At 59.1% G+C, this 57,671-nt stretch carries 48 protein-coding genes, 3 tRNA genes and 2 pseudogenes; 35 read left to right on the top strand and 18 right to left on the bottom strand.

The annotated features are described in order from the left end of the window. Nucleotides 1-267: 267 nt before the first annotated feature. From Q8R10_RS03075 to Q8R10_RS03055, 5 genes and pseudogenes are all read right to left on the bottom strand, one after another. A complete protein-coding gene (locus Q8R10_RS03075; RefSeq protein ID WP_305650910.1) occupies nt 268-789 on the bottom strand; it encodes a transposase in 522 nt (173 codons plus the stop codon). Nucleotides 790-1,311: 522 nt separating this feature from the next. Beyond that, nucleotides 1,312-1,512, bottom strand: a pseudogene (locus Q8R10_RS03070) (transposase); the annotation flags it as partial. A 615-nt stretch (nt 1,513-2,127) separates the two neighbouring features. After that, nucleotides 2,128-2,760, bottom strand: coding sequence for a hypothetical protein (locus tag Q8R10_RS03065; protein WP_305650909.1), 633 nt, complete (start codon nt 2,758-2,760; stop codon nt 2,128-2,130). Nucleotides 2,761-2,946: 186 nt separating this feature from the next. Beyond that, the gene (locus tag Q8R10_RS03060; RefSeq protein WP_305650907.1) at nt 2,947-4,194 is read right to left on the bottom strand and encodes a ribonucleotide-diphosphate reductase subunit beta; all 1,248 of its coding nucleotides are present in this window, start codon (nt 4,192-4,194) and stop codon (nt 2,947-2,949) included. A 307-nt stretch (nt 4,195-4,501) separates the two neighbouring features. After that, nucleotides 4,502-7,381: a ribonucleoside-diphosphate reductase subunit alpha gene (locus Q8R10_RS03055; RefSeq protein WP_305650906.1), complete on the bottom strand. Its 2,880-nt coding sequence runs from the start codon at nt 7,379-7,381 to the stop codon at nt 4,502-4,504. Between the two features lie 717 nt (nt 7,382-8,098). Here Q8R10_RS03055 and Q8R10_RS03050 point away from each other — a divergent pair. Then, complete coding sequence (locus tag Q8R10_RS03050) at nt 8,099-8,821, top strand: winged helix-turn-helix domain-containing protein (protein ID WP_305650904.1); 723 nt, start codon at nt 8,099-8,101, stop codon at nt 8,819-8,821. After that, nucleotides 8,818-10,437, top strand: a complete 1,620-nt coding sequence (locus Q8R10_RS03045; protein WP_305650903.1) for an ATP-binding protein — start codon at nt 8,818-8,820, stop codon at nt 10,435-10,437. Before Q8R10_RS03050 ends, Q8R10_RS03045 begins: the two co-directional genes overlap by 4 nt. Here the strand turns inward: Q8R10_RS03045 and Q8R10_RS03040 are convergent. The 4 genes from Q8R10_RS03040 to Q8R10_RS03025 form a co-directional block, all read right to left on the bottom strand. After that, on the bottom strand, nt 10,411-11,124 hold the full coding sequence (locus Q8R10_RS03040) for a 4'-phosphopantetheinyl transferase (protein ID WP_305650901.1): 714 nt from the start codon (nt 11,122-11,124) through the stop codon (nt 10,411-10,413). The genes Q8R10_RS03045 and Q8R10_RS03040 overlap by 27 nt on opposite strands. A gap of 304 nt (nt 11,125-11,428) precedes the next feature. Further along, nucleotides 11,429-12,430 (bottom strand): AraC family transcriptional regulator, encoded by a 1,002-nt coding sequence (locus Q8R10_RS03035; protein WP_305650899.1) that lies wholly within the window; start codon nt 12,428-12,430, stop codon nt 11,429-11,431. A 68-nt stretch (nt 12,431-12,498) separates the two neighbouring features. After that, entirely contained in the window at nt 12,499-13,887 is a 1,389-nt protein-coding gene (locus Q8R10_RS03030; RefSeq protein WP_305650897.1) for a sigma-54 dependent transcriptional regulator, read from the bottom strand. Next, the gene (locus tag Q8R10_RS03025; protein ID WP_305650896.1) at nt 13,884-15,716 is read right to left on the bottom strand and encodes an ATP-binding protein; all 1,833 of its coding nucleotides are present in this window, start codon (nt 15,714-15,716) and stop codon (nt 13,884-13,886) included. Before Q8R10_RS03025 ends, Q8R10_RS03030 begins: the two co-directional genes overlap by 4 nt. A gap of 671 nt (nt 15,717-16,387) precedes the next feature. Between Q8R10_RS03025 and Q8R10_RS03020 the strand changes: the two genes are divergently transcribed. The 7 genes and pseudogenes from Q8R10_RS03020 to Q8R10_RS02990 all read left to right on the top strand — a co-directional run bounded on the left by Q8R10_RS03020 (nt 16,388) and on the right by Q8R10_RS02990 (nt 23,026). After that, a complete protein-coding gene (locus Q8R10_RS03020) occupies nt 16,388-17,686 on the top strand; it encodes a dicarboxylate/amino acid:cation symporter (protein WP_305650894.1) in 1,299 nt (432 codons plus the stop codon). 170 nt (nt 17,687-17,856) lie between these two features. Beyond that, on the top strand, nt 17,857-18,996 hold the full coding sequence (locus tag Q8R10_RS03015; protein WP_305650892.1) for an acyl-CoA dehydrogenase family protein: 1,140 nt from the start codon (nt 17,857-17,859) through the stop codon (nt 18,994-18,996). A gap of 57 nt (nt 18,997-19,053) precedes the next feature. Further along, entirely contained in the window at nt 19,054-20,694 is a 1,641-nt protein-coding gene (locus Q8R10_RS03010; protein ID WP_305650891.1) for an AMP-binding protein, read from the top strand. 14 nt (nt 20,695-20,708) lie between these two features. Beyond that, nucleotides 20,709-20,789: pseudogene (locus tag Q8R10_RS20800) on the top strand (hypothetical protein); the annotation flags it as partial. A 74-nt stretch (nt 20,790-20,863) separates the two neighbouring features. Continuing rightward, nucleotides 20,864-22,045 carry a CaiB/BaiF CoA-transferase family protein gene (locus Q8R10_RS03000; RefSeq protein WP_305650888.1) on the top strand — a complete coding sequence of 394 codons (1,182 nt, stop codon included), beginning with the start codon at nt 20,864-20,866 and terminating at the stop codon, nt 22,043-22,045. A gap of 120 nt (nt 22,046-22,165) precedes the next feature. Beyond that, nucleotides 22,166-22,708, top strand: a complete 543-nt coding sequence (locus Q8R10_RS02995) for a hypothetical protein (protein ID WP_305650886.1) — start codon at nt 22,166-22,168, stop codon at nt 22,706-22,708. 12 nt (nt 22,709-22,720) lie between these two features. Continuing rightward, nucleotides 22,721-23,026 carry an NIPSNAP family protein gene (locus tag Q8R10_RS02990; RefSeq protein ID WP_305650884.1) on the top strand — a complete coding sequence of 102 codons (306 nt, stop codon included), beginning with the start codon at nt 22,721-22,723 and terminating at the stop codon, nt 23,024-23,026. A 33-nt stretch (nt 23,027-23,059) separates the two neighbouring features. Here Q8R10_RS02990 and Q8R10_RS02985 read toward each other — a convergent pair whose 3' ends face one another. The 3 genes from Q8R10_RS02985 to Q8R10_RS02975 form a co-directional block, all read right to left on the bottom strand. Beyond that, on the bottom strand, nt 23,060-23,554 hold the full coding sequence (locus tag Q8R10_RS02985) for a SprT family zinc-dependent metalloprotease (RefSeq protein ID WP_305650882.1): 495 nt from the start codon (nt 23,552-23,554) through the stop codon (nt 23,060-23,062). 131 nt (nt 23,555-23,685) lie between these two features. Further along, nucleotides 23,686-24,285, bottom strand: coding sequence for a Yip1 family protein (locus tag Q8R10_RS02980; protein ID WP_305650880.1), 600 nt, complete (start codon nt 24,283-24,285; stop codon nt 23,686-23,688). A gap of 163 nt (nt 24,286-24,448) precedes the next feature. After that, nucleotides 24,449-25,042, bottom strand: a complete 594-nt coding sequence (locus Q8R10_RS02975) for a DNA-J related domain-containing protein (RefSeq protein ID WP_305650879.1) — start codon at nt 25,040-25,042, stop codon at nt 24,449-24,451. A 107-nt stretch (nt 25,043-25,149) separates the two neighbouring features. Between Q8R10_RS02975 and ttcA the strand changes: the two genes are divergently transcribed. From ttcA to Q8R10_RS02860, 23 genes are all read left to right on the top strand, one after another. Next, the gene (gene ttcA / locus Q8R10_RS02970) at nt 25,150-25,974 is read left to right on the top strand and encodes a tRNA 2-thiocytidine(32) synthetase TtcA (protein ID WP_305650878.1); all 825 of its coding nucleotides are present in this window, start codon (nt 25,150-25,152) and stop codon (nt 25,972-25,974) included. 50 nt (nt 25,975-26,024) lie between these two features. Next, entirely contained in the window at nt 26,025-26,696 is a 672-nt protein-coding gene (locus tag Q8R10_RS02965) for a DNA-3-methyladenine glycosylase I (protein WP_305650877.1), read from the top strand. A 314-nt stretch (nt 26,697-27,010) separates the two neighbouring features. Then, nucleotides 27,011-27,610 (top strand): C40 family peptidase, encoded by a 600-nt coding sequence (locus Q8R10_RS02960; RefSeq protein ID WP_305650875.1) that lies wholly within the window; start codon nt 27,011-27,013, stop codon nt 27,608-27,610. A gap of 81 nt (nt 27,611-27,691) precedes the next feature. After that, on the top strand, nt 27,692-28,225 hold the full coding sequence (locus Q8R10_RS02955) for a C40 family peptidase (protein WP_305650873.1): 534 nt from the start codon (nt 27,692-27,694) through the stop codon (nt 28,223-28,225). Nucleotides 28,226-28,398: 173 nt separating this feature from the next. Beyond that, on the top strand, nt 28,399-30,354 hold the full coding sequence (acs, locus tag Q8R10_RS02950; RefSeq protein ID WP_305650871.1) for an acetate--CoA ligase: 1,956 nt from the start codon (nt 28,399-28,401) through the stop codon (nt 30,352-30,354). 550 nt (nt 30,355-30,904) lie between these two features. Further along, nucleotides 30,905-31,684, top strand: coding sequence for an ABC transporter substrate-binding protein (locus Q8R10_RS02945; RefSeq protein ID WP_305650868.1), 780 nt, complete (start codon nt 30,905-30,907; stop codon nt 31,682-31,684). A 118-nt stretch (nt 31,685-31,802) separates the two neighbouring features. Further along, nucleotides 31,803-32,492, top strand: coding sequence for an ABC transporter permease (locus tag Q8R10_RS02940; protein WP_305650866.1), 690 nt, complete (start codon nt 31,803-31,805; stop codon nt 32,490-32,492). A 16-nt stretch (nt 32,493-32,508) separates the two neighbouring features. After that, nucleotides 32,509-33,207 carry an ABC transporter permease gene (locus tag Q8R10_RS02935; RefSeq protein ID WP_305650864.1) on the top strand — a complete coding sequence of 233 codons (699 nt, stop codon included), beginning with the start codon at nt 32,509-32,511 and terminating at the stop codon, nt 33,205-33,207. Between the two features lie 188 nt (nt 33,208-33,395). Beyond that, nucleotides 33,396-34,160: an arginine/ornithine transport ATP-binding protein AotP gene (gene aotP / locus Q8R10_RS02930; RefSeq protein ID WP_305650862.1), complete on the top strand. Its 765-nt coding sequence runs from the start codon at nt 33,396-33,398 to the stop codon at nt 34,158-34,160. 30 nt (nt 34,161-34,190) lie between these two features. Continuing rightward, complete coding sequence (locus Q8R10_RS02925) at nt 34,191-35,210, top strand: GlxA family transcriptional regulator (RefSeq protein WP_305650860.1); 1,020 nt, start codon at nt 34,191-34,193, stop codon at nt 35,208-35,210. A 741-nt stretch (nt 35,211-35,951) separates the two neighbouring features. After that, entirely contained in the window at nt 35,952-37,172 is a 1,221-nt protein-coding gene (locus tag Q8R10_RS02920) for an aspartate aminotransferase family protein (protein WP_305650858.1), read from the top strand. 165 nt (nt 37,173-37,337) lie between these two features. Continuing rightward, a complete protein-coding gene (gene aruF / locus Q8R10_RS02915; protein ID WP_305650857.1) occupies nt 37,338-38,354 on the top strand; it encodes an arginine/ornithine succinyltransferase subunit alpha in 1,017 nt (338 codons plus the stop codon). Between the two features lie 159 nt (nt 38,355-38,513). After that, complete coding sequence (gene astA, locus Q8R10_RS02910; RefSeq protein WP_305650855.1) at nt 38,514-39,551, top strand: arginine N-succinyltransferase; 1,038 nt, start codon at nt 38,514-38,516, stop codon at nt 39,549-39,551. Further along, nucleotides 39,548-41,014, top strand: coding sequence for a succinylglutamate-semialdehyde dehydrogenase (gene astD, locus Q8R10_RS02905; RefSeq protein ID WP_305650853.1), 1,467 nt, complete (start codon nt 39,548-39,550; stop codon nt 41,012-41,014). Before astA ends, astD begins: the two co-directional genes overlap by 4 nt. A gap of 14 nt (nt 41,015-41,028) precedes the next feature. Continuing rightward, a complete protein-coding gene (gene astB, locus Q8R10_RS02900) occupies nt 41,029-42,360 on the top strand; it encodes an N-succinylarginine dihydrolase (protein ID WP_305651159.1) in 1,332 nt (443 codons plus the stop codon). Between the two features lie 217 nt (nt 42,361-42,577). Beyond that, on the top strand, nt 42,578-42,865 hold the full coding sequence (locus Q8R10_RS02895; RefSeq protein WP_305650851.1) for a topoisomerase II: 288 nt from the start codon (nt 42,578-42,580) through the stop codon (nt 42,863-42,865). A gap of 27 nt (nt 42,866-42,892) precedes the next feature. Beyond that, nucleotides 42,893-43,894 carry a succinylglutamate desuccinylase gene (gene astE / locus Q8R10_RS02890; RefSeq protein WP_305650849.1) on the top strand — a complete coding sequence of 334 codons (1,002 nt, stop codon included), beginning with the start codon at nt 42,893-42,895 and terminating at the stop codon, nt 43,892-43,894. Between the two features lie 174 nt (nt 43,895-44,068). Then, nucleotides 44,069-46,693: an alanine--tRNA ligase gene (gene alaS / locus Q8R10_RS02885; RefSeq protein WP_305650847.1), complete on the top strand. Its 2,625-nt coding sequence runs from the start codon at nt 44,069-44,071 to the stop codon at nt 46,691-46,693. 75 nt (nt 46,694-46,768) lie between these two features. Beyond that, entirely contained in the window at nt 46,769-48,004 is a 1,236-nt protein-coding gene (locus Q8R10_RS02880; protein ID WP_305650845.1) for an aspartate kinase, read from the top strand. A gap of 190 nt (nt 48,005-48,194) precedes the next feature. Beyond that, the gene (gene csrA, locus Q8R10_RS02875) at nt 48,195-48,380 is read left to right on the top strand and encodes a carbon storage regulator CsrA (protein WP_305650843.1); all 186 of its coding nucleotides are present in this window, start codon (nt 48,195-48,197) and stop codon (nt 48,378-48,380) included. Between the two features lie 61 nt (nt 48,381-48,441). After that, nucleotides 48,442-48,532, top strand: a tRNA-Ser gene (locus tag Q8R10_RS02870). A 114-nt stretch (nt 48,533-48,646) separates the two neighbouring features. Then, nucleotides 48,647-48,723 (top strand) — tRNA-Arg (locus tag Q8R10_RS02865). A gap of 113 nt (nt 48,724-48,836) precedes the next feature. Continuing rightward, a tRNA-Arg gene (locus Q8R10_RS02860) sits at nt 48,837-48,913 on the top strand. Nucleotides 48,914-49,007: 94 nt separating this feature from the next. On the opposite strand, the gene Q8R10_RS02855 is transcribed toward Q8R10_RS02860, so the two are convergent. Next, on the bottom strand, nt 49,008-49,508 hold the full coding sequence (locus Q8R10_RS02855; protein WP_305650841.1) for a DUF4124 domain-containing protein: 501 nt from the start codon (nt 49,506-49,508) through the stop codon (nt 49,008-49,010). Nucleotides 49,509-49,825: 317 nt separating this feature from the next. On the opposite strand from Q8R10_RS02855, the gene mgtE reads away from it, so the two are divergent. Next, nucleotides 49,826-51,268: a magnesium transporter gene (mgtE, locus tag Q8R10_RS02850; protein WP_305650839.1), complete on the top strand. Its 1,443-nt coding sequence runs from the start codon at nt 49,826-49,828 to the stop codon at nt 51,266-51,268. A gap of 92 nt (nt 51,269-51,360) precedes the next feature. Here mgtE and Q8R10_RS02845 read toward each other — a convergent pair whose 3' ends face one another. Next, nucleotides 51,361-51,687: an Arc family DNA-binding protein gene (locus Q8R10_RS02845; RefSeq protein ID WP_305650837.1), complete on the bottom strand. Its 327-nt coding sequence runs from the start codon at nt 51,685-51,687 to the stop codon at nt 51,361-51,363. 322 nt (nt 51,688-52,009) lie between these two features. On the opposite strand from Q8R10_RS02845, the gene Q8R10_RS02840 reads away from it, so the two are divergent. Then, nucleotides 52,010-52,354 (top strand): DUF5629 family protein, encoded by a 345-nt coding sequence (locus Q8R10_RS02840; protein WP_305650835.1) that lies wholly within the window; start codon nt 52,010-52,012, stop codon nt 52,352-52,354. A 46-nt stretch (nt 52,355-52,400) separates the two neighbouring features. Beyond that, nucleotides 52,401-53,297: a pseudouridine synthase gene (locus tag Q8R10_RS02835; protein WP_305650834.1), complete on the top strand. Its 897-nt coding sequence runs from the start codon at nt 52,401-52,403 to the stop codon at nt 53,295-53,297. A 37-nt stretch (nt 53,298-53,334) separates the two neighbouring features. Here Q8R10_RS02835 and Q8R10_RS02830 read toward each other — a convergent pair whose 3' ends face one another. The 4 genes from Q8R10_RS02830 to Q8R10_RS02815 form a co-directional block, all read right to left on the bottom strand. Beyond that, a complete protein-coding gene (locus Q8R10_RS02830) occupies nt 53,335-53,742 on the bottom strand; it encodes a globin family protein (protein WP_305650832.1) in 408 nt (135 codons plus the stop codon). A 161-nt stretch (nt 53,743-53,903) separates the two neighbouring features. Beyond that, entirely contained in the window at nt 53,904-54,437 is a 534-nt protein-coding gene (locus Q8R10_RS02825; protein ID WP_305650830.1) for an NADPH-dependent FMN reductase, read from the bottom strand. A 135-nt stretch (nt 54,438-54,572) separates the two neighbouring features. After that, nucleotides 54,573-57,416, bottom strand: coding sequence for an RNA polymerase-associated protein RapA (gene rapA, locus Q8R10_RS02820; RefSeq protein WP_305650828.1), 2,844 nt, complete (start codon nt 57,414-57,416; stop codon nt 54,573-54,575). A gap of 75 nt (nt 57,417-57,491) precedes the next feature. After that, the coding region (locus Q8R10_RS02815) for a hypothetical protein (protein ID WP_305650826.1) at nt 57,492-57,671 on the bottom strand (180 nt) is incomplete at its 5' end.

The following is a 57,671-nucleotide window of genomic DNA, read 5'->3' as shown; positions in this document are numbered from 1 at the left end:
GCTGCGCTCGACTTGATTCGCTGTGCTCACCCTTCGGGCCAGCCTGCGGCTGTTACTTCGCTGCGCTGCGTTTCCTCACTCCATCATTGCTCCGTGGGCACGCTGCGACGGGCCATCCTTGGCCCAACGCAACTCTCGCGGCATCCTGCCGCTCAACCCACTGCGCAACGATTGCGCTCGGCCTGCTGAAAGGGGCGTTTGTCCTGGCTTGGATGGATGGGTTTGGATCACAAGCGTGTTGGCTTTTGAATTCTAACCGTAGGTCGATTATTCATCGCGTGACTCAAGCAAGCAGCCACACCAGTCGATCAGGTAAATTCCGTCGCGTACCGCTCGATGAAAACTTGAGTATGGCCAGTCCCTGAGTTGATCAACATGGCCATGTTTTTTAGGGTTGAAGTGGATGTAATCAAAGTGGTGCTGATAGTCGGCATCGTCGCGGATCAGGTGTTCCCAATAACGACGCTGCCAAATACCCCGCTCGCCGCGCGCTTTGAGTGTGGCGGTGCGTGTTTCGGTGAGTGGTAGGCGTTTGGCGAAAGCGAATTTGATCACCTGCCAGCGCAAAGCAAAATCGGCATCGCCTGCGGGCAGCGTCCAGAGGCAGTGCATGTGCTCGGGCAACACCACCCAAGCGTCGATATGGAAGGGGTGCCGCGCCTTGGTCGCACGAACCGTGGCGCGCAGTAAATCAATTTCCCGCACCAGTAAATCGCTGCTGCGGTCACGCAGGTTCACGGTGAAGAAGTAAGTAGCACCCGGCACGCGGGCGCGGCGGTAGTTGGGCATGGCGGCTCATCCTTGAGCGATTTAGCGGTTGGTAAAACCATGGTGGACAAGCTTCGCGTTGTCCACCCTACGGCCCGAGTGTTTATCCGAATATTGTGTGATGCGTAGGGTGGGAAACTGCGAAGCATTTCCCACCGGCTTTGTCCGGGCTACTTGCTGCGCTCGACTCCCCTCACTCCATCATTGCTCCGTGGGCACGCTGCGACGGGCCATCCATGGCCCAACGCAGCTCTCGCAACATCCTGTTGCTCAACCCACTGCACAACGATTGCGCTCGGCCTGCTGAAAGGGGCGTTTGTCCTGGCTCGGATGGATGGGTTTGGCCGCACAGCGCGCGGGCTTTGGCTTTGGCTTTGTAGGATGGGTGGAGCAGAGCGATACCCATGCGGTTGGGTGATTGTCTGGTTGATGGGTATCGCTGCGCTCAACCCATCCTACGAGCTACGAGTTTTTGATTTGGCGAAACCGAGCTGTTCAAAAAACAACCAGTTGAGTCGGTCCAATGGTCCCGTCAGTTTCGTAGGGCAGCGTCCAGAGGCAGTGCATGTGCTCGGGCAAAACCACCCAAGCGTCGATATGGAAGGGGTGTCGCGCCTTGGTTGCGCGAACCGTGGCGCGCAGCAAATCAATCTCCCGCACCAGTAAATCGCTGGTGCGGTCACGCAGGTTCACGGTGAAGAAGTAAGTAGCGCCGGGTACGCGGGCGCGGCGGTAGTCGGACATGGAGGCTCATCCTTGAGCGATTTAGCGGTTGTTAAAACCATGGTGGCCAAGCTTCGCGTTGTCCACCCTACGCCCCGAGTGTTTATCCGAATATTGTGTGATTCGTAGGGTGGGAAACTGCGAAGCATTTCCTACCGGCCTTGTCCGGGCTACTTGCTGCTGCCTCGACCCTACATGGCTGTACAAGCAAAAAATTACCTTTCCGTTAGTTCACAATCCCCCCAAGAAACTTTTGCACCCGACTCGGAGCGCACTCTGAACAAGGATCGCCGATTATTTACCTTTGACTCGATTATGTAGCTCTCTTTCTCCACCACATCAAGCCACATACACCGCGTAATTACCGTGAAACCAGTTACACCAAATGGCGGAGTAAGCGCTGGCACCGAAGCTTTCCACTCGAAATTATGTCTGCCGGGGGCAATATAAGTACTCGCAGGCATGCTTTCAAAGAAGCTTTCTGTCGAAATTCCGTCTATTTTTTTGATGCCAAAATCGTATCCCGGAACCACTGTTTTCAAAAAAATATTTGGTGGTATATTTTTGTTTTTCTCACCGGCCGCGCACCCGAACAATATCAGCATTAGAAGTAGCGAAAATATCGATCTCCTCCAATCACTCAACCCAGTCATCACTTTTCTCGTCACACAACAAAGAACCCGTATTGTTATTATTGCTGATTAACTCTACGTACTTATTTTGATTTCCCGTTATGTCAACACGCGCACCGTCATCTTGTATCTCAAACAAGCTGATATCACAGCGCCCTGGAGATGGAGAGAAATTCAACTCGTAATTCTTTCCCGTCTCAGGCTTGAAAGATGGGGTTGCGCAAGCACCTATTTTTACATTCATATATTTCGAAGGATTACCAATCAAATCCCCAATAGGGATATCTTGATAAATCATGTATGGAGCAATAGAGAATAAATTCCCACTAGGTACTTTTCGCTCTAGCACCCCATCTATTGGCAGCACCGAACCTGGAATGCCCAATCGTTCTTCATCTTTTTCAGTGCGGCAGCTAATTGCCCCGATCATTTTGTCACCCTGACAAGTTTCAAAATTAACCGTAGCAACCGCCACGCAATATTTAAATGATGAGGGCGACGACACGCTTAGCCGAAGATTGGCTGATTGCGAATTTATCGGTTCCACGAACGGATCAAGTGCCGCGCATCCATTTAACCCCGTCAGCGCCGCCAGCAATATCGCCAATGCTCTCCATACTTTTATTTTATCTTCCACGTCCCAACCTTTGCGTATTCTGAGTTGAATAACGAAAAACATTTCAATACTTAATCATGCGAAATTTGAAATTATATATAGCGCGCCACACATCTGAAAATCAGCACTTTGAAAAATCCTAAAGATAAGGTCGTCAGCCCAACATCCATGTAAGGCCCAGCTTTAAGTAATGGTGTTAGCTAGCAATCAATCCCAGCTCAACGCCCCACCTGTCTGATACTCAATAACCCTCGTCTCAAAGAAGTTCTTCTCTTTCTTCAAGTCCATGATCTCGCTCATCCACGGGAACGGGTTAGTGGTGCCTGGGTACTCTTCCTTCAAACCAATCTGGCTCAAACGACGGTTGGCGATGAACTTGAGGTAGTCCTCCATCGTCGCGGCGTTCATGCCGAGTACGCCGCGGGGCATGGTGTCGCGGGCGTATTCGATTTCGAGCTGGGTGCCTTGCAGAATCATCTGGGTGGCTTCGTCTTTTAGCTCGGCATCCCACAGGTGTGGGTTTTCGATTTTGATCTGGTTGATCACGTCGATACCGAAGTTCAGGTGCATCGACTCGTCGCGCAGGATGTACTGAAACTGCTCGGCGACGCCGGTCATCTTGTTGCGGCGGCCCATGGACAGAATCTGGGTGAAACCGCAGTAGAAGAAGATGCCTTCCAGTACGCAGTAGTAGGCGATCAGGTTGCGCAGCAGTTCTTTGTCGGTCTCGACGGTGCCGGTTTCGAACTTCGGATCGGAGATCGAGCGGGTGTATTTGAGGCCCCAAGCGGCCTTCTTAGCCACCGATGGGATCTCGTGGTACATGTTGAAGATCGCGCCTTCATCCATGGCCAGGGATTCGATGCAGTACTGGTAGGCGTGGGTGTGGATCGCCTCTTCGAAGGCTTGGCGCAGGATGTACTGGCGGCATTCTGGGTTGGTGATCAGGCGGTACACGGCCAGCACCAGGTTGTTGGCAACCAAGCTGTCGGCGGTGGAGAAGAAGCCGAGGTTGCGCATCACGATGCGGCGCTCGTCTTCGGACAGGCCGTCATTGCTCTTCCACAGGGCGATGTCGGCGGTCATGTTGACCTCTTGCGGCATCCAGTGGTTGGCGCAGCCGTCGAGGTACTTCTGCCAAGCCCAGTCGTACTTGAACGGCACCAACTGATTAAGGTCGGCGCGGCAGTTGATCATGCGCTTTTCATCAACCGCGACACGGGCGGCGGCACCTTCCAGCTCGGCCAGACCTTCGGCCACATCCAGAGCGTCCAGCGCGGCTTTGGCTTTGGCCACACCAGCGGAGTCGCTTGGGTTGGCGGCTCGGGCCGCATGGGCGGCGGCGCTGCCGTCTTTGTCGAGTTTCTCAAGGCTCATATCGATCACCGAAGCAGCCGGTTTGGCACCGCTAATGTCGGCACCGTCGTCGTTATCAAATTCGTCCCAGCTCAGCATGACTCTGTTCCTGCATGAGGGCCAGAGCGTGCTCTGGCGAGTGGATAGTTGGTCGTTTGCCTGCTGCACACAAGGTCAAACGCGTTGGCCAGCAAAACTGTCGCTGGCCCTAAGCCACGCCCAAAAGCGTGGTTTTACGTTGTTCTTAAGCTCTTGCCTTTATCACTACAAATCGAGCAGTTGCCAGAGCGAGGCAGCGCTAGGCGCGTGGCGGTTCGGACCCCGGAGTGTACGGCTGTACATGACGGGGGCCGGACCGCCGCGCAACAACGCGGGGTCCGCTCTGGAAACTGCGTCAGCCTTACGATTACTGGCAGGCTTCGCAGTCTGGTTCATCGATGGAACAGGCCTTGGGTACGGGGGCGGGTGCCGGTGCGCTCATCAAGCTCTCATCGATATTGCCGTTAGACACCGCGTTCAGCTTGCCGGTGGTCACCGTGGACTTCTCGGTGCTGGTGGCGGCCAAGGCGCGCAGATAATAGGTGGTTTTCAGGCCACGGTACCAAGCCATGCGGTAGGTCACGTCGAGCTTCTTGCCGCTTGCGCCGGCGATGTACAGGTTCAGCGATTGCGCCTGGTCGATCCACTTTTGGCGGCGGCTGGCGGCATCCACGATCCACTTGGTGTCCACTTCAAAGGCCGTTGCGTACAGCTCTTTCAGCTCTTGGGGAATGCGGTCGATCTGCTGCACGGAGCCGTCGTAGTACTTCAGGTCGTTGATCATCACCGAGTCCCACAGGCCGCGCGCTTTCAGGTCGCGGACCAAGTAGGGGTTGATCACGGTGAATTCGCCGGACAGGTTGGATTTCACATAGAGGTTTTGGTAGGTCGGTTCGATCGACTGCGATACGCCGGTGATGTTGGCGATGGTCGCGGTCGGGGCGATGGCCATGATGTTGGAGTTGCGAATGCCTTTCTGCACGCGTGCTCGCACCGGTGCCCAATCGAGGCTTTCGGCTTGGTCGACCGAAATGTACTTGGCACCACGGGCTTCGATCAGCAGGTTTTGCGAGTCGAGCGGCAACACGCCTTGCGACCACAACGAACCTTGGAAGGTCTCGTAGCTGCCGCGCTCATCGGCCAAATCGCAGGAAGCCTGGATGGCGTAGTAGCTGACCGCTTCCATGGATTTGTCGGCGAACTCAACGGCGGCGTCCGAACCGTACGGAATGTGCTGCAGGTACAGGGCGTCTTGGAAGCCCATGATGCCGAGGCCGACTGGACGGTGCTTGAAGTTGGAGTTCTTCGCCTGTGGCACTGAGTAGTAGTTGATGTCGATAACGTTATCGAGCATGCGTACCGCGGTGTTGATGGTCTTCTGCAACTTAGCCGTGTCGAGCTTGCCGTTAACAATGTGGTTCGGCAGGTTGACCGAGCCTAAGTTGCACACGGCGATTTCGTCTTTGTTGGTGTTCAGGGTGATCTCGGTGCACAGGTTCGAGCTGTGTACCACGCCCACGTGCTGCTGCGGGCTGCGCAGGTTGCACGGGTCTTTGAAGGTCAACCATGGGTGGCCGGTTTCAAACAGCATGGAGAGCATTTTGCGCCACAGGTCTTTGGCCTGGACGGTTTTGAACAGCTTGATCTTGCCGTAGCCAGCCATGGCTTCGTAGTACTCGTAACGCTCCTCAAACGGCTTGCCGAACAGGTCGTGCAGGTCCGGTACTTCGCTCGGGCTGAACAGGGTCCACGGGCCGTCGTCGAACACGCGCTTCATGAACAGGTCTGGAATCCAGTTGGCGGTGTTCATGTCGTGGGTGCGGCGACGGTCGTCACCGGTGTTCTTGCGCAGCTCGATGAACTCTTCGATGTCCATGTGCCAGGTTTCAAGGTAGGCGCACACGGCGCCCTTGCGCTTGCCACCCTGGTTGACGGCCACGGCGGTGTCGTTGACCACTTTCAGGAACGGCACCACGCCTTGGGATTTACCGTTGGTGCCCTTGATGTAGGCGCCCAGTGCGCGCACTGGGGTCCAGTCGTTGCCCAAACCGCCGGCGAATTTGCTCAGCATGGCGTTGTCGTGGATGGCGTGGTAAATGCCCGACAGGTCGTCTGGCACTGTGGTCAGGTAGCAGCTGGACAATTGCGGGCGCAGGGTGCCGGCGTTGAACAGGGTTGGCGTCGAGGCCATGTAGTCGAAGCTGGAAATCAGGTTGTAGAACTCGATGGCGCGTTGTTCTTTTTGCTGCTCGGCAATCGCCAGGCCCATGGCCACGCGCATAAAGAACACTTGCGGCAACTCGATGCGCACGCCGTCGGTGTGGATGAAGTAACGGTCGTACAGGGTCTGCAGACCGAGATAAGTGAACTGCTGGTCGCGCTCGTGGTTGATCGCCTTACCGAGCAACTCCAGGTCGAAGGTGCCCAGCACTGGGTTCAGCAGTTCCAGCTCGATGCCTTTGGCGATGTAGGCCGGCAACGCCTTGGCGTACAGGTCAACCATCTCGTGGTGGGTGGCGCTGTTGGTGATGCCGAGATAACCCAGCGCTTCGCCGCGCAGGGTGTCCATCAGCAGGCGGGCGGTGACGAACGAGTAGTTCGGCTCACGCTCAACCAGGGTGCGGGCGGTCATCACCAGGGCGGTGTTCACATCGCTCTGGGCCACGCCGTCGTAGAGGTTCTTCAGGGTTTCGCTCTGGATCAGCTCACCGTCCACTTCAGCCAGACCTTCGCAGGCTTCGGTGATGATGGTGTGCATGCGGCCCAGGTCCAGTGGCGTGAGGCTGCCGTCGGCTTGGGTGACGCGGATGCTTGGGTGCGCCTGGGCTGGTTGCTGCTTGCCACGGGTGGCGCGCTCTTTGGAACGGGCGTCGCGGTAGATCACGTAGTCGCGAGCAACTTTTTGCTCGCCGGCACGCATCAGGGCCAGCTCAACCTGGTCCTGGATTTCTTCGATATGGATGGTGCCGCCGGACGGCATGCGGCGCTTGAAGGTGGCGCTGACTTGTTCGGTCAAACGCTCAACGGTTTCATGAATGCGCGACGAGGCGGCAGCAGTGCCGCCCTCTACAGCGAGAAACGCTTTGGTGATGGCGACGGTGATTTTGTCATCGGTATAGGGCACTACGCTGCCGTTACGTTTGATCACACGCAGTTGACCGGGCGCGGTGGCGGCCAGGTCTTGCAAGCTATCGTTGGCTTGGTTGGGGCTGGCCATGGGCGTCTCGCGGGAGGTGTCGGTATGCATTAATGGGTTCTCCGTGTTCTGTATTTATCGAGTTAGACACTTGGGGGTGCTTGGTGTGCTGCAATTCAGGTCACGTCTGCTACGCAACGCCATAGGCCCAGCACAATGCCGGGCGTTGGTGGTTGCCAAAAGGTCAGAAAAGGGCACGACTCAAGCACTTCCCTGGCTCTGAAGTCACAGGTTTCGACGCTGGGCGTCAAAACCACAATATTTAGTGGTGGTTGCTGTTGGCGCTACACCGAATAAATGGCGTAGTCACGCTTTTTTACAGTTTGATTTTGAATTCACCGCGGCTGCGGTTGAAGGTGCTTTAAAAGAGCGTTTAGGCGCACCGTTGGTGGCCGCTGAAAACCCGCTGAGGAGTTGTTCAGTTATGTCGATGAATCTGCGAAAACCCAACATGTAGGTGTTTGTCGCGCTTGGGATACAAGATAGAGCGCTAAGGGCATCATTGCAAGGCAACTGTTAGGCGCTGCCTGTGGATAACCCTGTGGGTTAACCTTGGGTAACTTGGGCTAACCCGCATGGTCGCTGGGGTTGCTGTTTTTCAACCATTCGTCGCCGCTGACCAGGTTTTTTAACGACGCTTTGCAGATGCTGAAGACTTCTCAAGCCAACACTATATGTTGTGTTTTATTTGCGCTTTGGCATGCACTGTGCAGAACGTAGTGGGTTGCTACAATGCGCGCCGTTTCGGCAGTCGCTTAGGGAGGTCGTGTGGAGCAGCAGTCTGGGCAAATACTCATAGTTGAAGATGACCAGCGCCTCGCCGAGTTGACCCGCGAATACCTGGCCAGCAACGGCTTGGCGGTCGCCATCGAAGCGGATGGGGCAAAAGCTGCGGCGCGGATTCTACGCGAACAGCCGGCGTTAGTGATCCTTGATTTGATGCTGCCGGGCGAAGACGGCCTGTCGATTTGCCGCACCTTGCGTAGCCAGCAGTATCGCGGCGCGATTTTGATGCTCACCGCACTGGCCGATGACATGGACCAGGTGTTGGGGCTGGAGCTGGGCGCCGACGACTACGTGTGCAAGCCGGTGCGCCCCCGTTTGCTGCTGGCGCGGGTGCATGCCTTGTTGCGCCGGCACCCGACCAGCGCCCAGGCCGAGGCTGCGGCGCCTGAGGCTTTGCACTTTGGTCCGCTGCAGATCGACCACGCCCGCCGTGAGGCCAGCTTGCATGAAGTCAGCATTGAGCTGACCAGCGCCGAGTTCGATTTACTCTGGCTGCTGGCGGCCAACAGCGGGCGGATACTCTCCAGGGAAGAGATTTTTACCGCCCTGCGCGGGATCGGCTATGACGGCCTGGATCGCTCCATCGATGTGCGCATCTCGCGGATCCGACCGAAAATCGGCGACGACCCGGAGCATCCAAAAGTGATCAAAACCGTGCGCGGCAAAGGCTATCTGTTTGTCGCCCAGGCGGCGCAGGCGCTGTGAATTCCATCTTCCTGCGCATCTATGGCGGCATGCTGGCGGCCTTGGTGCTGGTGGCGCTGCTCGGCGTGGCGGCCTTGCACCTGGTCAATCAGGTGCGCGGTGACGAGTACCGCGAGCGCCTGGCCCAGGGCACCTTCCGGCTGATGGCCGACAACCTCAAACCGCAGAACGAATCGGCGCGGCGCAGCAGCCTCAGCCAGTTGCAAAGCTTGCTGGGGATTCCCCTGCAGTTGCAGGGCCTGACCGAGCAGCCGCTGGACCACGCGGCGCGCATCCGCTTGCTGGCCGGGCAAGTGTTGGTGCGCCAGAGCGGCGCCCATGCGGCGAAGATTTACAGCCTGGTCAGCGCCGCGCCGGAGTTGGTGCTGATCGGTGAGGTGCGCCAGGTCAGCGAGCAACTGGCGCGGGCTACCGTGTATTTGCTCAGCGATGAACTGCTGCGTTATCCGGTGGCCGAGCAGCCGCTGCGGTTGGCCGAGCTGAAACGCAGCAAGCAGTTTGGCTTCCCGCTGCAGCTGCTCGCTATCGGCCAGACCCCGCTGGATGAGGACCAGCGCCGGCGGGTCGAGGAGGGCGATACGGTGATGACGCTGGGCCAGGACGGCGATGCGGTGCATATCTTTGCCGGCTTGTTGCAAAGCCCCTGGGTGCTGGAAATTGGTCCGCTGTCGCTGATGAACCCGGCGCCGCCGCAGCTGTTGGTGCTGATTGGCCTGCTCGGCTTGAGCCTGATCGGCCTGATCGTCTATCTGCTGGTGCGCCAGTTGGAACGCCGTTTGCGCGGGCTGGAAGGCGCCGCCACGCGGATTGCCGCCGGCAGCCTGAGTGCCCGCGCCCCGGCTGGCGGCGCCGATTCGGTCGGGCGGCTGGCGACGGCGTTCAATAATATGGCCATGCAACTGCAACAACTGTTAACCATCCAGCGCGAGATGGTCCGCGCCGTGTCCCACGAGCTGCGCACCCCGGTGGCACGCCTGCGTTTTGGTCTGGAGATGCTCGGCGATGCGCAAAGCGCAGCGGCGCGGCGCAAATACCAGGACGGCATGGACAACGACATTCAAGAACTCGACCGCCTGGTGGACGAGATGCTCACCTATGCGCGCCTGGAACAAGGCGCACCGCCGCTGCAGTTTCAGCTGGTCGATCTGGATGCCTTGCTCGATCAGGTGCTGACCGAGCAAGCCCTGCTGCGCCCAGGTGTGCGGTTGGAATGCGGCACGCCGCCTGGGGCAACGCCGGCGCTGGTGGAGGGCGAGTTACGCTACCTGCACCGGGCGCTGCAAAACCTGGTGACCAATGCCATGCGCCATGCCGAGGGACGGGTGCGGATCAGCTATCAGTTGGGTCCCGAGTATTGCCGGCTGGAAGTTGAGGATGACGGCCCAGGCGTGCCTGAGGCCGAGTGGGAGCGGCTGTTCACCCCGTTTTTGCGCCTGGATGACAGCCGCACCCGCGCCTCGGGTGGCCACGGGCTGGGTTTGTCGATAGTGCGACGGATTATTCACTGGCACGCCGGCCGCGCCCTGATCGCCACCAGCGACAGCCTCGGTGGGGCGCGCTTTAGCCTGGTTTGGCCGCTGCGCCAGACATTAACTGGCGATGCTCACCAGGCTTAACACCCGTTCACCCAACTGTACGAACTGACCGTTACAACGGCTGCCGGCCGGCCACTCGGGGCCGAGCCCGCGCAGCAGTTGCAGCTCGGCAAAGCCTGCCGGGTCGTAGCCGAGCAGCTCGGCATCCTGGAAATAAAACTGCTGGCGCACCAGCGGGTAGAGCGCCTTGAACAGGCTTTCTTTCAGCGAGAAGGTCAGGCTCACCAACCAAGCCTGTTGCTCGACGGGCAGTTGCGCTAGGCGCTGCAGTTCTGCTGGGGTGAGGATGCTGGCTTGCAAACGCTGCGCCCGCGCCGGGCTTAGCAGCCGCTCAATATCCAGGCCCAGGCCGCGCCAATCGGCCTGCCGACCAACCACCGCACCGGCCCAGCCGTCGCCGTGGCTGATGGAACCGACCACCCCGCTTGGCCAGCAGGGCGCCCGATCGGCGCCGACTGCCGGCACTGTGGCGTCGCCGGTGAGTTGTTGCAGCGCCTGGCGAGCGCACAGGCGGCCGGCCAAAAACTCGTTTTGGCGCTTGGCGACGCCCTTGGGTTGGTCGATCCCAGCGAGTTGAAAATCCGCCGCCTGCAGCAACAGCGGATCAAATTCGCAGCTCAGTAACTGACAGCCGGCCATCAGCTGTGGCAAGGGCCAGTGATCTTGCAGCGGGCTGCAGCAGGCGGGGTGGTAAGGGGCTGGATTCATGGCGCTAGTGTGCCGTGTGGTGGATCGCCCGGCCAGTCTCAGGTGGCGTTTACAGTTCATTTCTGAGGGGCTTTAGCCGCGACCAACGGGGCCAAATGGCAGGCTAATTCAGGGCTTACCTTACTCTGGAGCGCAAAATGCATCGCGGATAAATCCGCTCCTACACAACCTCGGCACCGGCAATAATCTCATCGGCTGGCCAACCCTGTAGGAGCGGATTTATCCGCGATTGGTCGGCACAGACAGCACAAATCGCGGCTAAAGCCCCTCCTGCCAAGAGCTAGAGGCGTCACCTGCGTTTAGCTCAGCCTTCGGCATTGGCCCGGTAGGCGCCGGGGGTCAGGCCGGTCCATTTTTTGAACGCGCGGTGAAAAGCCGAGGGTTCGGAGAAGCCCAGCTGTTCGGCGATGTCCTGGATCGACAGCTCACAACGGGCCAGGTGGTAAATCGCCAGATCCCGGCGCAGGTGATCCTTTAATTCCTGAAAACTCGAGCCTTCTTCGCTCAGGTGCCGACGCAGGGTTTGTGGGCTCATGTGCAGCTGGCGGGCCACGGCTTCCAAGTCTGGCCAATTGCTGCAGTCGCGGCCCAGTTGCCGGCGGATCTGGCTGATCAAGCTGTCGCCACCGTCCGGGCGGGCCAGCAGATCGGCCGGCGAGTGCAGCAAGAACTGTTTGAGGGTGCGCTCATCCTGCAGCAGCGGCATGTCCAAGTAGCGCGCCTGAAACAACAGGCTGGTGCTGCCGGCGGCAAAGCGTCGGCTGCAGGGGAACAGTCGTTGGTATTCGCTGCTGTGGGCGGGTTCCGGGTAGGCGAAGGTGGCTTCTTCCAGGCGGATGCGTTGGCCGATCAGCCAGCTGCCGAGGCGGTGCCAGATCACCAGCAGGCTCTCGACCAGAAAGTGGTCGGGGTCCCAGAGCATGGAGTCGTCCACGGTCAGCCGCGCCCAGTCGCCTTCGCGGCTGAGCTGGATGCTCGGTGCATCCGGGAACAGGCGGTAGAACAGGCTGCCACGCAGCAGGGCTTTCTCCAGCGAGCGGCAATGGATGATGGCGTAGCACATCATGGCGAAGGTGCCGCGCTTGCTGCGTTGGCGGCCAAAGCCCATGTACTCGTCGTCCAGCGCCTCCCAGAGCAGCTGCATCAGCTTGGCAAATTGCTCGGGGGCCAGGCGCGCGCGCGGCTCATCCAGCAGCGCCGGCTGGATATTCAACTGGCGCAGCAGGGCGCTGCGGTCGTGGCCCTGACGCTCGGCGCCACGCAAGGCGGCGCGGACGAAATGGCTGGCAACGGTGCGTTCGCGCATGGGCTGTCTCGGCAAAAAAACTCGCCGATGGTAGGCCGGCGCAGCGGATGGCGACAAGCGCTGACTGCTTAGTCCACGTCGTCGAGGGTATCGTCGCTCAGGCTCAAACCATGTTTGCGCAATTTGTCGTGCAGGGTTTTGCGCGGCACGCCCAGGGCCTCGGCCAGGCTGCGCAGGGAGTTGTGCGGGCGCGCCAGTTCGGCGGCGATCATCGCGCGCTCGAAGGCATCGACTTGCTGGCTGAGCCCGCCGCTCAGGTTGCCGAGAGCCAGCGTCGGTTGGCCTAGGGGTTGTTCCAGACCCAGCTCTAAGCCGAGGGCGAAGCGTTGGGCGGCATTTTGCAGCTCGCGCACATTGCCCGGCCAGCTGTGGCGTAACATCTCGGCGCGCAGGGCCGGTGGCAGCTCGCGCGCCGATAAGCCATGGCGGCTGCTGGCCGCCTCGGCGTAGTGCTGAAACAGCAGCAGGGCGTCTTCGCCACGTTCGCGCAGCGGCGGAATGCGCAGCGGCGTGACGTTCAGCCGGTAATACAGGTCCGCGCGAAAGCGTCCCTGGTCGGCAGCGCCACGCAGGTCTTCCTTGCTGGCGGCGATGATGCGGATATCCAGCGGGATCAGCTGATTGCCGCCCATACGCTCGACCACCCGCTCTTGTAGCAGACGCAGCAGTTTGACCTGCACATCCAGGCTCATGCTTTCGATTTCATCAAGAAACAGGGTGCCACCGTTGGCGAACTCAAACTTGCCGATGCGACGTTTTTGCGCGCCGGTAAAGGCCCCGGCTTCGTGGCCGAACAGCTCGCTCTCGACCACCGACTCGGCCAGGGCGCCGGCATTGATGGCGACGAAAGGCCCGTTGCGACGGCTGGAGTGGTCGTGCAGGGCGCGGGCGACCACCTCCTTGCCGGCGCCGGTTTCGCCGAGAATCAGCACGTCGGTGTCGATTGCCGCCAGGGCGCCGAGCTGTTCGCGCAGCCGTTGCATGGCCGGCGACTGGCCGAGCAGGCGGGCGCTGAGTTGCTGACGGTCGGCCAGGGCTAGGCGCAGGCTGCGGTTCTCCAGTTGCAGTTGGCGCATGGCCAGGGCGCGGCGCACGCTGGCCAGTAGGTCGTCGCTGGGGAAGGGTTTTTCCAGAAAGTCGAAGGCGCCGGCGCGCATTGCCTGCACCGCCATGGGCACGTCGCCGTGGCCGGTGATCAAGATCACCGGCAGTTGCGGGTCTTGCTGGTGCAACTGTTCGAGCAACTGCAGGCCGTCAATCCCGGGCATGCGAATATCGCTGACCACCACGCCGGGCCAGTCGGCGCCAATCCGTTCGGCCAAGCCACGGGCATCGGCCAGGCTGCTGACCTTGAACCCGGCCAAGTCCAGGGTCTGGCTCAGGGCCTGGCGCAGGTGCGGGTCGTCGTCGATCAACAGCACCTGGCTGTGCTCCAGCGGTTTGGCGGCAGTGCTCATGGCGTACTCGGCAGGCTAAGGTCTTCGGTGGATTGGCCGCTGCTGCCGCTGGCGGCATGCTGCAGATAGAGGGTCAATACGGCGCCGCCGGCGGGGTGATTGGCCAGGGACAATTTACCGCCCAGGGCGCTGATCAAGTTGTCGCAGATGGCCAGGCCCAGGCCCAAGCCTTGGGCGTTGGTCTTGGTGGTGAAGAAGGGTTCGCGGGCGCGGCTCAGGGCCTCGGTGCTAAAGCCCGGGCCGCTGTCGCGGATATAGAGTTTGACCCCTTCACTGTTTTGCTCGCTGGTCAGCCAGATGCGCCGTGGCGGTGCGGTGGCGCTCAGGGCGTCGAGGGCATTGGCGAGCAGAATCCCCAGCACCTGGCGCAGGCGGGTTTCGCCGGCCTGCACCCAGAGCGGCGCCTCGGGCAAGTCGCGCAGCAACTCCACCTCCATGCTGCGCCGGCGTTTGGCCAGCAGCGCCAGGGCGTCGTCGAGGGCCGGCTGCAGGGCCACGCTTTCCGGGGCATGGCGGTCGCGGCGGGCGAAGGCGCGCAGGTGGGAAATGATCGAGGCCATGCGGCTGGTCAGCTCGCTGATCAGCTTGAGGTTGCTGCGGGTTTCCTCGATGCGTTGCTGGTCGAGCAATACGTTGGCGTTGTCGGCGTAGCTGCGAATCGCCGCCAGGGGCTGATTGAGTTCGTGGCTGATGCTCGCCGACATGGTGCCCAGGGCCGACAGCTTGCCGGCCTGCAGCAGTTCATCCTGGGTGCGCAGCAGTTCTTGCTGGGCCTGCTCGCGCTCCAGGACTTCCTCTTTCAAACGGTTGTTGAGGTTTTGCAGGTCTTGGGTGCGGTGCTGCACGCGGGTTTCCAACTCGTTACGGGTGTGCGCCGCCAAGGCGATCCGTTGCAGGTAATAACGCCGCCGTTGTAGCAGCAGGCCGAGCAGCAACAGCAGCACCGATAGGCTGGCGGCGGCAATGTACAGGACCTTTTGCACCGCACCGCTGACCAGTGTGCGGGGCGCGAGAATGCTGACGTTCCAGTCGGTTTCTGTAAGTGTGCGGCTTTGCCTTAGCCATTGCGTGGCGTCCAGTTGCAGCGGCGGCGGTTGCTGGGTCGGGTAGGGCTGGTCGCGGGCGATTTGTTGCTGGCTCTGGGGGCTGAGGGGGCGACTGGCGCGAAACCTCCAGTCGGGGTGGGAGGTGAGAATCACCACGCCATTACTGTCGGTCACCAGCAGGCGTTCGGGGGTTTTGCCCCACAGGGTTTCGGTGTCATCCAGATTGATTTTGATCACCAGCACGCCAAGGATCTGCTTGCCCTCGCGGATGGCATTGGCGAAGTAGTAACCGCGTCTGCCGGAGGAAGTGCCCATGCCAAAAAAGCGTCCGGGCTTGCCGGCCATGGCATCGCGAAAGTACGGCCTGAAGGTGAAGTTGCGGCCGACAAAGCTGTCGCTCTGTTGCCAGTTGGAGGAGGCCAGGGTGGTGCCGTCGACCGCCATCAGGTAGATCACCGCCGCGCCGGTGTCCTGCGCCACCCGCTTGAGCAAGTGGTTGGCGCTGTTCAATCGCTGCGCATCGGTTGGTGCGCTCAGGGCCGCGCGCAGCCCCGGCAGATCGCCGAGCAGGGCCGGCAGCACCTCGTAGCGACGCAGGGTGCCGAGCAGGCTGGCGACATACAGGTCGAGGGTCTGGTGGTTGCGTTCGAGCAGCTGCTCACGGTAGTAGCGCTCGGCCAATTGCTGCACCGGCCAGAGCAGCGGCAACAGCAGCAGTGCCAGTAGCAACAGGCTGCGCCAGCGCGGTCGGCGCTTGGTTTTCGGCGGCGTTACTGGGGTCACGTAATGCCTCCTGAATGGTTTTTGCCGGTTATTGGCTGGGCACTGACGTGCAACGAAGCGTCTGCCAGTCAGTGGCACAGGGCCTACGTCCAACCCATAAATAAGGCTATGTACTCGTTAGTGGTGGCTTCGCTTTTGTAGGGTGTGTTAGCCGCGTAGCGGCGTAACGCACCAACGGATACGGCGAAACCCAAATAGGAATCCGGTTAATCGTCGCAAAAATGGTGGGTTACGCCTGCGGCTAACCACACCCTACGAAGCAAAAGCACTTTCAACCGCTAACGCGTACAGATCCATAAATATAGGCTCTGGCCGACGCTTAAGTCGCGGTTCTTGAACGATGTTAGGCCCAGCGGCGGCGCGCCCACAAGTCGGTTGGCGCGGCCGCGCTCGGGCGGCTGGGCGGCGGGTCTCGGTGTTTGGCGGATAGCCGCCTAGGGCTTGGCGGCTATCCGCCAGAACAGTCCGGGTTATGGCGAGTGATTATTTATAAGTATTTGTATTTAAAGGATTTAATTTTATTTAAGGGGCTGGCATAGGGCTTGCGATAGGTCTAGCAAGCTGGCGTTAAACGCGAGTGAAAAATAAATCTCTCCAGGCTCAGGAGAGTTAGCGCTGCGTTGGCGCAGGCATCGATGGATGGTGCTGTGCGCTCTTTTGAGGAACCTGCCATGACCCGCAAACCCTTCTACAGAAGTCTGTACGTGCAAGTGCTGGTGGCCATCGCTCTGGGCGTTGCCATTGGCCATTTCTATCCGCAAGCCGGGGTGGCGTTGAAGCCGCTCGGTGATGGTTTCGTCAAGCTGATCAAGATGGCCATCGCGCCGATTATCTTCTGCACCGTGGTCAGCGGCATCGCCGGCATGCAAAACATGAAGGCGGTCGGCAAGACCGGCGGCCTGGCGCTGTTGTATTTCGAAGTGGTGTCCAGCGTGGCACTGGTGATCGGTTTGCTAGTGGTCAATATCGCCCAGCCGGGTGCCGGCATGCACGTGGATGTGGCGACCCTCAACACCGCCGGCATCGCGGCTTACACCCAGGCCGGCGCGCAGCAGAGCACCATCGGCTTTTTCCTCAACATTATCCCGAGCACCGTGGTTGGCGCCTTCGCCACCGGCGACATTTTGCAGGTGCTGATGTTCTCGCTGATGTTCGGTTTTGCCCTGCACCGTATGGGTGACTACGGCCGCCCGGTGTTGGAATTTATCGACCGGATCGCCCAGGTGATGTTCAACATCATCGGCATGATCATGAAGGTCGCGCCGTTGGGTGCCTTCGGTGCCATGGCCTTTACCATCGGCCAGTATGGCGTCGGTTCCCTGGTGCAACTGGGCCAGTTGATGCTGTGCTTCTATATCACCTGCATCCTGTTTGTACTGGTGGTGCTGGGCGGCATTGCCCGGGCTCATGGCTTCAGCATCCTGCGGTTTATCCGTTATATCCGCGAAGAGTTGATGATTGTGCTGGGCACCTCGTCGTCCGAGTCGGCTTTGCCGAACATGCTGCGCAAGATGGAAAAGCTCGGTTGCGACAAGTCGGTGGTCGGCTTGGTGATTCCCACCGGCTACTCCTTCAACCTCGACGGTACTTCTATTTACCTGACCATGGCCGCAGTGTTTATCGCCCAAGCCACCGACACGCCCATGGGCTTGGTCGACCAGATGACCTTGTTGGCGGTGTTGCTGATCGCCTCCAAAGGCGCGGCGGGGGTGACCGGCAGCGGCTTTATCGTGCTGGCGGCGACCCTCTCGGCAGTCGGCACTTTGCCGGTGGCCGGTCTGGCGCTGATTTTGGGCATCGACCGCTTCATGTCCGAAGCCCGTGCCCTGACCAATCTGATCGGCAATGGCGTAGCCACTGTGGTGGTCGCTAAGTGGTGCAAGCAGTTGGACGAAGACACGCTGCAAACCGAGTTGGGCAACGGCCCGGCGCCGGTGAGTGTGCCCCAGGCGACTCGCAGCTTGGCTTGAAGCTGAAGCCGGTTTAAGCAGCCCGTCACCGCCTTTGCGGTGACGGGCTTTTTTGTGCCTGCAGTTTGATCGATTGGGTCAACCGCACCTGAGCATATGGGTCATTGAGCCTTGGCGGCCACGCCGCCTACTCTGCAGGGACGCCTCAACCCTGCCAGGAGCTGCCTTCCATGCAACGCATTCACTTCGAAACCGAACACAACATGTTCCGCGAATCGTTCCGCGCCTTTCTGCAAAAGGAAGTGGTGCCGCATCAAGACGCCTGGGAAGAGGCCGGGGTGGTCAGCCGCGAAGTGTGGAAGAAGGCCGGCGAGATGGGCTTTCTGCTGCCCTGGGCCGATGAGGAATACGGTGGCAGCGGCCTGAAGGATTTTCGCTACGAGCAGATCATGTGCGAGGAGTTGGCCAACATTAATGAGGCGGGCTTTATGTTGCCGCTGCACTCGGCGCTCTGCGGCCCCTATATCACCGAATACGGCAACCCCGAGCAGAAAGCGCGCTTCTTGCCGGGCATTATCAGCGGCGAGATCATCCTCGCCGTGGCCATGACCGAGCCGAGCGCCGGCTCAGACTTGGCCGGGATGCGCACCACGGCGGTGGACAAGGGCGATCACTATGAGCTGAACGGCTCCAAGGTGTTTATCTCCAACGGCATTCTGGCCGATCTGGTGATAGTCGCAGCCAAGACCGATCCGGCCAATAAGCACGCCATGGGGCTGTTTCTGGTGGAGCGCGGGATGGCCGGTTTCGAGCGTGGCACGCCGCTGAAAAAGCTCGGTATGAAGAGCCAGGACACCGCCGAACTGTTCTTCACTAACGTCAAAGTGCCGAAGACCAACGTGCTGGGCGACGCCAAGGGAGGCTTCTTCTACCTGATGAGCATGCTCGCCCAGGAACGCCTGACCAACGCCTGTGGCGCGGTTGGCGGCGCCGAGGCGGCGTTGCAGGTGACCATCGAGTACGTCAAGGAGCGCAAGGCCTTCGATCGGCCGATTTCGCACTTCCAGAACACCCGCTTCAAGCTGGCCGAGATGCGCACCCAGATCGACGTGGCCCAGGTGTTTGTCGACCGCTGCGTGATGGATCACAACCAGAAAAAACTCACCCCGGAAGTCGCCGCAGAGGCCAAACTCTTTACCACCGAACTGCTCGGCAAGGTGGTTGATGAGGGCGTGCAACTGCACGGCGGTTGGGGTTATATGTGGGAGTACCCGATCTGCAAGATGTACGCGAATGCGCGGATTCAACGGATCTTCGCCGGCACTTCGGAAATCATGAAAGAGATCATCAGCCGCGGCATGAAACTCTGATTGGCGCGGCCCTGACAATTCTTGCGACACCGCCACATAACAACAACAGGAGCGGGCATGAAAGTTCAACTGCCGTTACAACAGTTTGCCCATTGGCTGGCTGTGCAACCCGACGCGGTCTGGCTGCGTCAGCCGATTAATGGCCAGTGGCACGACTTGACCTGGCGTCAGGTCGATGACCAGGCCCGGCGTTTGGCCAGTGCCTTGCTGGCGCTGGGTTGCGCACCGGGTGATCGGGTGGCGCTGCTGTCGAAGAACTGCGCCGAGTGGTTTATCTGTGATCTGGCGATCATGATGGCCGGCCTGGTCAGTGTGCCGCTGTATCCGCTGCAAACCGCCGAGAGCATCGCCTATGTGCTGGACCATGCGCAGTGCAAGGTGATCCTGCTCGGTAAACTCGATGATGCCGACAAGCTGGAGGTTGGAATTGGCCCGCAGCTGACCCGCATTGCCTTGCCGTACCCGACCTTGGCCTGCGCCCATGACTGGCACGCTTTATTGGCCATGCACGAGCCGCTGCAAACGGCGGCAGAGCAGCAGCCCGAGCAATTGCTAACGCTGGTGTATACCTCTGGCACCACCGGCAATCCCAAAGGGGTGATGCTTTCGGTGCACGCCATGGCATTTACTGCGGCTAACGCCTGCGCGGAAATGCACATGAGCCCGCAGGACAGGTTCTTCTCTTTTCTGCCGCTGTCCCATGTGGCCGAGCGCTTTATGGTCGAGTTCAACAGCCTGTATTGCGGCGCGCCGGTGGCCTTTGTCGAGTCGATGGAGACCTTTGCCAGCGATCTGCGCCACGTGCGGCCAACGGTGTTTTTCGCCGTGCCACGACTGTGGACGCGCTTTCAGCAAGGAGTGCTGGAGAAGCTGCCACAGGCAAAACTGACGCGGCTGCTGCGTATCCCGCTGTTGGGCTGGCTGGTGGCGCGCAAAATCCGTCGCGGCCTGGGCCTGGATCAGGCGCGCATCATGATCTCCGGCGCCGCGGCGATTTCCCGCGGGCTGCTCGACTGGTATCAAGCTATCGGCCTGACCCTCTGTGAAGGTTACGGGATGAGCGAAAACGTCGCCTATGGCTGCTTCAATCGGCCCGGGCAAGTGCGTTTTGGTACCGTGGGCCGGGCGATGCGCGGGCTGGAGGTGCGCATCGCCGAGAGTGGCGAGATCCTGTTTCGCAGCCCGACCCTGATGCTCGGTTATTACCTGGAACCGGAGAAAACCGCCGAAGCGCTACAGGACGGCTGGCTGCACACCGGCGACAAGGGCGAGCTGGACAGCGATGGCTACTTGCGCATCACCGGGCGGGTTAAAGACATCTTTAAAACCACTAAAGGCAAGTACGTGGCGCCGGCGCCGATTGAGGGGGAGATTGCCAAGAACAGTCACGTCGAACAGGTCTGCTTGATGGGCAGCAATCTCGATCAGCCGTTGGCGCTGATCGAACTGTCACCGGCAGCGCGGTTGCTACCCGCTGGTCAAGTTGGCGCCGATTTGCAGGCGACCCTGGCGCACCTCAATACCCAACTGCAACCCCACGAGCGGATCAGCCATTTTGTTTTGGTGCGCGAGCCCTGGACAGTGGACAACGGCTGCATGACGCCGACCATGAAAATTCGCCGCAATGTGCTGGAAGCGCGCTACGCCGCATTAGTCGCCGCGCTGCCGGCGCGTCAGCCGCTGTATTGGGAAACCTGAAAGGAAGCCTGTTGATGCAAGGTCCGCTGTCATCGCTAAAAGTGCTGGATTTCTCCACTCTGTTGCCGGGGCCTTTTGCCTCTTTATTGCTGGCTGACAATATGCTGGCCGAGGATGTGCTGCCGGCGCGTCAATCCCGGTATTGGCAAACCTGAAAGGAAGTGTATTGATGCAAGGTCCGTTGTCTTCGCTGAAAGTGCTGGATTTCTCCACCCTGCTGCCGGGGCCTTTTGCCTCTTTGCTGCTGGCTGATATGGGTGCCGAGGTGCTGCGCATCGAGTCGCCAACCCGGATGGATTTGGTGCGGGTGTTGCCGCCCTTTGATGCGGGTGTGTCGGCCAGTCACGCTTACCTCAATCGCAATAAGCGTGGCATGGCCCTGGACCTCAAACAGCCAGCGGCGGTGGAGTTGGTCAAGCAGCTGGTTGCCGACTACGACATCGTGCTGGAGCAATTTCGCCCAGGCGTGATGGAGCGCCTGGGGCTGGGTTACGCCGCGCTTAAGGCGATCAATCCACGGCTGATTTATGTGTCGATCACCGGCTATGGCCAGACCGGCCCGTACAAGGACCGCGCCGGCCACGACATCAACTACCTGGCCCTGACTGGCATCGCCAGCTATACCGGGCGCCGCGACACTGGGCCTTTGCCACTGGGGATTCAGGCCGCCGACATCGCCGGAGGCTCTTTGCACGGGGTGATGGGGCTACTGGCGGCGGTCATCCAGCGCCAGGTGACGGGCGAGGGGCAGTATGTGGATGTGAGCATGAGCGACTGCGCTTTTAGCCTGCACGCCATGGCCGGTGCCGGTTATCTGGCCTGCGGGGTGGAACCTGATATGGAGAACCAGGCGCTGAATGGCGGCAGTTTTTACGATTACTACCGCACCCGTGATGGCCGCTGGTTCTCGGTCGGTAGCCTGGAACCGCAGTTTATGCAGCAGTTCTGCGCCGCCATTGGCCGACCGGAATTGGCCAGCCGTGGCCTGTCGCCCAAGCCTGAAGAGCAACAGGCGCTCAAGCGCGACATTCAGCTGGAGTTCGAGCAGCGCGACTTTGCCGACTGGCGCGAAGTGTTTGCCGCGCTGGACGCTTGCGTCGAGCCGCTGCTGGGGCTGGCGGAGGCGGTTGAGCATCCGCAGATACTGGCCCGCGAGATGCTGGTCGAGGTGCCGCGGGTCGGTAAAGCCCCGCAACGGCAAATCGCCTGTCCGATCAAATTTTCCAGCGGTTTGCCCGCGCTCCGGCACATAGGTGCGCCCGTGGGGGCGCACACCGCCGAGGTGCTGGTGGAGCTGGGGTACAGCGCCGAGCAGATCGCCGACCTGCGCGCCAGCAAGGTGATCACTTAGCGGCTGCTTTCCGTCTGTGCCTATGCTAAAAAAGCGGCCCTGCAGGCATTGTGAAAGCGCAGTAGTTTTCACACTGCCTGCTACAACGCCGCTGTCGACAGAGAACAAGGAGCAACAAGCATGGGCAAGCATTCAGGAATGAGCACGGCGCTGGCGCTGCTATTGAGCGCGGGTATGGCCTGCGCCGAAGAACCGGCGGGCGAGACCAGCACCCTCAAGGAATCGGCCAAGGCTGCAGTGTCGTCGGCGATTTCTGCCGGCAAGAACCTGCTGGGCGGCGCCTCCGAAGGCGTCACCGAAGGCCGCGAGTCGGCCCAGGGCGCCGATGGCGCGTTGATCATTTCCCAGCTCGAGCAACTGGACGGCAAGGTCGAGGTGAAACTGCTGAAAGTCGAAGCCGTCGAAGGAAACCTCAGCGCCTTGCTCGGTTTTAAAAACCTCACCGACAAGCCCGTACGCCTGATCAACCTCTGGCAAAACGGCGCGCTGCTGGCCATCGATCAGGACGACTACTCCAGCAGTCTGATTCCCGGCATCGATAATCCCGACGAAGTCACAGTGCCACCGAAGACCGGTGTGCGGCAGAAGTTCGTGTTCCAGGGGCCGGTGGAAGGGCCGAAATCGCTGCGGTTGTGGGGTAAGGATTTCAGCGTCGTTAAATAAGCGAGAGGGTTTATGGTCACTTGTTATCTGCGCTATGTCCTCGACCCAAACAAGCTCAAGGAATTCGAGCACTACGGAAAACTGTGGATCGCTCTGGTCGCGCGCTTTGGCGGCCAGCACCACGGCTACTTTCTGCCATCCGAAGGCGCCAACAATATCGCCCTGGCGCTATTCACTTTTCCCAGCCTGGCCACCTACGAACAATACCGCCACGACTCCATGCAAGACCCCGAATGCCAGGCGGCCTTTCAGTACGCCCAGGACACTCAGTGCATTCTCAGCTATGAGCGCAGTTTCTTTCGGCCGGTATTCGAATAGGCGCTGCAGCGCTAGGGCATGCCGCTGCTTTTGCTACTCTTTGCGCTGCTCGCCGCTGTATATCAGCGTCGCTTTGCAGCTGCGGCAGTAGTAGCGGCGCCCTTTGCGCACCAGGGTGTGGCGCTGGGCGGAGAAGGGGAAGTCGCGGCCCGGGCAGGCGCAGCTGTAGACGTAGCGGGTTGCGCTGCGGCGCTCTACGGCATAGTTGTGGCAACGATGGGGCGGCAGTTCGTAGACGCCGCGCATGATCAGCTGCCACTCCTCACCGTGGGCTTGAATTCGTGGGCCAAACAGCTGATGGGCGACCAGATGGGCCACTTCGTGGGCGACCGTCTGTTTGAGGAAGTCTGCGTGGTTGGCTTGATACAGCTGCGGGTTAAACCGCAGCAGGTTTTCGTCGAGGTGCGCCACCCCGGCTTTTTGCCCGCGTAATTTAAAGCTGACGGTCGGCCGGTTGAAGCTGCGCTTAAAAAATGCCTCGGCTTGCTGATAGCAAGTTTCAATCCGCTGGTTGAGTTGTTCTGGCATGCATGGCTCCGGTGAATCCGCCAATTATGCCCAAGCCGGTCAAAAGCAGCAGCCAGAAAACGACGAAGCCGCTCTATGAGCGGCTTCGTTATTCGTGCAACAAGCCTCAGCTAGTTCTCAATTGGTATAGATCAACTGGTGTAGACCGGGCCTATACCGATGCCCCAGAGAATTACCGACAGCGCCATCATCGACACCAGTACCACCAGGCCTACGGCCAGTACTGAGCTGGAGAACAGAAAACCTTCTTCGGCCGGAATACTCATAAAGGTCGGAATACCCACATAGAGCAGGTAAACCGTGTAACAGATGGCCGCCGTGCCGACGAACATCGCCAGCCACAGGTTAGGGTAGAGCGCCGCCAAGCCGCCGATAAACAGGGGGGTGGCGGTGTACGCCGAGAACACCACGCTTTGCGCCATGCTTGGCGCTGCGTCATAGGTGCGCGCCATCCAGTGCACTACCGCGGCCATTACGGCAACCCCCGCCAGCATAGCCAGGTAAGACATGATGGTCATCTGTAAGGCGCTGGCTTGCGTGAGCATGACCGGCGCCCCATTGCCGATGGTCCAGCCGACTTTGGTGGTGCCGATAAAGGCCGAAACTGCCGGGATGGCTGCCAACAGCAGCACGTGGGTAAGGTACATGTGGCTGATGCTTTCTTCGTCGCCACGAATTTCTTGCCATTCCTCATCGGGATGGGTGAAAAGTCCCCAGACGTGATGGATCATGCAGCACCTCCTATTATTATTGCGATCACCCCGGCAAGCGCCCGCTGCGCATGGGTAGCGCCAGCGGGTGCGTAGGCCGATTCAATGCGACCGTATGTCGCAGTATAGACAGAGGTTTGCCCCCGTGCGGCTCAGCGCGTTAGAGCAAATTTGATCGTGAAACTCATCTGTAATAGCGCTGAAGTATTTCAAACGCCAAATTGATCGATTGCAGTCGGCCGGTGTTGCCACCCCGATCGGGGTGATGTTGGCTGACCAACTGTCGATAGCGGTGCTTGATGCGGGCCAGATCAAGCATTGGTTGGCCGCTTAGCTCGAACAACTCGAGGGCTGCGCGCTGCTCGTCACCGCCCTGCAGGCGGCTCCAGAAGCTGGCGAGCAGTTGCTCTACGTCGCAGGCTCTGGTGCTGTGCAGGTGCTGCAGGTCGAGGTAGTAGTCGCGTAGCGGGTCATGCTCGGCTAGCTCGGCGCTGCCGGCTTGGTAGGGCAGTAATTGGCAGCACAGTGGGCTGATCTGCAGGTGCGCGCTGCGCGCCTGCCAGAGTCGCTCGCGCAAAAGGTAGAGCGCGTTGAAAATCAGAAAGTGGGTCTGAAACAACGCCAGTTGCGGGTCGCTCGCCAGGTTGTCGAAATGCGCCGACTGCTGTTGTCTGAGTTGCTGGATCAGCTGGTATTCGCTACAGCCGTCACTGGCGGCTTGTAATAGCGCCAAGAGCTGTTCGGCAAGATCTGTGGGGGACTGGATGTCAGGAGTCATGGGCTGAGATTAGCACGGCGTTTTGCGCGATTGCGGTGCTGGGGTGTGCCGGGCTTTATGGGTAAAATGCCGGACTTTATTACGACTCCTGCGGATTTTAGCGCGCCATGAGCAGCCTTTCGGTCAATCAAAACAAACTGCAGAAACGTCTACGCCGCCTAGCCGGCGAGGCGGTCACCGATTTCAAAATGATTGAGGACGGTGACAAGGTGATGGTCTGTCTGTCGGGCGGCAAAGACAGTTACTGCATGCTCGATATATTGCTGCACCTGCAAAAGGTCGCACCGATCAAGTTCGAGATAGTCGCGGTCAATATGGATCAGAAGCAGCCGGGCTTTCCTGAACATGTGCTGCCGGCGTACTTGGAGTCCGTCGGGGTGGCCTATCACATCATCGAAAAAGACACCTATTCGGTGGTCAAAGAGATGATCCCTGAGGGCAAGACCACTTGCTCGCTGTGCTCGCGTTTGCGCCGTGGCACGCTCTACACCTACGCCGATGAAATTGGCGCGACCAAGATGGCCCTGGGGCATCACCGCGACGACATTCTGGAAACCTTTTTCCTCAATATGTTTTACGGCGGCACGCTCAAGGCCATGCCGCCTAAGTTGCTCTCGGACGATGGTCGCAACGTGGTGATCCGGCCCCTGGCCTACTGCAAAGAGGTCGACATCGAGGAATATGCCCAGCTCAAAGAATTCCCGATCATCCCGTGCAACCTCTGTGGCTCGCAGGAGAACCTGCAGCGCCAGGTCGTCAAAGAGATGCTGCAAGAGTGGGAGCGCAAGACGCCGGGGCGCACCGACATCATGTTTCGTGCTTTGCAGCACGTTGCGCCGTCGCAATTGGCTGATCGTGACCTGTTTGACTTCGCCAGCCTGCGTATCGATGCAAGCGCCACCCCGCGCTTTGTCGATTTACTCAATATCTGAGTGAGCGCAGCGCTCTGCGCTTCTTCTATATATAGCTGCGAGGGACGCGGATGCGCGACTACAAATGGTTGCATGAGTATTGCCTGAACCGTTTTGGTTCGACCGCAGCGCTTGAAGCGTACTTGCCGCTGCCCAAGGCTGCTGAAGAGTTGCGCCAGATCAGCGATGACCGTTACCTGTCGCTGATCGCCCTGCGGGTGTTTCGCGCCGGGTTAAAGCACAGTCTGGTCGATGCCAAGTGGCCGGCGTTCGAGACGGCGTTTTTCGGCTTCGCTCCGGAAAAAGTCGTGCTGATGGGCGCCGAACATCTGGAACGACTGATGCAAAACGCCCAGTTGATTCGCCATCTCGGCAAGCTCAAGAGCGTGCCCCGTAACGCGCAGATGGTGCTGGATGTGGCGCGTGAATACGGCAGTTTTGGCGCGCTGATTGCCGACTGGCCGGTGACCGACAGCGTTGGGCTGTGGAAGTACTTGGCCAAGCACGGCACCCATCTGGGTGGACTGTCGGCGCCGCGCTTGCTGCGCATGATGGGCAAAGACACCTTTATACCTTCCGACGATGTGGTCGCCGCCCTCAAGGCCCAGCAGATCATCGACAAAGCCCCTAGTAGCCAAAAAGACCTGGCGGCCGTGCAGGCAGCGTTTAATCAGTGGCACGCGCAAAGCGGGCGGCCTATGTGTCAGCTGTCGGTAATGCTGGCGCACACGGTTAATCATTGAGTGGCGACTGAGGGCGACTGAGGGCGCTTGAGGCAGCTGGTCCGATGCTGAACTGACGAACGGTGTTAAAGGGGCGAGTGGGTCGAAAATTGAACCAAGTGTTCAGTTTTGTTACCGCTCGCTATGCACCGCAATTAACCGCTTTAAGGTTTTTTAGCCGGTGTTGAAATTGCCAGCGACGCAGCAATTTAAGTGCCGGCCCTTAGAGCGCTAGCCGATGGCTATAAGTCACACTAGGGCTAATTAAATTTGCATATAAGGGCAGTGGAAGGCATATTCGGGCCCTTCAAATAAATACAGACACGGCCGTGCCCATGCTCAATCGCTTCGCACCTCTCGTTCCGTTGGCCTTTGCCGCCCTCTTGTCTGCCTGTGCAGGCCATGTTGTGCAGCCGCAAATCGCTCAGCAGCCGGCCTCTTTGCCGCTGGCTGAGCCTAGTCGTGAACAGGTTAGCGAGCTGACCGACGAAACCCCTTATCAGCTGCCGATCTTGGCTGACAGCATTCTCGATCGTGGTTTCGAATTGGTTGGCACGCGCTATCGTGCCGGCGGCACCTCGACCAAGACCGGTTTCGACTGCAGCGGTTTTGTTGGCTATCTGTTTCGCGAGGAGGCCGGTATCCAATTGCCGCGCTCCACCCGTGAAATGATCAATCTGGATGCGCCGCTGGTCTCGCGTAATGAGTTGGAGCCCGGCGATATCGTGTTTTTCAATAACCGTGGCCGTGGCCGCGTGAGCCATGCCGGTATCTATATCGGCGATGACCAGTTCATTCACTCCTCCAGCAGTCGCAGTGGCGGCGTGCGGGTCGATAGCATGGATGATCGTTACTGGCGCTCCAGCTTTATGGAAGCCAAGCGGGTGTTGGCCCAAGCTCCGGCGCAGTCGCAGCATAGCCCGCTGCATCGCTGAGTCGTTATCGCGCCCTGAGCCTTGCATCAGGGCTTGCGGCGCGGCAGAGTAGGGCGCATTCAGCCACGGGATCGCCCTAATATGACTCTCTTGTCCCGCCTCGCGCTTGTCCTCGTGACTGCCCTACTGACCGCGTGCGTCAGTCATCCGCCACCAAATCCTGTAACTCAAGCTCCGGTCGAACATTTTTCGGCGTCTGCCGATGACGTGCTGTTGCGCGCCATAGGTTTGGTCGGCACGCCCTATGTGTATGGCGGCAACACCCCGCAAAGTGGTTTTGATTGCAGTGGTTTGATCGGTTATGTCTACCGCGATGCGGCCGGCATTGTGCTGCCGCGCTCGACCCGTGAGCTGCTGGCCATGCCGGTGCCGAGCATCCGCCGCGAGGCGTTACAGACCGGCGACCTGGTATTTTTTGCCACCAGTGGCGGCGGCAAGGTCAGTCATGCTGGTATTTATGTCGGTGATGGGCGTTTTGTGCATGCCCCTTCCAGTGGCGGTACAGTGCGGCTGGAGAGCTTGTCGACGGCCTATTGGCAAAAGAGTTATCTGAATGCCAAGCGCGTTCTCGACGCTAATCAGCTGGCGGCGCAGGCTTGGCCAGGGGGCAGTTAGGCGGCGATTTTGAGCGCTTAAGCAGGAATGTAGGCGACCGGTAGGTCGCCTATTTTTTTGTCTGTCATAGGCGTGAAATCCTCGACTAAGACCATGGTCGAATGGTTTGAATGCGCCAGTGGGGCTAAAAAATAGCCATGAATAACAACAACACCCCCGTCGAGGTAAAAGCCATGAGTGCCGCTTCCCTGTATCCCGTGCGTCCCGAAATGGCCGCCCAGTCATTGACCGACGAAGCTACCTATAAATCCATGTACCAGCAGTCGGTGATTAATCCTGACGGCTTCTGGCGTGAGCAGGCCAAGCGACTGGACTGGATCACGCCCTTCACCAAGGTCAAGCAGACCTCGTTCGACGATCACCATGTCGACATCAAATGGTTTGCCGACGGCACCTTGAACGTCTCGGCCAACTGCCTCGACCGGCACTTAGCGGAGCGTGGCGAGCAAATTGCAATTATCTGGGAGGGCGACGATCCGGCCGATCATCAAGAAATCACCTATCGCCAACTGCATGAGCAGGTGTGCAAATTTGCCAACGCCTTGCGCGGTCAGGACGTGCATCGCGGCGACGTGGTGACCATCTATATGCCGATGATTCCCGAGGCGGTAGTGGCCATGCTGGCCTGTACCCGGATCGGTGCTATTCACTCGGTGGTGTTCGGTGGTTTCTCGCCAGAGGCGCTGGCGGGGCGGATTATCGACTGCCGGTCGAAGCTAGTGATCACCGCCGATGAGGGCGTGCGCGGCGGCAAGAAGACCCCGCTGAAGGCCAATGTGGATGACGCCCTGGCCAATCCAGAAACCAATAGTGTGCAGAAGGTCATCGTGGTGCGCCGCACCGGCGGCGAGATCAAGTGGCACCCCCATCGCGACGTTTGGTTTGAGGACCTGATGAAGGTGGCCGGCAGCGTTTGTGCGCCAAAAGAAATGGGCGCCGAAGACCCGCTGTTTATCCTCTACACCTCCGGCTCCACCGGAAAACCCAAGGGCGTGCTGCACACCACCGGTGGTTATTTGCTGTATGCGGCGCTGACCCATGAGCGGGTGTTCGACTACAAGCCCGGCGAAGTCTATTGGTGCACCGCCGATGTGGGCTGGGTCACCGGCCACAGCTATATCGTCTACGGGCCGCTGGCCAATGGCGCCACCACCCTGCTGTTTGAAGGGGTGCCGAACTACCCGGACATGACCCGCGTGGCGAAGATCGTCGACAAGCACCAGGTCAGCATCCTCTACACCGCGCCAACGGCGATCCGCGCCATGATGGCCCAAGGCAAGGCCGCCATGCAGGGCGCCGATGGCTCCAGCTTGCGCCTGCTGGGTTCGGTCGGTGAGCCGATCAATCCAGAGGCTTGGCAGTGGTATTACCAAGAGGTGGGTAAGTCGCGCTGCCCGATTGTCGATACCTGGTGGCAGACCGAAACCGGCGGCGTGATGATTAGCCCGCTGCCGGGTGCCACGGCGCTTAAACCGGGCTCGGCGACTCGGCCATTCTTCGGCGTGCAGCCGGCGTTGGTGGACAATCTGGGCAACCTGATTGAAGGGGCCGCCGAAGGTAATCTGGTGATTATCGATTCATGGCCGGGTCAGGCGCGCAGCCTGTATGGCGACCATGATCGCTTCGTCGATACCTACTTCAAGACCTTCAAGGGCATGTACTTCACCGGTGACGGCGCCCGGCGTGACGAGGACGGCTACTACTGGATCACCGGTCGCGTCGATGATGTGCTGAACGTGTCTGGCCACCGCATGGGCACTGCCGAAATCGAGAGCGCCATGGTTGCCCACCCCAAGGTCGCCGAGGCTGCTGTGGTCGGTATGCCCCACGACATCAAGGGGCAGGGTATCTATGTGTATGTCACCCTGAACGATGGTGAAGAGCCTTGCGAGCAGTTGCGTCAGGAGTTGAAGAATTGGGTGCGCAAGGAGATCGGTCCGATCGCCTCGCCGGACGTGATCCAGTGGGCTCCGGGTTTGCCCAAGACTCGCTCGGGTAAGATCATGCGCCGTATCCTGCGCAAGATCGCCGTGGCCGAGTACGACACTCTTGGCGACATCTCCACGCTGGCCGACCCTGGCGTGGTGCAGCACCTAGTTGAGACCCATCGCAGCATGCAAGCGGCCTGATTGAGGTCCTTATTAGGCCCCGACACAGTCACAAGCTGTGTCGGGGCCTAATTGTTTCTGTTATGGGTAAAGAAACTAGTGCAATTAAAATCGGCCTTTTTGCTGATGACTTGTGCGTGTTCGGCGGGCCTGTGTAGCACCAAAGGTAACCTTTGTCGGTAGCAGGCTGCTCGCTGATGGGGCGTTTTGGAGCGCTTTGGACTATTTGTGCGCTGTGATGATTGGCTGTAAGTGGCGTTATAGATGGGTTTTGCGATTATTGGCGTGGTTTTTGCTTTTATCATAGGTTAGAAAATCTTTCTTGCGCTGCATGTTATGCGGCGCATGTCAATCCGCCCGCACTGCCGGGCAAGCTGTTGTGTAACTAGTTGTCGCATTGAAGAAATATCGGCCTTAGGCCTGTCGCTAGAATGCAGCACGCGCAGATCCTGCCGTTGCGCAACTTCGGCGCACGGCAAATACAGCGACTGTTTCTACACTCAATGCACGCATATGCCGGGCGTTTGGATTTCTGCCATCTGTGGCTAATTACACTTGAAGGAGTCTCACGATGAAGAACATTGCACTTCTCGGCGCCTTGGCGCTGTCGCTGTTGTCGTCGTTGGCGCAGGCCGATGAAGCCAAGCCACTGCGCATTGGCATCGAGGCGGCCTACCCACCCTTTGCGATGAAAACCCCCGAAGGTGCTATCACCGGTTTTGACTACGACATGGGCAATGCCCTGTGTGCCGAAATGCAGGTCAAGTGCGTGTGGATCGAGCAAGAGTTCGACGGCCTGATCCCAGCCCTGAAAGTGCGTAAGTTCGATGCGGTGTTGTCGTCGATGAACATCACCGAAGAGCGGCTGAAGTCGGTGGATTTCAGCAAGAAATACTACAACTCGCCGGCGCGTTTGGTGATGAAGGCCGGCACCGAGGTCAAGGATCCGTTGGTTGATCTCAAGGGCAAAAAAGTCGGTGTGCAGCGCGCCTCGATCTACGATCGCTACGCCACTGAAGTGTTCGCGCCAGCCGGTATAGAAGTGGTGCGTTACGGCTCGCAGAACGAGATATTTCTCGATCTGACCTCCGGTCGAGTCGACACCACCCTGGCCGATGCGGTCAATATCGACGATGGTTTCCTCAAGACCGACGCTGGTAAAGGTTTTGCTCTGGTAGGGCCGACTGTTAGCGATCCGAAATACTTTGGCGAAGGTGCAGGTATCGCCGTGCGCAAGGGTGATAAGGCCCTGGCAGACAAATTCAGCGCAGCCATTGCCGCCATTCGCGCCAACGGTAAGTACCAGGCAGTGCAGGGCAAGTACTTCCAGTTCGACATCTACGGCGACTGAATTTACAGCTCAGGCGTTTTCCTGAAAGTGGCACAAACTTCTGTCTGCGGTTGTGCCACTTTTTCGTTGTGGCGGTGTTGCCCGCGTTGTTAGGGCGTACCGCCTGAGGAGCTAAACCATGCTTAACGGCTATGGCTCGACCATTCTTGAAGGTGCTTGGCTGACCTTGGCGCTGGCCTTGTCGTCGATGACCCTGGCCTGCGCGCTGGGGCTACTCGGCGCTGCGTTTCGCCTGTCGCCGATTCGCTGGTTATCGTTGCTGGGTGAAACCTACGCCACGGTGATTCGCGGAATTCCCGATCTGGTGTTGATTCTGCTGATTTTCTACGGCGGTCAGGACCTGATCAACAGACTCGCACCGCTAGTCGGCTATGACGAGTACATCGATATCAATCCCTTTGTCGCCGGTGTTGGCACCTTGGGGTTTATCTTTGGTGCCTATTTGTCGGAGACCTTTCGTGGCGCTTTTATGTCGATTCCGCAAGGGCAGGGCGAGGCCGGTGCGGCGTACGGCATGAGCGGGATGCAGGTGTTTTTCCGTATTCTGGTGCCGCAGATGATTCGCCTGGCGATTCCTGGCTTTACCAATAACTGGCTGGTGCTGACCAAGGCCACCGCGCTGATCTCGGTGGTCGGTCTGCAGGACATGATGTTTCGGGCCAAGAGTGCGGCCGATGCGACCCATCAGCCCTTTACGTTTTTTCTCGCGGTGGCGGCGCTGTATCTGCTGCTAACCAGTGTTTCGTTGCTGGCGCTGCGCGCCTTGGAGCAGCGTTACTCTGCGGGTATCAAGACGGTGGAGCTGTGATGCGGGGGGCTAAAGCGTGATTTTTGACTTTTCGGTGATCTGGGCCAATTTGCCGCTGTACCTGGGTGGCGTATTGGTAACCCTGAAGATTTTGCTGATTTCCCTTGGTTTGGGCTTGTTGTTGGCCATTCCGCTGGGGTTGATGCGGGTGTCCAAGCAGCCCTGGGTGAATTTCCCAGCCTGGCTTTACACCTATGTGATTCGTGGCACGCCGATGTTGGTGCAGCTGTTTTTGATCTATTACGGTCTGGCTCAGTTTGAGGCGGTGCGCGCCAGTGTGTTGTGGCCGTACCTGTCGAACGCCACCTTCTGCGCTTGTCTGGCCTTTGCGATTAACACCAGCGCCTACAGCGCGGAGATTCTTGCCGGCAGTCTGAAGACTATTCCGCCGGGTGAAATCGAGGCCGCCAAGGCCGTGGGCATGTCGCGGTCCAAGCTGTACCGGCGGATTTTATTGCCCTCGGCATTGCGCCGGGCGCTACCGCAGTACAGTAACGAGGTAATCATGATGCTGCACACCACCAGCCTGGCCTCGATCGTGACTCTGATCGATATCACCGGCGCGGCGCGCACCATCAGCTCGCAGTACTACTTGCCGTTTGAGGCGTTTATTACCGCTGGCGCCTTTTACCTGTGCCTGACCTTTATTTTGGTGCGCCTGTTCAAGCTGGCTGAGCACCGTTGGTTGGCCTACTTGGCGCCGCGTAAGCACTAGCAGGCCGTTGAAAACTACTGCGCTAGGCTATGCAGCGTTGAAACCGGCCTCAAAATGCTCATTTACAACACGTAAACTGCGCTTTTTCGGCCGATTTCGCCTTGCCTAGCCGTCGCTCGCTACATTTTTCAACGGCCTGCTAAGCCTGGCTCCCTGATAAACCGCATTCGTATACGAGAACCCAGACCATGTACAAACTTGAAGTCCAGGACCTGCACAAGCGTTACGGCAGTAATGAGGTGCTCAAGGGTGTGTCGCTGGCGGCCAAAGCCGGCGACGTGATCAGCATTATTGGCTCCAGCGGCTCGGGCAAAAGCACCTTTCTGCGCTGCATCAATTTGCTGGAGCAGCCCCATGCCGGCAAGATTTTACTGAATGGCGAGGAGCTCAAGCTGGTCGCCAACAAGGACGGCGCGCTGAAAGCAGTCGACCCTAAACAGTTGCAGCGCATGCGCTCGCGGTTGTCCATGGTGTTTCAGCACTTCAACCTCTGGTCGCACATGAGTGCGCTGGAAAACGTCATGGAGGCCCCGGTGCATGTGCTCGGTATGAGCAAGAAGGAAGCCCAGGAAAAGGCCGAGCACTACCTGAACAAGGTCGGTGTGGCCCATCGTAAGGACGCTTACCCGGCGCACATGTCCGGCGGCGAGCAGCAGCGGGTAGCGATTGCCCGCGCCCTGGCGATGGAGCCGGAGGTGATGTTGTTTGACGAGCCGACCTCGGCGCTCGACCCCGAGTTGGTCGGTGAAGTGCTCAAGGTCATGCAGGATCTCGCACAAGAAGGCCGCACCATGGTGGTGGTCACCCACGAAATGGGTTTTGCCCGCGAGGTGTCGAATCAGTTGGTGTTCTTGCACAAAGGCTTGGTCGAAGAGCGTGGTTGCCCGAAAGAGGTCTTGGCCAATCCGCAGTCCGAGCGCCTGCAACAATTTCTTTCCGGCAGTTTGAAGTAAGTGTTGGAGCCCGCAGCTAGACTGCCAGTCATGACTAGCACTGTGCGTCGTATCGGTTTTTTGCTGTGGCCGGGTACTCGGGCCATCACCTTGGCGCTGGCTGAAGAAGCCTTGCGGGTGGCGCAGCGCGTCCATCCGGACGTGCACTATGAGCTGCGTTTCTTGCAAGTCGAAGCGCCGACGCAAGGGGCTGCCGACGATGCCAGTGCGCCGGATGAGGCCGGTTGGCGTCTGCCGGGCGAGCTTTGGGCGGGCAAGCTGGAGGGTTTGCAAAAGCTTTTTTTGCTCGCCGATGAGCCGCCCACCAGCTTGGCTCCGGCACTCTCTAGTGCGATTAAACATCTGGTCCGTGGCGGTTGCGCCATTGGTGGACTGTCGGCGGGCGTCTATCCGCTGGCGCAGATGGGCTTGCTGGATGGCTACCGGGCCTCGGTGCACTGGCGCTGGCAGGACGACTTTACCGAGCGTTTCCCCAAGGTAATTGCCACCAGTCATTTGTTCGACTGGGATCGTGATCGCCTCAGCGCCTGTGGTGGCTTGGCGGTGCTGGATTTGCTGCTGGCGATTCTGGCCCGTGATCACGGCGCGGAGCTGGCCGGGGCGGTCAGTGAAGAGCTGGTGGTTGAGCGGATTCGCGAGGGCAGTGAACGCCAGCGCATTCCACTGCAAAATCGCTTGGGTTCCAGCCACCCGAAGCTCACCCAGGCGGTGTTGCTGATGGAGGCCAATATCGAAGAGCCGCTGACCACCGACGAAATCGCTCAGCATGTGTGCGTTTCACGGCGTCAGTTGGAGCGGATCTTCAAGCAGTATCTCAATCGGGTGCCGAGTCAGTACTACCTCGAGTTGCGGCTGAATAAGGCTCGCCAGTTGCTGATGCAAACCAGCAAATCGATCATCCAGATCGGCCTCTCCTGCGGCTTCTCCTCGGGCCCGCATTTCTCTAGCGCCTACCGCAACTTCTTCGGCGCCACCCCGCGCGAAGACCGCAACTTGCGGCGCAGCAGCAGCCCTTTCGAAATCAGCCAGCCGGCAGTTGAGCGGCGCTGATTAATCAGCGCTTATCGCTCGCAGAGTAGGGCAATGAAATCCGTGTCAGCGACTCCCCGTGGCGCACGCTGACGGCGCATTTTCATGGCTATGTACCAGTTATGTGTTGAAGCGTGCGGGGCGGTTAGGCGATGCCTGGTGCGCGGTAATTCGTAGGGTGGGTTAGCGGCGCGGACGGTGGTTGTTTGCATCACCGCGCAAGCCGGGCGCCGCGTAACCCACCATGCGGTTTGCCGGTCGAGCGCCATGGTGGGTTACGGCGCGGTCGGGTTTTGCGTTGCTGGCAGGCCGTGGTTCGCGCAATCCCCATGGATGGGGTGAATGCCGCAAGCCCGCCGGGAGCGGGCGTGGCCTAACCCACCCTACAAAAGCTGCGTGCAACACGTAACTGGTACATAGCCATTTTCATTGCCCGAATAAACGCATTGAGAAAATCACCGGCTGACTTGGCCTGCCAGGCTCGTAATGAGGCCGCTCGCGGGCAATTTAGTCCCTCGGATTGTCCGCGCCTGAGCGGGTTTTGGGCCGACAGAATTTTGACCGGTTCTGCGCGGTGCTCTTCAACAGCGTTTAAACTGCGACTTCGCGATGCTTTCTGTCGCATTGCTGTAAGCCTTGCCGGGCCGTGGGTTGGCCTTGTAAGAAGTTGTCGCATGGCGGCAATGCCAAGCCCTTGGCAGCCCCTACAATCATTTCAACGCCGACCATTGAAGGTCGGTGTTTCTTCTCTGGAGAGTTTTAATGTCCGTTGAGCATGCGCCAGTTTCACGCGCCGATTTTGATCAGGTGATGGTTCCTAACTACGCGCCAGCCGGTTTTATTCCGGTGCGAGGCGAGGGTTCGCGAGTCTGGGACCAGAGCGGTCGTGAGCTGCTGGATTTTGCCGGCGGCATCGCTGTAAACGTCCTGGGTCATTGCCATCCGGCGTTGGTCGGCGCGCTGACCAAGCAAGCTAACAGCATGTGGCATATCTCCAACGTGTTCACCAACGAGCCGGCCCTGCGCCTGGCCAAGAAGCTGGTGGATGCCACGTTCGCCGAGCGGGTGTTCTTCTGTAACTCCGGCGCCGAGGCTAACGAGGGTGCGTTTAAGCTGGCCCGTCGTTATGCCCATGATGTGTATGGCCCGGAGAAATTTGAAATCATCGCGGCAGTCAACAGCTTCCACGGTCGCACCCTGTTTACCGTCAGTGTCGGCGGTCAGCCGAAGTACTCCGACGGTTTCGGGCCAAAAATCCAAGGCATCAGCCATGTGCCTTTCAACGATCTGGCCGCGCTGAAAGCCGCCATCTCGGACAAGACCTGCGCCGTGGTGCTGGAGCCGATTCAGGGCGAAGGCGGTGTGCTGCCAGCCGAACAGGCCTACCTCGAAGGCGCCCGCGAGCTGTGCAACCAACACAACGCCTTGCTGATTTTTGATGAAGTGCAAACCGGCATGGGCCGCAGTGGCGAGCTGTTTGCCTATATGCACTACGGCGTGACGCCGGACATCCTCTCCAGCGCCAAGAGCCTGGGCGGCGGTTTCCCGATCGGCGCCATGCTGACCACCGAGGCAATTGCCAAGCACCTAGCAGTGGGCACTCATGGCACCACCTACGGCGGCAACCCGCTGGCCTGCGCCGTGGGTGAGGCGGTGATCGATGTGGTCAATACCCCAGAGGTGCTGGCCGGCGTCAAAGCCAAGGCGGCCCGCTTTAAAGCCAAGTTGGAGCAGATTGGTCAGCAATACGGGGTGTTCAGCGAAGTGCGCGGTCTGGGTCTGTTGATCGGTTGCGTGCTGAGCGAGGCCTGGAAGGGCAAGGCCAAAACCGTATTGGATGCCGCCGCAGTTGAAGGTTTGTTGGTGTTGCAGGCCAGCCCGGATGTGGTGCGTTTCGCCCCGAGCCTGGTGGTTGAAGATGCCGATATCGAAGAAGGCCTGGCGCGTTTCGAGCGGGCCGTGGCTAAGCTGACTCAGGCTTAAATGTTTTCGAGCGGTGCAGCCAAGCTGCGCCGTCCGGTCATTCAGGATGAATGACGACGATTCTCAGGGAAGAGCGATCTCTGTGTGTGCCGTGACTTTTGTCATGGTTTTCTCCGGGTTCGACACTGTGTCGGTCTCGGAGTTTTTATTAAAAGGAGTGACCCCATGCTGGTAATGCGCCCCGCGCAAATGGCCGACCTGTCTGAAGTGCAGCGTCTGGCTGCGGACAGCCCGGTGGGTGTCACTTCCTTGCCGGATGATGCTGATTGCCTGCGCGATAAAATCGCCGCCTCCGAGGCGTCGTTTTCCGCAGAAGTGAGCTTCAATGGTGAAGAAAGCTACTTTTTCGTGCTCGAAGATACCGAGGCCGGCCGTCTGGTGGGTTGCTCGGCGATAGTCGCCTCGGCCGGTTACTCGGACCCGTTTTACAGTTTTCGCAATGAAACCTTTGTGCATGCCTCGCGCTCCTTGTCGATCCACAACAAGATCCATGCGCTGTCGCTCTGCCACGACCTGACCGGCAACAGTCTGCTGACCAGCTTCTACATCGAGCCTGGGTTGGTGCGCTCGGTCGCCGCCGAGCTGAACTCGCGGGGTCGTTTGCTGTTTGTTGGCAATCATCCCGAGCGCTTTGCCGAGGCAATGGTGGTGGAAATCGTCGGCCAGAGCGATGAGCAGGGTGACTCGCCGTTCTGGGATGCCGTGGGGCGCAATTTCTTCGACATGAGTTACACCACCGCCGAGCGTTTGAGCAGCTTGAAAAGCCGCACCTTCCTGGCTGAGCTGATGCCCCATTACCCGATCTACGTGCCGCTGCTGCCGGACGCTGCGCAAGAGGCCATGGGCCAGGTGCATCCGCGGGCGCAAATCACCTTCGACATCCTCATGCGTGAAGGTTTCGAGACCGAGCATTACATCGATATTTTTGACGGCGGCCCAACCTTGCATGCACGTACCTCGGGCATCCGCTCGATCGCCCAGAGCCGCGTGGTGCCGGTGCGCATTGGCGAGCCTGAGCAGGGCGGACGCAGTTATCTGGTCGCCAACGGTCAGCTGCAGGATTACCGCGCGGTGGTGGCCGAGTTGGATTGGGTGCCCGGTAAGCCGCTGACCCTGAGTGCGCAAGTGGCCGAAGCGCTGGGGGTTGGCGAAGGCGCCAGCGTCCGTTTGGTCGCGGTGTAAGCGGTCGTTGTTAACGCCCCTTGGCTTTTTAAAAGCGGGGCAACGCAGGTGGTTTCAACGGCCTGTTAAGTACAGAAGGCGCGCGTTGCGCGTCAGGCAAATTCAGCTGGTCGCAAGCGGCGGTCGCGTGTTGTCGGCGCGCCGCCCTTCGGAGGAAACATGATCGTTCGTCCCGTACGCAGTGCCGATTTACCGGCCTTGATGCAATTGGCCCTGAGTACCGGCGCCGGTCTAACCACCTTGCCGGCTAACGAGGAGCGCCTCGCGCACCGGGTCGGTTGGGCCGAGAAAGCCTTTGCCGGCACGGCGGAGCGGGCCGATGCCGACTACCTGTTTGTGCTCGAAGATGACGACGGTAAGGTGGTCGGCATCTCCGCCATCGCCGGCGCGGTGGGTAAGCGCGAGCCTTGGTACAACTACCGGCTGGGGCTGTCGGTGAGTTCCTCACAAGAGCTGAATATTCACCGGGAAATTCCCACCCTGTTTCTGGCCAACGACCTGACCGGTAACTCCGAGCTGTGCTCGTTGTTTTTGCAGGCAGGCCAGCGCACCGGCACTAATGGCCGTTTACTGTCGAAAGCGCGGTTTTTGTTTATTGCCGAATTCCCGCAGTTGTTCGGTGACAAGGTGATTGCCGAGATGCGTGGCATGTCCGATGCCAACGGGCGTTCCCCATTCTGGGAGAGCCTGGGTCGGCATTTTTTCAAGATGGAATTCTCCCGCGCCGACTACCTCACCGGCGTCGGCAACAAGGCGTTTATTGCCGAGTTGATGCCCAAGTTTCCGCTCTACACCTGCTTTCTCTCGGAAGAAGCCCGCGCCATTATCGGCCGCGTACACCCCGATACCGAGCCGGCGTTGGCGATGCTCAAGGGCGAAGGTTTTAGCTACCAGGGTTATGTGGATATTTTCGATGCGGGCCCGGCGATTGAGTGCGAAACGGCAAAAATCCGCGCGGTGCGTGACAGTCAGTCGCTGATTTTGGCGATTGGTACGCCGGGCGACGACGCCACCAGCTTCCTGATCCATAACCGCAAACTGGCCGATTGCCGTATCACCGCCGCCCAGGCCCGCATGGCTGCCGGCACTTTGGTAGTGGATGCCTTGACGGCCAAGCGTTTGCAGTTAACCGCCGGTGCGCAAGTGCGCGCCGTACCACTGTCGGCCCGGGCGCCGTTGCCGCAGGAGCAGCATTGATGAGCACGCATTTTATTGCCGGTACTTGGCAGGAAGGTTTGGCTGCCAGCTTTGAATCCTTGAATCCGGTCAGCCAGGCCGTGCTCTGGACTGGCCGGGCGGCAACGCCGGCCCAGGTGACGGCGGCGGTGACGGCCGCGCGGGAAGCATTTCCTGCGTGGGCGCAGCGTTCGCTGGATGAGCGGATTGCGGTGCTGGAGGCCTTCGCCGCCAGCCTGAAAAGCCATGCCGATGAACTGGCCCAGTGCATCGGTGAAGAAACCGGCAAGCCACTCTGGGAGTCGGCCACCGAAGTCACCAGCATGGTCAATAAGGTCGCCATTTCGATCCAAAGTTACCGCGAGCGCACCGGCGAGAAGAGTGGTCCGCTGGCCGATGCCACTGCCGTGCTGCGGCACAAACCCCATGGTGTGGTGGCGGTATTTGGCCCCTACAACTTCCCCGGTCACTTGCCTAACGGTCATATAGTGCCGGCGCTGTTGGCTGGTAATGCGGTGATTTTTAAACCGAGCGAGCTGACCCCGAAAGTCGCCGAGCTGACGGTCAAGTGCTGGATCGAGGCCGGCTTGCCGGCGGGTGTGCTTAACCTGTTGCAGGGCGCGCGGGAAACCGGTGTGGCGCTGGCCGCCGATGCTGGTATCGATGGCTTGTTTTTCACCGGATCCAGCGGCACCGGCAATTTGCTGCATAAGCAGTTTGCCGGCCGCCCGGATAAAATTTTGGCGCTGGAAATGGGCGGCAATAACCCGTTGGTGGTCGAGGAGGTCGTCGATCTCGATGCGGCGGTTTATACCATCATTCAATCGGCCTTTATCAGCGCCGGCCAGCGCTGCACTTGCGCGCGCCGTTTGTTGGTGCCGCAAGGCGAGTGGGGCGATGCCTTGCTGGCACGCCTGGTGGCGGTGGCGTCGAATATTCAGGTCGGTGCCTTCGATGCGACTCCGGTGCCTTTTATGGGGTCGGTGATTTCCCTGGGCGCAGCCGAGCATCTGCTCACTGCGCAACAGCAATTGCTGGCCAAGGGCGCGACGGCATTGCTGACCATGACCCAACCGCAAGCCACGGCCGCCTTGCTCACGCCGGGCATTATTGATGTGACGGCGGTGAGCAATCGCCCGGATGAAGAGTTCTTCGGGCCATTGCTGCAAGTCATACGTTACAGCGACTTCGACGCCGCCATCGCCGAGGCCAATGCCACTCAATTTGGCTTGGCCGCCGGGCTGCTGTCGGATTCGGCCGAGCGTTATCAGCAGTTCTGGCTGCAGAGCCGCGCCGGTATCGTCAACTGGAACAAGCAACTCACCGGTGCCGCCAGCAGTGCACCCTTTGGTGGGGTCGGCGCCTCGGGTAATCATCGCGCCAGCGCCTACTACGCGGCCGATTATTGTGCTTATCCGGTGGCCTCGCTGGAATCTACAACCCTAAGCCTGCCTGCAACCCTGACGCCGGGAGTGTCACTGTGAGCAACTCTTTTGAGATGAACTTCGATGGTTTGGTCGGACCGACCCATAACTACGGCGGCCTGTCCTACGGTAACGTTGCCTCGCAGAGCAACAGCCAGCAGGGCTCCAATCCTAAAGAGGCCGCCAAGCAAGGCCTGGCGAAGATGAAAGCGCTGCTGGACATGGGTTTCCAGCAGGGCGTGCTGGCCCCCCAGGAGCGCCCGGATGTGGCGGCGCTGCGCAGCTTGGGTTTTAGCGGCAGCGATGCGCAGGTAATCGCCAAGGCGGCCAAAGAGGCGATGCCTTTGCTCGCGGCTTGCAGCTCGGCATCCAGCATGTGGACGGCCAATGCCTGCACCGTCAGCCCGAGTGCCGACACGGCCGATGGCCGGGTGCATTTCACCGCGGCCAACCTCAATTGCAAATTCCATCGCTCCATCGAGCACCCGACTACTAGCCGAGTGCTGGCGGCGATGTTCAATAACGCCGAGCACTTTGCCCATCACGCCGCGTTGCCGGCAGTCAGCCAGTTTGGTGATGAGGGCGCGGCCAACCACACGCGCTTTTGTAAAAACTACGACGCTGCCGGTGTGGAGTTTTTCGTGTTCGGCCGCAGCGCCTTTGACAGCCGCTTCCCGGCGCCGCAACGCTACCCCGCGCGGCAAACCCTGGAAGCCAGCCAAGCCGTGGTGCGCTTGCATGGTTTGAGCGAGGCGGGCGTGGTGTACGCCCAGCAGAACCCGGCGGTGATCGATCAGGGTGTGTTTCACAACGACGTGATCGCCGTCGGCAATGGCGAGGTGATGTTCCATCACCAGGATGCGTTCTTGCACAGCGATCAGGTGATGGCCGAGTTACAGGCCAAACTCGCCGCCCGGGGCGGTCAGTTCAATGCCATCTGCGTGCCGCGTGAGCAGGTCACGGTCGAAGATGCGGTGAAGTCCTATCTGTTTAACAGTCAGTTGCTGACCCGTGTCGATGGCAGCATGTTGCTGATCGTGCCGGAGGAGTGCCGCAATAACCTGCGGGTCTGGAACTATCTGCAACAGCTCATCGCGAGCAAAGGCGCGATTGCCGAGGTGCAGGTGTTTGACCTCAAGCAAAGCATGCAAAACGGCGGCGGCCCAGCCTGTCTGCGCCTGCGTGTGGCGTTGAATCAGCGCGAGTTGGCGGCGGTAAATCCGGGGGTGGTCATGACGGCCGAGCTGTATGCCACACTCAACGCTTGGGTCGACCAGCATTACCGTGATCGCTTGGTGGATGCCGATCTGGCCGACCCGCAATTGCTCAATGAATGCCGTACGGCCTTGGATCAATTGACCCAGATCCTTAAACTAGGCTCGGTTTACCCTTTTCAACTGGCCTAACAGGCCGTTGAGAACGGTAGCGAGCGAAGGTCAGGCAAGGCGAAGTCAGCCGAAAAAGCGCAGTGTACGAGTTGTACATGAGCATTTTGAGGCTGATTTCAACGCTGCATGGCCGAGCGCAGCAGTTATTCAACGGCCTGTTAAGCCGCGACCGGCAAGTCTCAGCTTTGAGCTTGTCCCGCGTGCTTGCCACCTGTGACTTAGCACTGGAGTTTTTATGAGCGATGCCCTGCAACTGATTCTTGAAGACACTGATGGCACCCAGCTGGAAACCTCCTGCACGCGTTTTGCGGTGATCTGGCAAGGCAAGGAAATCTGGATTCAGCAAGCCGGCAATGGCCAATTGTTGATCGGCGTCGATGTTGAGGAAGGCGACACCGAATACGCTAATCTGTTAATGCGACCGCTGGCGACCAACTTGGTCAGCTTGCAGTTGGAGATGGAACCGGTCGAGGCGGATGACGAGGGTCACGTGCACGGCCCGGATTGCAATCACGATCACTGAGTCGCTGTTTAAGCACGAGGAACGCCCATGCTCGCTCTCGGTAAGTTGCTTGAACTGACGCTGGCCGGTCGCGAGCCGGCTGAAAAAATCCAGCTGACTCAAGCCGGGGCGCGTTTGCACTGGCTGGCCGAGGGTGCGCTGGAGATTACGCCAGCCGCAGGCGATGATAACGGCTTCGATCTGTTGCTGTCGGCGGGCATTCATGGCAATGAAACGGCCCCGATAGAGCTGCTTGATAAGTTGCTGCAAAGCATCGCCAGCGGGCAATTGCAGCCACGTGCGCGGGTGTTGTTGTTGCTCGGTAATCCACCGGCGATGCGCCGCGGCGAGCGTTTTATCGATCAAGATATCAATCGCCTCTTCAACGGTCGGCACGCCGATGCCAGCGGTTATGAGGCCTTGCGTGCCTGCGAGTTAGAGCGTCTGGCGGCAAATTTTTTCAGTCAGCCGGGACGTACTCGTTTGCATTACGACATGCACACGGCCATTCGCGGCTCGCAAATCGAGCAATTTGCACTTTACCCCTACAGCCCTGAACGGCTGCATTCGCCTCAAGAACTGGCGCGCTTGCAGGCGGCTGGCATCACGGCGGTACTGCTGCAAAGCAAAGTTGGCATCACCTTCAGCTCCTACACCTATGCCAGTCTTGATGCGGAAGCCTTCACCCTTGAATTGGGTAAAGCGCGGCCCTTTGGGCAAAATCAAGAGGTCAATCTGCAACAGCTCGAAGGCCATCTGCACAGTTTGATTGAAGGCACCGAGGCTCCGTTGCAGAGCTTGACGCTGGATGCTTTGCAGCTGTTCCAGGTGGCCCGCGAGGTGATCAAACACAGTGATGCGTTTCGCTTGTATCTGCCCGCCGACGTAGAAAACTTTAGTGAGCTGCCGCTCGGCTATCTGCTGGCCGAGGATATTGCCGGCACCCGCTGGGTTATCGACGAGCCGGGGGCGCGGATTATCTTCCCCAATCCCAAGGTCAAAAACGGCCTGCGCGCCGGACTTTTAGTGGTTCCCGTCAACGCCGCTTGAGCCGCAAAGGTTCAGTTCAGGCTGGGTAAAAACGCCGCATAACCGCGTGCAGTAGTTTTTCCACCGCCTGAATCAGGCGATTCTCTGCATAAACAGGTTATCCCTGGGGCGCGCGGTCTATATAATGCGGGCCTTTGCCGGCAATTTGTGGCCGCAGTTTCCGTGGACGAACCTATGAAAAGCGCAGAAATCCGTGAAGCCTTCCTTCGCTTCTTCGAGGAGCAGGGGCACACCCGTGTTGCTTCCAGCTCACTGATCCCAGCCAATGACCCGACCTTGTTGTTTACCAATGCCGGGATGAATCAGTTCAAAGACTGCTTTCTCGGCCTGGAGAAGCGCGCCTACACCCGCGCCACCTCCAGTCAGAAATGCGTGCGGGCCGGCGGCAAGCACAACGACCTGGAAAACGTCGGCTACACCGCGCGCCACCACACCTTCTTCGAAATGCTCGGCAACTTTAGCTTTGGCGATTATTTCAAGCGCGATGCGATCAACTACGCCTGGACCTTTCTGACCTCGGATAAGTGGCTGAACCTGCCCAAGGAAAAACTCTGGGTCACGGTGTACGCCAGCGACGACGAGGCCTACGACATCTGGACCCAAGAGATTGGCGTGCCGGAGGCGCACATGGTGCGCATTGGTGATAACAAGGGCGCGCCTTACGCGTCGGATAACTTCTGGGCCATGGGCGACACCGGACCGTGCGGGCCTTGCACCGAAATCTTCTTCGACCACGGCGAGCATATCTGGGGCGGCCCGCCGGGCTCGCCAGAAGAAGACGGCGACCGTTATATCGAAATCTGGAACAACGTCTTTATGCAGTTCAATCGCACCGCCGATGGGGTTATGCACCCATTGCCGGCGCCCTCGGTTGACACCGGGATGGGCTTGGAACGCATCAGCGCCGTGCTGCAACACGTCAACTCGAACTATGAGGTCGACCTGTTTCAGAGTCTGCTGAACGCCGCTGCCAAGGCCATTGGTTGCGTTAATGAAGATCAGGCTTCGCTGAAAGTGGTGGCCGACCATATTCGCTCGTGCGGTTTCTTGATCGCCGATGGCGTGATCCCGTCCAACGAAGGCCGTGGCTATGTGCTGCGGCGGATCATTCGGCGCGCCTGCCGGCACGGCAATAAACTGGGCGCCAAGGGCAGCTTCTTCTATCAAATTGTCGGGGCCTTGGTGGCCGAGATGGGCGCCGCTTTCCCCGAGTTGCAACAGCAGCAAGCGCAGATCGAGCGCGTGCTGAAAACCGAGGAAGAGCAATTCGCCAAGACCCTGGAGCAAGGCCTGAAGATCCTCGAGCAGGATCTGGCAGAGCTGCAGGGCACGGTGATCCCAGGTGAAGTGATCTTCAAACTGTACGACACCTTCGGTTTCCCGATGGACCTGACCGGCGACATCGCCCGTGAGCGCGAGCTGACCCTTGATGAGGCCGGTTTCGAACGGGAGATGGACGCCCAGCGCGTGCGTGCGCGCTCGGCCAGTGCGTTCGGCATGGACTACAACAGCCTGGTCAAGATCGACAGCGAGACGCGCTTCCTGGGTTATGAAGGCACTCAGGGGCAGGGCTCAGTGGTCGCACTGTTTAAAGCGGGCGAGGCGGTTGAGCAGCTGCAGGAAGGCGAGGAGGGTGTAGTGGTGCTCGATCAGACGCCGTTCTATGCAGAGTCCGGCGGCCAGGTGGGTGATAGCGGTTACCTTTGCGCCACGGGCCTGCGCTTTGAAGTGCGCGACACCACCAAAGCCGGCGGCGCATTTTTGCATCACGGCATTGTTGCGGCCGGCGGCTTGAAACTTGGCGCCTCGGTAACGGCCGAAGTGAATGCCAATGTGCGCCGCGCCACCGGCCTTAATCACTCGGCCACCCACTTGTTGCACGCCGCTTTGCGCCAAGTGCTGGGCGAGCATGTGCAGCAAAAAGGCTCGCTGGTCGATAGTCAGCGTCTGCGCTTTGACTTCAGCCATTTCGAGCCGATCAAACCGGAACAGCTCAAAGCACTGGAAGAAATAGTCAACGCCCAGGTGCGTAAAAATTCGGCGGTGGAAACCCTCGAGACCGATATCGAAACCGCCAAAGCCCGTGGCGCTATGGCGCTGTTTGGCGAGAAGTATGGCGATAACGTCCGGGTGCTGAGCATGGGCGGCGATTTCTCTGTCGAGCTTTGCGGCGGTACCCACGTGAGTCGCACCGGCGATATCGCCCTGTTCAAAATCACCAGCGAAGGCGGTGTGGCTGCCGGGGTGCGGCGCATTGAAGCGCTGACTGGCGCGGCAGCCTTGGCTTATCTGAATGACGCCCAAGAGCAACTGAAAGAGGCCGCGCAACTGGTCAAGGGCACTCGCGACAACGTGCTCGACAAGTTGTCCGCGGTGCTTGAGCGCAATCGTCAGCTGGAAAAAGAGCTTGAGCAGTTAAAGGCTAAAGCTGCCAGCGCCGCCGGCGACGATATGTCGGGCGCGGCAATTGAGATCAAAGGCGTTAAGGTCCTGGCTGCGCGCCTGGATGGTCTGGACGGCAAGGCACTGCTGGCCTTGGTCGATCAGCTGAAGAACAAACTAGGCCGGGCGGTGATTTTGCTCGGCGGCGTGCTGGACGATAAGGTCGTGCTGGTGGCGGGCGTCACTCAAGATCTGACCGGGCAATTGAAAGCCGGCGACTTGATGCGTCAAGCAGCGGCGGCCGTCGGCGGCAAGGGCGGTGGTCGGCCGGATATGGCTCAAGGCGGCGGCGTTGATGCGAGTGCGTTGGACGCGGCCTTGGCTCTGACTGCAAGCTTTGTTGAGCAGGGGCTTTAACCAGTATCGAGCTTTGCCTGCTAGGCACAGTGAAGGGTTTAATCGACGTCCGTGATGGACTGAGGCGGTTTTGAAATGGCTTTGATCGTACAAAAATTTGGTGGCACCTCGGTCGGCACTGTTGAGCGTATCGAGAAGATTGCCGAGAAAATCCAAAAAGCCCGCGCTGGCGGTGATGATCTGGTCATCGTGTTGTCGGCGATGAGTGGCGAAACCAACCGGCTGATTGATCTGGCTAAACAGATCAGCGATCAGCCAGTGCCGCGTGAGCTGGATGTGATGCTCTCCACTGGCGAGCAGGTGACCATTGCCTTGCTGACCATGGCGTTGATCAAACGCGGCGTGCCAGCGGTGTCTTACACCGGCAATCAGGTGCGCATCCTCACCGACAGCGCCCACAACAAAGCGCGGATTCTGCAGATCGACGACCAAAAAATTCGCGCCGACTTAAAAGACGGGCGTGTCGTGGTAGTCGCAGGTTTTCAGGGTGTCGATGAGCTGGGCAATATCACCACCCTCGGTCGTGGCGGTTCGGACACCACTGGCGTAGCGCTAGCCGCGGCGCTGAAGGCCGATGAGTGTCAGATCTACACCGATGTTGATGGCGTGTACACCACCGATCCACGGGTGGTGCCACAGGCGCGGCGGTTGGACAAAATCACCTTCGAAGAAATGCTCGAAATGGCCAGTCTCGGCTCCAAGGTGCTGCAGATTCGCTCGGTGGAGTTCGCCGGTAAATACAATGTCCCGCTGCGCGTACTGCACAGCTTCCAAGAAGGCCCGGGCACCCTTATTACTATTGATGAAGAGGAATCCATGGAACAGCCGATCATTTCCGGTATCGCCTTCAATCGCGACGAAGCCAAGTTGACCGTGCGCGGTGTGCCGGATATTCCGGGTGTGGCCTTCAAGATTCTCGGGCCGGTCAGCGCGGCGAATATCGAAGTGGATATGATCGTGCAAAATGTAGCGCACGATAACACCACCGATTTCACCTTCACCGTGCACCGCAACGACTATCAAGCCGCTATGCAAGCGCTGGAGAAGACCGCTCAAGAGCTTGGTGCGCGTGAAGTCAGTGGCGACATTAAAATCGCCAAGGTCTCGATCGTCGGCGTCGGCATGCGCTCGCACGCCGGTGTTGCTAGTCGTATGTTCGAAGCACTGGCGAAAGAAACCATTAATATTCAGATGATCTCGACCTCGGAAATTAAGGTTTCCGTGGTGATAGAGGAGAAATATCTGGAGCTGGCGGTGCGTGCGTTGCACACTGCTTTCGAGCTAGATGCCCCGGCTAAGTCGGGCGAGTAAAGTCCGTATCTGAATGGCGCGCTTGCTAGTGCGCCATTCTTCAATGTTGATCGGTGTAACTAGGCGTTCTTTCTGTCTACACTGGTCGATGCATGGGTGAAGGTCTGCGCTGTTTTATTTTCGTGCGGGCCGCCTGTATTTATAAATTTTCAGACTGCAGTCTTGTACTGAAATTGCTAAGGAGAAGGGAATGCTAATTCTAACGCGTCGGGTCGGAGAGACCTTGATGGTTGGTGATGAAGTTACAGTCACAGTGTTGGGTGTAAAGGGTAACCAGGTGCGCATTGGCATCAATGCGCCTAAGGATGTTGCAGTACACCGTGAAGAGATTTACCAGCGCATCCAAAACGAGAAGGGCGAAGAACCAAGCCATTAATTTTTATCAATTTTTGGCTTTGCAAACGGTAAAAACGCGGTTAAGATACGCCCCGTGTTGCGGAGAGGTGGCCGAGTGGCCGAAGGCGCTCCCCTGCTAAGGGAGTACATCTCATAAGGGTGTCGGGGGTTCGAATCCCCCCTTCTCCGCCATTATTTGTGTTGTAGAGGTAGTGCTGATTTTTCTAGCTTTATCTGTAAGTTGTTGAAACTTATATGGTTTTGCTTGATTTTGAAGTTTCGAAGGCTATAATGCGCAGGGTTGATGCACTCATAGCTCAGCTGGATAGAGTACTCGGCTACGAACCGAGCGGTCGGTGGTTCGAATCCACCTGAGTGCACCATATTGTTGTTTCAGTCGTTGCGTTTACGGCGATGAGGCACGAGTAAGATCGATGAGGCTGATTGGCTCATTAGATTGTTTCAGCCAGCGGTGATCTGGTTAAAAAGCGCTAATGCACTCATAGCTCAGCTGGATAGAGTACTCGGCTACGAACCGAGCGGTCGGTGGTTCGAATCCACCTGAGTGCACCAAATAAAGAAAGGGCTTGCAGCGATGCAAGCCCTTTTTCTTTGTCCAAAAATTGTTGAGCGTAGAAGGCTCGATTCCGGGCTTTCTCGCGTGAGCCTAGCGTTTGCTGCGCACGCAGCCGTTCTCATCAAAGCTCACCTGCTTGCTGTTGCCTTCTTTGTCGCGATACAGATAACGCATCTGGCCATTATGGCTGGTTATTTTGTCCGGTTTGCCGAGGGCGCTCTCGACGTCTTTCAGGGTCATGCCGCCGCGCACTTGATGGTTAATCATTGCGCTGCGTCGGGCGCTGCCGGTGAGCTTATTGCCGCAACCATCTTGATGCTCGCCAACTACTACCAATTGTTGCTCTTGGCTTTTGTGCGCCTTGCTGCGCCGTGGATGTTTTTGGCTTTTGGCTAGCGGCACCGGTTTGCCCTTGCCGGGTCTTGGGTTGTCAGCATTTTGCACCTGCAGTTGCTGGTTGGTCGCACAGCCTTGCAAGGTGTAGGTGATATGGCCGTTGCCGTCTTCGCAGCGGTAGACGTTGGCGGCCAGGGTTGGGTTGGATGAGTAAAACAAGCTTGCGCAAAATGCCGCGCGTAGCAGTCCTTGCATGGGGCGTCCTCCTTGACGGTTGCTTTGCAGTTTAGTGGTTGTTTTGCGGCTTGCCAGTGGTGCTTTCAAGTTGAGGTTTGGTGTCGTAGTAGAAGTGCTATTGCAGCGCTCTGTTGTGCGCTGAAAACGCTTGTTATCGCCAGTTTTGTCAGGCGTCAGACGGTTACGCGGTGTTATCATTGCGCTGTCAGCCCCGCCGGGGCTTGTGGAATACCACCATGGACTTACCCAGTAGTAGCTTTAAACCTCGATTGCGCAATTGCGTATTGACTGATTGAACCCCGTCGGCGTGCCCGCTGCTGGGGGTGGAGTGCGCCATGACTGAAGTAGAAGCAAAAAAACCGCAAGAAAGCCTGCAGGAGCGACTGGCCCAGGTGGTCGAGTTGCTGCACCGGCATCGCCTGGTCGAAGGCCTGACGCATCGTCAGGAAGGCCAGCACCATGATCTGGTTGAAAACCTAGTCCATCGACAAAACCTCGCTGAGTTGCAGCGCCGGCTTGATCAGCTGCACTCGGCTGACGTTGCCCATATCCTCGAAGCCTTGCCGTTAGTTGATCGTTTGGCTGTTTGGCAGCTGGTCAAGGTTGAACGCGACGGCGATATTCTGCTTGAGGTTTCCGACTCGGTTCGCGAAACACTGATCGCCGACATGGACGATCACGAGCTGTTGGCAGCCGCCAAGGAGATGGACGCCGACGAGCTGGCCGACCTGGCGCCAGAATTGCCGCGTGACGTCGTGCATGAGCTGATGGAAACCCTCGACGCGCAGCAGCGTGCTCGCGTGCGTTCGGCGTTGTCTTATGAAGAGGATCAAGTCGGCGCCTTGATGGACTTCGAGATGGTGACCATCCGTGAGGATGTCAGTCTTGAAGTGGTGTTGCGCTACCTGCGCCGGCTCAAAGAGCTGCCAGGGCACACCGACAAACTCTTCGTGGTCGATTACAACGGTGTGCTCAAAGGCGTGCTGCCGGTTAAGCGGCTGTTGGTGAATGATCCTGAGCGTCGTGTGATTGATGTGATGGCCAGTGATCCGGTGAGCTTTGGCCCGGACGAGGATGCCTACGATGCGGCGCAAGCGTTTGAGCGCTATGACCTGATCTCGGCGCCGGTGGTCGACAAAAACGGCAAGCTGATCGGTCGTCTGACCATCGATGAAATGGTCGACCTGATTCGCGAAGAAAGCGAAAGCGAAGTACTGAACATGGCCGGTCTGCGTGAGGAAGAAGACATCTTCGCTTCGGTCTGGAAGTCGGTGCGTAACCGCTGGGCTTGGTTGGCGCTGAATCTGATTACGGCGTTTATCGCCTCACGCGTGATTGGTTTGTTTGATGGCTCGATTGAGAAATTGGTGGCCTTGGCGGCGCTGATGCCGATTGTCGCCGGCATCGGTGGCAATTCGGGTAATCAGACCATAACCATGATTGTGCGGGCCATGGCACTTGACCAAATGGGTGCAGGCAATACGTCGCGTTTGGTGCGCAAAGAACTGGGTGTCTCGCTGGTCAATGGCTTGCTTTGGGGGGGCGTGATTGGCCTGGTGTCGTTCTTGCTCTATGACAATTTAGCGCTGGGCTTGGTGATGACTGGGGCGATGACGCTCAACCTGCTGTTGGCAGCTTTGATGGGGGTGTTGATTCCCATGACGCTGGCCAAACTTGGTCGTGACCCGGCAATGGGCTCTAGTGTGATGATTACGGCAGTCACCGACAGTGGTGGATTCTTTATTTTCTTGGGGATGGCGACAATATTTCTCTTGTAGTCGCTATAACGGGCGCCAGCTAGAGCGTTGCTGGCACCGCTTCAGGCATAAAAAAACCGGCATATTTTACCGGTTTTTTTATGCCTGAATGATTAGACGGTTTCAGCCGCCAGCTCGCTGTCATGAGCAATTAGCGCAACCAAAGCATTTTGCTGGCGGCGTGACAGTTGTCTGAAACGCTGCAGCAATTCGTGCTCGTGGATCGAAAGCTCGGCGCTATCAAGTTGCAGGGGTGAGCCACCGCCAAGCACTCCTTCGTGAAATAAACTCTGCTCAAGGCGCGAGATAATTTCCGAGTTCATGCTGCGGTGATGATTGCGCGCCACATCGGCAATGCGCTCACGCATTCCGTCGGGCAAACGCACCACAAATTTGTCAGCCGTGCGGCTGGAGAAGATAGCCTGTTTCATAGGGCGCATATTTTAGGCCGGTTAGTTCATTAAAGCGATACTGGCAAAAGGCTAGTGAATCGCTACTACTTTGACTCCACTCAAGACAAATCGTTCCTAAGATGTTGGTTGATCTGTTGCTTGGGCCGGATTAATGCTGGTCAATTGGTATTGTCACGGATCTGACCAGTGTTGACCATTTCCGGCCGTCGGTGATTGTTTAAATTGCGCACTGATAAACAAAAGCATCCGCGTTGGTAATAAGGTCTTTCTGTGCCTGTGGTTGCCTTGATTCGACCTGCGTTACATCTGCCTCTATCATGCGCCTCTTGATTTTGACGAGGCGATGGCTATGACGGGTACTCCTAACTCCCTGCTGGAGGCGCTGCAGTCGGCAGACATGCTGTTAATCAACGACTTGCATGCTTGGCAGTTCAGTCTTGAACCGGCGGCTCTGGCGCTTGCGCAAACGGCTGCAGGTCTAGAGCTACCGTTACTGAAGGTAGAGTGCATGGATGGCCGCACGCGCCGGGTGTGGAGCTTCAGCGTTGCGGCGGTGTTGGCAGCCCAGTTGGATCAGCCTAGTCAGTGCTGGACGCTGCATGACAGCAACGGCGAGCAGCGCATTCATTGTCTGGACGCCATCTGCGCCAGTAATGACGATGATGGTGAAGAGCAAACCGAGCCGGCGGTTTAATTGTCAGCGTTTGCCGTTGGTTAAGTTACCCGGTCCGAGTTGAATCATGTCAGTCGCATTGCCTAACCCAGTTGGCCCAAGACCGAGCACGCTGCACTTGCCGCAAGGCAACTGGAGCAGTGTGCTTGATTGTTTGTGCGCGCACTTTGCCAGTATCAGCCGCGAGGTCTGGCTGGATCGCATGGCCCGTGGCCGGGTGCTCGGCGCCGACGGTCTGCCGATTGGTCCGTTCGCGGCTTATAAAGTCGGCTTGCGGGTGCAGTACTTTCGCGAAGTGGCGCAGGAAATCGAAGTGCCTTTTATCGAGACCATCCTGTACGCCGATGAGCATCTGGTGGTGGCCGATAAACCGCATTTTTTGCCGGTCACCCCGTCCGGCAGTTATGTCGAGCAAACCCTGTTGGCGCGCTTGGTTCGGCGGTTGGGTAATCCGCAGTTGGTGCCTATCCATCGCATCGATCGTTTAACCGCGGGTCTGGTGTTGTTTTCGGCCAACCCGCAAACGCGCGACAGTTATCAGGCGTTGTTTCGGGATAGGCGGATTACTAAGTGCTACGAGGCCATTGCGCCGGCGTTGCCGCAGTTGCAGTTTCCGCAGGTACGGCAGAGCCGTTTGGCCGGCGCCGAGCCGTTTTTTCTGATGCAGGAAGTGGCCGGCAGCGCCAATACTGAAACCCGCATCGAGGTGCGCGAATCCAGAGGGGGCTTGTGCCGTTACGCCTTGTATCCAGTGACGGGCAAAAAACATCAGCTGCGGGTGCATATGGCGGCGCTTGGCGCAGGGATTTGCAATGATCCCTTCTATCCGCAGTTAAAAGTAGCGGCAGATGCCACTGATGATTACCGCTTGCCGCTCAAGTTGCTGGCGCAAAGCCTGCAGTTTACCGACCCGCTGAGCGGTACTGAGCGACGCTTTGACAGTCAGCTCAGTTTGACCTGGTGATGCAGCGGCCGCCGGAGTGCGGCACGCTGCAGCGGCTTTAAGGTTTTGCGGCGGCCACCATGACGTCGGCCATAACCGTATAAACCGCCGTCCAGGCGTTTTTAACCTCTTCGGTAAAGTCCGCACCCAAGCCTTGGCCCAGGGTTTTTAGCAGTGCCGCGCCGACGGTTTGGTAGTGCGAGTCTTCCACGCCGTAGCCGGCATGGCGTTTACCCAGACCTTGCAGGATCGGCACTAACGCGGGCAAATCATTCAGCTTGCCGACGGCGGCGCCGATCATCTGCATGAGCTTTTTGCCTTGCTCGGGCATCGCGCCTTTAAACAGCGGTTTCAGGCTGGGATCGGCGTCAAACAGGTTTTGATAAAACAGCTCGGCCGCTTGCGGGGCAATGGCGGCAACCTTTTGCCATGAGTCCTGGACCAGGGTGATGCTGTGTTGTTGCATGGCTTAACTCCTGTGGTAGCGGCAAATGGCAGAGCTGCACTGCACACCACGCGAGGCGGGCGCGGGCCCTAAGCCTAGCAGTATTTATCGGTGCTTTATGACGTGCGCAGGGCTGGGCACTAAGGGTTGTATTGACTCGTACGGACGGCGGCTCGTCGACCTTAGCCAATAAACTCAATGAAATCGTGCAGGTGTCGGCGGATGCGTACCTGGCTGTGCTCATCGGTCAGACTCAGGTGTTGGTCGAATTTTTGCTCAACTGCGGCGATCATCATTTCGTGGCACATATGAATGCGCGACAGGGTGGAGTCGAACACCAGCTTGAGGTGCGCCTGAGCCCTGGCGCCGCCCACCGGGCTGTTGGCCTGGGTGATAAAGGTGACCGGCTTGTCTTTCAGTGGCGACTTGAACGCCGGGCGTGAGGCCCAGTCGATGGCGTTCTTCAGTACGGCGGGAATGCTGTGGTTGTACTCGGGCGTGCAGATAATCAGCGCGTCGGCCCAGCTGACCTGTTCGAGGAACTTCAGCACCTGTGCCGGCCGCTGGTCGCCCTCGATATCCTGGCAATAAAACGGCAGCTCCCTGAGGTCGGGGGTAGCTGTCTGATGTTCGGGCAGTTGCTCGGCCACGAAGTGCAGCAGCGCTTGGGAAAAACTGGCGCGGTGAAAGCTGCCGGAAAGAAGAAGGAAATTCATCGTTTTTACAGGCTCCTAAGTTGTTCGGTCTTTACGCGGCTAGTTGACCAGTACGGCGATTAACTAAAAAACCGGGCATTCACGCTAGCTGCGAAAGTGCCCGGTTTTAGTGCTGCCTATTACGGTTGCGACGACTTAGCCGGCGACCAGCACGCGGATGGCTTCCAGGCGTAACGCGGCCTTGTCGAGCATCGCCAGACCCTGTTCGCGTTGCTTGCGCAAGGCGTCCAGTTCGCTGGTGCGCACGCTGGGGTTGACCGCCTGCAGGGCGGTCAGGCGTGCCAGCTCTTCTTCGGTATCGGCGGCCAAACGGCGCTTGGCTTCGGCCACCCGCGTGGCGTGGCGTGGCGCAACCTTGGCTTCGCCGGCGTTGATCTGTGGATTAAGCACCTCACGCTGAGCTTGGACAAACTTGTTGGCACTGGCGCGCGGTACGCTTTCCAGCTGATCGCTGAGGGTCTCGAAGGAGACCTTGCTGGCCAGGTCGTTACCGTTGTTGTCGAGCAAGCAGCGCAGCGCCGCCGGCGGCAGGTAGCGGCCCAGTTGCAGGGCGCGGGGCGCCACCACTTCACTGACATAGAGCAGCTCCAGCAGCACGGTGCCGGGTTTCAGCGCCTTGTTTTTGATCAGCGCCACGGCGGTGTTGCCCATCGAGCCGGACAGCACCAGGTCCATGCCGCCTTGCACCATCGGGTGTTCCCAGGTGAGGAACTGCATGTCCTCGCGGCTCAGGGCCTGGTCGCGGTCGTAGGTGATGGTCACGCCTTCGTCGTCGCCGAGCGGGAAGCTGGCGTCGAGCATTTTCTCGCTGGGACGCAGGATCAGGGCGTTTTCCGAATGGTCTTCGCTGTCGATACCGAAAGCGTCGAACAAGGCCTCCATGTAAATCGGCAGGGCGTACTCGTCGTCTTGTTCGAGGATCGCTTCGACCAGTGCCTCGCCTTCACCGGCGCCGCCGGAGTTAAGCTCCAGCAGACGGTCGCGGCCGGCGTGCAGTTCGCCTTCCAGGCGCACGCGCTCGGTTTGCGCCTCATCCACCAGGGCTTGCCATTCACCGTCATCGCCGGCTTCCAGCAGCGGCAGCAGCCGTGGGCCGAACTGATGCTGCAGGGCATTGCCGGTCGGGCAGGTGTTGCAGAAGGCATTCAACGCCTGGTGATACCACTGGAACAGCCGCTCTTGCGGGCTGTTTTCCAGGTAGGGCACATGCAGCTGGATAGTATGCTGCTGGCCGATGCGGTCGAGGCGGCCGATGCGTTGCTCGAGCAGGTCCGGGTGGGCCGGCAGATCGAACAACACCAGGTGATGGGCGAACTGGAAGTTGCGCCCCTCACTGCCGATTTCTGAGCAGATCAGCACCTGGGCGCCGAATTCTTCGTCGGCAAAATAAGCCGCGGCGCGGTCCCGTTCGAGGATATTCATGCCCTCGTGGAACACCGTGGCGAGAATCCCGGAGCGCACGCGCAAGGCGTCTTCCAGGTCCAGGGCGGTTTCGGCGTGGGCGCAAATCACCAGCACCTTGACCTTTTTCAGCATCTTCAGGGTGTCGATCAGCCATTCGACGCGCGGATCGAAACGCCACCAGCGCTGTTCTTCGCTCGCCTCCGGCTGGGCCTGGTAGCTGACTTCCGGGTAGAGGTCGGCATGCTCGCCTACTGGCAGTTCCAGGTAGACGTCCGGGCAGGCCAGCGGGTAGGGGTGCAGTTGCCTCTCGGGGAAACCGCGCACTGCCGAGCGGGTGTTGCGAAACAACACCCGGCCGGTGCCGTGGCGGTCGAGCAGCTCACGGACCATGCGCGCGCGGGCCTCGGCATCGCCACTGTCAACGGCGGCCAATAACTCATCGCCGGCACTGCCGAGAAAGCCGTGGATTGCCGTGCGGGCTTTTTTGCTGAGGCTGCCTTGGTCGAGCAACTCTTGCACCGCTTCGGCCACCGGCTGGTATTGCGCGCTCTCGGCGCGAAAGGCCGCCAGATCATGGAAACGATCCGGGTCGAGCAGGCGCAGACGGGCGAAGTGACTGTCCAGCCCCAGTTGTTCCGGGGTGGCGGTTAGCAGCAATACGCCGGCGATTTGCCGGGCCAGGCGCTCGACCAGATCGTATTCGCGGCTGGCTTGCTCGGGATGCCAGACCAAATGGTGGGCCTCATCGACCACCAGCAAATCCCAATCGGCGGCCAGCAGATAATCCTGGGCCTTGTCGTCGTCGGTCAGCCATTCCAGGGCGACCAGCGCCAGCTGGGTATCTTCGAAGGGGTTGTCGGCATCGCTTTCGGCGCAGCGCTCGCGGTCGAACAAGGCCACCGGCAGATTGAAACGCCGGCGCATTTCCACCAACCACTGATGCTGGAGGTTCTCGGGTACCAGAATCAGCACGCGGCTGGCGCGGCCCGAGAGCAGCTGGCGATGGATCACTAAGCCGGCTTCGATGGTTTTACCCAGGCCCACTTCATCTGCCAGCAGTACTCGTGGGGCGCTGCGGTCGGCCACTTCGCGGGCGATGTGCAATTGGTGCGCAATCGGTTGGGCGCGGGCGCCACCCAGGCCCCAGAGGCTCGATTGCAGCAGCCGGCTAGCATGGCCGAGGGTTTGGTAGCGCAGGCGAAACCACGGCAGTGGGTCGATTTGCCCGGCAAACAGGCGGTCACTGGCCAGGCGGAACTGAATAAAGTTCGACAGCTGGGTTTCCGGCATGGTCACCGGTTGGTGTTGGGCGTTCAGCCCGTGGTACACCAACAGACCATCGACGTCGTCGACTTCCTGCACGGTCAGCTTCCAGCCTTCAAAGTGGGTGATGTCATCGCCCGGCGAGAAACGTACGCGGGTTAGCGGTGCGTTGCGGGTGGCATATTGGCGGGTTTCGCCGGTGGCCGGGTAAAGTACGGTAAGCAGCCGACCATCTTCGGACAGTACGGTGCCTAGCCCCAATTCTGCTTCGCTGTCACTGATCCAGCGTTGCCCCGGTTGATACTGCGCCATGCCTGTCTCCCGCTGTGAAAAAGCCGGCTATGGTAACGGAACGCCGTGCGCAGGGCGACGGCACTTGCCGACTGGTTATAGGTCAAAAGTGTAGTCAGGGTCTGTTGTCATTTCATCGCGAGCCGTGTTGCCGCGAGAAATGGCCCCCGGTTGGGCGCAGGTCGCCGGGACTGGGTATTGCCTTGCCAAGTCCTGCAACAACAGCGGGGGCCATTTCTCGCGCAACCCGAAGGGCCGGGCCTGTTTTTGCGCGAG

Origin of the sequence: Pseudomonas sp. (assembly GCF_030698175.1) — a bacterium.
GTDB lineage: Bacteria > Pseudomonadota > Gammaproteobacteria > Pseudomonadales > Pseudomonadaceae > Aquipseudomonas.
Note: the sequence above shows the minus strand (reverse complement) of the source record. Positions and strands in the feature narration are given on the sequence as shown.

Excerpts from the sequence above, each read along its gene's own strand:
- csrA (WP_305650843.1), top strand. The coding sequence starts at position 48,195 with ATGCTAATTCTAACGCGTCGGGTCGGAGAGACCTTGATGGTTGGTGAT.
- Q8R10_RS02840 (WP_305650835.1), top strand. The coding sequence starts at position 52,010 with ATGACGGGTACTCCTAACTCCCTGCTGGAGGCGCTGCAGTCGGCAGAC.
- astA (WP_305650855.1), top strand. The coding sequence starts at position 38,514 with ATGATCGTTCGTCCCGTACGCAGTGCCGATTTACCGGCCTTGATGCAA.
- acs (WP_305650871.1), top strand. The coding sequence starts at position 28,399 with ATGAGTGCCGCTTCCCTGTATCCCGTGCGTCCCGAAATGGCCGCCCAG.
- astB (WP_305651159.1), top strand. The coding sequence starts at position 41,029 with ATGAACTTCGATGGTTTGGTCGGACCGACCCATAACTACGGCGGCCTG.
- aotP (WP_305650862.1), top strand. The coding sequence starts at position 33,396 with ATGTACAAACTTGAAGTCCAGGACCTGCACAAGCGTTACGGCAGTAAT.
- aruF (WP_305650857.1), top strand. The coding sequence starts at position 37,338 with ATGCTGGTAATGCGCCCCGCGCAAATGGCCGACCTGTCTGAAGTGCAG.
- astE (WP_305650849.1), top strand. The coding sequence starts at position 42,893 with ATGCTCGCTCTCGGTAAGTTGCTTGAACTGACGCTGGCCGGTCGCGAG.
- Q8R10_RS03055 (WP_305650906.1), bottom strand. The coding sequence starts at position 7,381 with ATGCATACCGACACCTCCCGCGAGACGCCCATGGCCAGCCCCAACCAA.
- Q8R10_RS02945 (WP_305650868.1), top strand. The coding sequence starts at position 30,905 with ATGAAGAACATTGCACTTCTCGGCGCCTTGGCGCTGTCGCTGTTGTCG.
- rapA (WP_305650828.1), bottom strand. The coding sequence starts at position 57,416 with ATGGCGCAGTATCAACCGGGGCAACGCTGGATCAGTGACAGCGAAGCA.
- Q8R10_RS02825 (WP_305650830.1), bottom strand. The coding sequence starts at position 54,437 with ATGAATTTCCTTCTTCTTTCCGGCAGCTTTCACCGCGCCAGTTTTTCC.
- Q8R10_RS02985 (WP_305650882.1), bottom strand. The coding sequence starts at position 23,554 with ATGCCAGAACAACTCAACCAGCGGATTGAAACTTGCTATCAGCAAGCC.
- Q8R10_RS03000 (WP_305650888.1), top strand. The coding sequence starts at position 20,864 with ATGCAAGGTCCGTTGTCTTCGCTGAAAGTGCTGGATTTCTCCACCCTG.
- Q8R10_RS02960 (WP_305650875.1), top strand. The coding sequence starts at position 27,011 with ATGCTCAATCGCTTCGCACCTCTCGTTCCGTTGGCCTTTGCCGCCCTC.
- Q8R10_RS03060 (WP_305650907.1), bottom strand. The coding sequence starts at position 4,194 with ATGCTGAGCTGGGACGAATTTGATAACGACGACGGTGCCGACATTAGC.
- Q8R10_RS02845 (WP_305650837.1), bottom strand. The coding sequence starts at position 51,687 with ATGCGCCCTATGAAACAGGCTATCTTCTCCAGCCGCACGGCTGACAAA.
- Q8R10_RS02880 (WP_305650845.1), top strand. The coding sequence starts at position 46,769 with ATGGCTTTGATCGTACAAAAATTTGGTGGCACCTCGGTCGGCACTGTT.
- Q8R10_RS02835 (WP_305650834.1), top strand. The coding sequence starts at position 52,401 with ATGTCAGTCGCATTGCCTAACCCAGTTGGCCCAAGACCGAGCACGCTG.
- Q8R10_RS03015 (WP_305650892.1), top strand. The coding sequence starts at position 17,857 with ATGCAACGCATTCACTTCGAAACCGAACACAACATGTTCCGCGAATCG.
- Q8R10_RS02995 (WP_305650886.1), top strand. The coding sequence starts at position 22,166 with ATGGGCAAGCATTCAGGAATGAGCACGGCGCTGGCGCTGCTATTGAGC.
- Q8R10_RS02980 (WP_305650880.1), bottom strand. The coding sequence starts at position 24,285 with ATGATCCATCACGTCTGGGGACTTTTCACCCATCCCGATGAGGAATGG.
- Q8R10_RS02830 (WP_305650832.1), bottom strand. The coding sequence starts at position 53,742 with ATGCAACAACACAGCATCACCCTGGTCCAGGACTCATGGCAAAAGGTT.
- Q8R10_RS02940 (WP_305650866.1), top strand. The coding sequence starts at position 31,803 with ATGCTTAACGGCTATGGCTCGACCATTCTTGAAGGTGCTTGGCTGACC.
- alaS (WP_305650847.1), top strand. The coding sequence starts at position 44,069 with ATGAAAAGCGCAGAAATCCGTGAAGCCTTCCTTCGCTTCTTCGAGGAG.
- mgtE (WP_305650839.1), top strand. The coding sequence starts at position 49,826 with ATGACTGAAGTAGAAGCAAAAAAACCGCAAGAAAGCCTGCAGGAGCGA.
- Q8R10_RS02920 (WP_305650858.1), top strand. The coding sequence starts at position 35,952 with ATGTCCGTTGAGCATGCGCCAGTTTCACGCGCCGATTTTGATCAGGTG.
- Q8R10_RS02855 (WP_305650841.1), bottom strand. The coding sequence starts at position 49,508 with ATGCAAGGACTGCTACGCGCGGCATTTTGCGCAAGCTTGTTTTACTCA.
- Q8R10_RS02990 (WP_305650884.1), top strand. The coding sequence starts at position 22,721 with ATGGTCACTTGTTATCTGCGCTATGTCCTCGACCCAAACAAGCTCAAG.
- Q8R10_RS02955 (WP_305650873.1), top strand. The coding sequence starts at position 27,692 with ATGACTCTCTTGTCCCGCCTCGCGCTTGTCCTCGTGACTGCCCTACTG.
- Q8R10_RS02975 (WP_305650879.1), bottom strand. The coding sequence starts at position 25,042 with ATGACTCCTGACATCCAGTCCCCCACAGATCTTGCCGAACAGCTCTTG.
- Q8R10_RS03040 (WP_305650901.1), bottom strand. The coding sequence starts at position 11,124 with ATGAATCCAGCCCCTTACCACCCCGCCTGCTGCAGCCCGCTGCAAGAT.
- Q8R10_RS03035 (WP_305650899.1), bottom strand. The coding sequence starts at position 12,430 with ATGCGCGAACGCACCGTTGCCAGCCATTTCGTCCGCGCCGCCTTGCGT.
- Q8R10_RS03075 (WP_305650910.1), bottom strand. The coding sequence starts at position 789 with ATGCCCAACTACCGCCGCGCCCGCGTGCCGGGTGCTACTTACTTCTTC.
- Q8R10_RS02925 (WP_305650860.1), top strand. The coding sequence starts at position 34,191 with ATGACTAGCACTGTGCGTCGTATCGGTTTTTTGCTGTGGCCGGGTACT.
- Q8R10_RS03030 (WP_305650897.1), bottom strand. The coding sequence starts at position 13,887 with ATGAGCACTGCCGCCAAACCGCTGGAGCACAGCCAGGTGCTGTTGATC.
- ttcA (WP_305650878.1), top strand. The coding sequence starts at position 25,150 with ATGAGCAGCCTTTCGGTCAATCAAAACAAACTGCAGAAACGTCTACGC.
- Q8R10_RS03010 (WP_305650891.1), top strand. The coding sequence starts at position 19,054 with ATGAAAGTTCAACTGCCGTTACAACAGTTTGCCCATTGGCTGGCTGTG.
- Q8R10_RS03020 (WP_305650894.1), top strand. The coding sequence starts at position 16,388 with ATGACCCGCAAACCCTTCTACAGAAGTCTGTACGTGCAAGTGCTGGTG.
- Q8R10_RS02965 (WP_305650877.1), top strand. The coding sequence starts at position 26,025 with ATGCGCGACTACAAATGGTTGCATGAGTATTGCCTGAACCGTTTTGGT.
- Q8R10_RS02895 (WP_305650851.1), top strand. The coding sequence starts at position 42,578 with ATGAGCGATGCCCTGCAACTGATTCTTGAAGACACTGATGGCACCCAG.